Raw genomic sequence first — 54,438 nt, 5'->3', positions numbered from 1 at the left:
CCGCATCGATGCCGCGTCGCATGAGGCCTGGCCGGTGGCCCGGCTGGCCGACGTCAGCGGCGTCTCCGCCGCGCATTTCGCGCGTTCCTTCAAGCAGGCCTTCGGCGTGCCGCCGCACCGCTACCTGCTGACGCGGCGCATCGAGCGCGCGACCGCGCTGCTGCGCGACACCGAGCTGCCCATCACCGAGATCGCCTTCCAGACCGGCTGGGAGAGCCTGGGCACCTTCGGCCGCACCTTTCGGGATGTCACCGGCGAAAGCCCCAGCGCCAACCGCGAGCGCGGGCGATCCCAGGGCCAGCAGCTCGACCGCGTGCCCCACTGCATCGTCAGCGCCGCCCAGCGCCCCGGTCTGGTCATGGCAGTTTCGGAGAAGCGGCGCCGCGCGGCGGGCGCTACAAACAAGCCTTCGAAATGAACAGGAGGCTCCATGAGTCAAGGTATCGATGTGGTCGGCTTGTATGTGCGCAGCCAGGACGAAGCGCTTGCGTTCTACGTTGAGAAGCTGGGTTTTCGCGTTCACACCGACGTGCGCAACGGCGCTTTCCGCTGGCTGACGGTGCAGCACCCGGAACAGCCCTCGTTCCAGCTCGGCCTTTTCGAGCCCGGGCCGCCGATGCAGGATGAAGCCACCGCCCAGGCGCTGTGCGCGCTGGTCGCCAAGGGCGCGATGCCGCCGCTGGTGCTGGTGGTAAACGACTGCCGCGCCGCCTACGAGCGCCTGCGCGGCCTGGGGGTGGAATTCACGCAGGAGCCGGTCGAACGCTATGGCAGCGTCGACGCGGGCTTTCGTGACCCTTCGGGCAACGGCTGGAAGATGATCGGCGCGCGCGCTTGACGCCGGCAGGGAAACGCTTAAGATGCATGAGAAATGTATCTTTAAGGGCCCGCATGGCCAAGCGATTCCCGATCCATCCCGCGCAACCCTCGCGTATCTGCTGGGGTTGCGACAAATACTGTCCCGCGGACGCGATGATGTGCGGCAATGGCAGCGTGGCCACGCTCCATCCGTCCGAACTCTTCGGCGAGGACTGGATGTCCTGGGGGCTGGACGCCGCCGAGGCGTCGGCGCCGCCCCAGGGCCCGCCTACATCGGGCGAAACAGATGGCTGAAGGCGCGGCTGACTTTCAGCGGCCGCTGCAGGCCGCGCACGCTCAGGCTGTAGTGCCCGTTCTCATCGCGCGTTGCGCTGACGATGCAGCTTGAGTTCACCAGCACGCTGCGATGCACCTGGATGAAGTCCTCCGAGTCGATCGACGCCATCAGCTCGCGCAAGCTCATGCGCACCAGGGCCTCGCCCGCCGGGGTCACCACGTTGACGTATTTTTCCGTCGCCTCGAAGCACACCACCTCGGCGAGCGGGATCATGCGCACCGTGTTGCCGACACCGGCGCGTATCACCTTGATGCGCTCGCGCGGCGCGGCCTCCTGCGTCGCCACCGACTGCATGCGCTGCATCAGGGCGGCCATGTCCCCGGCATGCGGTGATGCGGCGCGCTCGGCCAGCCTGGCCTGGAGCCGCTCGACGCTTTGCCGCAGGCGCTCGTTGGTGACGGGCTTGAGCAGGTAGTCGACCGCGGCGCGCTCGAACGCCGACACGGCAAAGCCGTCATAGGCGGTGATGAACACGAACAGCGGTTCGGGCTTGCCCTCGGGCCATTCGTCGGCGACGGCCTCGGCCACCTCGATGCCGGTGCGGCCGGGCATCTTGATGTCCAGAAACATCACGTCGGGCAGCTGGCCCAGCGCCAGCTCGGTGGCCTGCAGCCCGTCCTCGGCCACGCCGGCGATGTGCAGCGCCGGCCATACCTCGGCCAACAGGCGGCACATGGTGCGCGCGAGCACGGGTTCGTCTTCGGCAATCACGGCGGTCGGCGGGGCGGGCAGGGTCATGTCGGTTTCCTCGAGGCGTCGATAAGGGTCGGCTCAGTGGGGGATGCACACCACGGCGCTAACGCCGGTGGGCTCGCGCCGCTCGAGGCTGAGCCGGGCCGCCGGGCCATAGACGGTGCGCAGTCGATCGCGCACATGTTGCAGGCCATAGCTGGCGTTGGCGGGGCGCGCGGACGGGCCGGGGTCTTCGTCGGCCGGCAGGCCCAGGCCGCTGTCGCTGACGCGGATCTCGATGCCCGCCGCGGTGGCGCGCGCCACCACCTCGATGCTGCCCGCGCCGACCTTGGGTTCCAGGCCATGCTTGATGGCGTTCTCCACCAGCGGTTGCAGCAGCATCGGCGGCACCAGGGTGGCTTCGAGCGCGCCCGGCAATTCGAGCCGGTAGCTCAGCCTGGGCCCCATGCGCAGCGACATGATGTCCAGATAGGCGCGCAGCTGCGCGAACTCGCGGCTCAGCGTCACCGCCTCGGTCTGCGAGGCCGCCAGCGCGCTGCGCAGATACACGATCAACTGGTCGATCATCGACTCGGCCCGCCCCACGTCTTCCCTGAGCAGCGAGCGGACATTGGCCAGGGTGTTGAAGAGCATGTGCGGCTCGAGCTGCGCGCGCAGCAGGCGCAGCTGCGCTTCGACCGCAAGGCGCTGCGCTTCCGAGCGCGTGGCGGCCTCGTTGGCGAGCTGCTCGCGCGTGGCGTAGTAATGCAGCGCCAGCCCGCCGACCAGCACCGTGAAGATGATGGGAACCACGCTGACCTGCTCATGCCCGACCATGCGCGCCGGCTCGCCCAGCAGCAGGAAGGCGATCTGGTGGCCCACGAAATAGCCGGTCGGGATCGCGATCGCGCCGGTGAGCAGCCAGCGCGTGCCGGTCTGCAGCTGCGCGAAATGGCGCGTGCGCCTGAGCAGCAGGGTGCAGACAAGCATCGTCAGGCCGACGCATTCCGAGAACATCAGCAGCCGGGGAAAGGTCTCCAGCCCCGGGGCGAGGAAGAACAGCAGGGTCGCCGCCAGGGCCCAGACCAGCGCGGCGACGAGGGCGATGCGCAGCGCGCCGCCGAGCGTGTCGGGCCAGAGGCTGGCGGTTCGAAACTTGGAAGACGACATGATGGGCTTGGGCCGGGTCTGGATCGCTGAGCGGGCAACAGTGCCACTCTAGGGCCACCCATGCCGCCCGCCAAGCGCGGGGCAGCAAGGGTGGGCTTGCCGCACCCGCGGGCTCAGGCCTTGGGGCAGGCGCAATTGGCGCCGCACTTGCATTGCGGGCCACAGGCGCAAGCCTGCGCCGTGGCGCCTGGCTGGCAGCCGCAGGGGCATTGCTGGCCGGGGCAGGCGGCGCAGCCGCAGTTGTTGGTGGTGATGCTGGGGGTTTGCTGGTTGGCGTTCATGGTGAAAAGTCCTTGAGTTTGGTCGACGACGGGATGTGGTCGACAGCCAGACTTTCGGCGCCGCGGCGCCGGGCCGAAAGCCGTATGAGACGAGCCGTGCGCGGCAATGCCGCAGTGGTGCCTGCTGTCGACCGAACGGTGGCGAACGGTACCGACGGGGCCGCCCGGCGGGCCGGGTTGCGCCTGAGCGGCCGGATCGACCGTTCGATCGCCGCACCCAACCCTTGCCGGATGGAATCCGACGGCCGATCGCAATCCGCTGTCGCGCGGCGGCGGCGCCAACGAAAGTTCGCACCGCCAATCCGTTCAGCTTCAGCAAGGAGTCCTCACCATGTCTCGATCTTCCCTCTCGTTCGCCCTGGTCGCCGCCGCCAGCACCGCGCTGGCGGGCCTGCTCACGGCCTGCGGCACCCCGCCGGCCGACCTCGACCTGAGCCTGCAGCACCCGAGCGTGCAGCGCCGCTTCGTGGTGGCGATGGAGCCGCCCGCGCAGGGCCCGGCCGTCGGCCAGATGCATGCCTGGCGGCTCAAGCTCGCCACCGCCGAGGGCCAGCCGGTGAGCCAGGCGCGCATCAGCATCGCCGGCGGCATGCCGCAGCATGGCCATGGCCTGCCCACCCAACCGCGCGTCACCAAGGAACCCATCCCCGGCACCTATGTGATCGAGGGCATGAAGTTCAGCATGACCGGCTGGTGGGATCTGCGCCTGGACATCGATGCGGCCGGTGCGCGCGACCAGACCGTGTTCAACCTCGTCATGACCGACGCCGGCCTGCAGCGCTGACGCCGGCACTTGTTGAAGGGAGACCCCATGATGCACCAAGCCCTGCTGATCGCCACCATGCTGCTCGCGCTGCCCGCCTGCGGCGCCGGACGCGAGGCCGCGGGCGGCGAGCGCTGGTCGCAGGCCGAGCGCGCGCAGCTCGCCTCGATGAGCCTGGCGCGCCTGCCCGCGCCGCCGCCGGACCCCTCCAATGCCGTGGCCGACCAGCCCGCGGCGGCGGCGCTGGGCCGGCAGCTGTTCGCCGATGCGCGCCTGTCGCGCGACGGCAAGGTCTCCTGTGCCAGCTGCCATGACCCGCAGCGCCAGTTCCAGGACGACCGGGCGCTGGGCCGCGGTGTCGGCACGGGCCAGCGCCGCACCATGAGCGTGCCCGCGGCGGCGCACAGCCCCTGGCTGTTCTGGGACGGCCGCAAGGACAGCCTGTGGTCGCAGGCGCTCGGGCCCCTGGAAGACGGCCTCGAGCATGGCAGCAACCGCACGCGCCTGGTGCAGCAACTGCGCAGCCACCATCGCCCCGGCTACGAGGCCGTGTTCGGGCCATTCCCTCCGCTCAGCGGGCTGCCCGCCGATGCCGCCCCGGCCGGCACGCCCGACGAGCGCCAGGCCTGGTCGCGCATGAGCGAGGCGCAGCGCGACAGCGTCAACCGCGTGTTTGCCAACCTGGGCAAGGCCCTGGCCGCCTATGAGCGCAGCCTGGCCTACGGCGCGTCGCGCTTCGACCGCTATGTGCAGGCCCTGCAGGCCGGCGCTGCGGCCGGGCAGCAGCAGTTGTCGCGCGACGAGGTGCAGGGCCTGCGCCTCTTCATCGGCAAGGCGCAGTGCTCCACCTGCCACAACGGCCCGCTGTTCAGCGACCAGCATTTCCACAACACCGGCGTGCCGCCGCGCGACCCCGCCCGCCCCGACCGCGGCCGCGCGCCGGCCATCGCCAAGGTGCAGGCCGACGAGTTCAACTGCCTGGGCCGCTACAGCGACGCGCCGGCCGAGGCCTGCGCCGAGCTGCGCTTCATGGCCGACCAGGACCCCGCCATGGAGGGCGCGTTCAAGACCCCGGGGCTGCGCAATATCGCGCTGCGTCCGCCCTATATGCACGCCGGCCAACTGGCGACGCTGGACGAGGTGCTGGCGCATTACCGGCGCGCACCGGCCGCCGCCGCCGGCCAGACCGAGCTGGCCCGCCCCGGTGCCGCCGTGGCGGGGCGGCAGCCGATCCGGCTGTCGGATGACGAGGCGCGGCAGCTGATCGCTTTCCTGCACAGCCTGTCGGGGCCGGTCGAGGAGCGCCCGAGCGGGGGCGGCGCGAGATGACGGTCTGAATCAAAATGCTGCCATTCGATGCCGGTGCTCGGCACGGAAGGAGACACAGCATGGACCGATTCAACGGAGGCTGCCTGTGCGGCCAGGTGCGCATGGTGGTATCGGGGCGGCCCTACCGGGTCGGCATTTGCCACTGCCTCGATTGCCGCAAGCATCACGGCGCGCTGTTCCATGCGTCGGCGGTGTTTCCGCAGCAGGCGCTGGTGGTGGAGGGCGAGACGGGCGCGTACGCCGGGCGGCATTTCTGCCCGCGCTGCGGCTCCTCCGTGTTCTCGCGCAGTGCCGACGAGGTCGAGGTGAACCTGGGCTCGCTGGATGCGCCCGATCAGCTGACGCCAAGCTACGAAATCTGGACCCTCCGCCGCGAGTCCTGGCTGCCGCCGTTTCCGCTGGCCCGACACTACGAGCGCGACCGCGACCCGAGCAGCCGCGTCGAGGCATAGCCCGGCACCCGAGTCGCCTACAGCCGCTAGCTCATAGTGACGACAGCAACAGCGATTTCATGGCACCAGAGATTCTGGTTCTGGGCGCTGGATGGGTGCGCGCTCGCCGCGGCCGAACCGGCGTTTCGCCTGCCGCTGGCGCTGGGCAGCCGGCCCTGCAGCGCCGACATGAAGCCCCTCATCGGCGCGGCGCCGCGGCACCCCGGGCTGTGGATCTACTGCGGCCATGGCCATCAGGGCTTCACCCTGGGGCCGGCCAGCGCCAGGCTGCTGGCCGACCTGATCGAGGGGGGCACGCCCTATACCGAGGCCGCGGCCTTTGCGCCGCTGCGCTTCGGGCGCTGAGCGTTCACGCGGGCCAGGCGCGCGTGCGGAAGGCCTTGGCCAGGAAATCGATCATCAGCCGGACCTTGGGCGAGACGAATTTGCGCGAGGGATAGACCGCGTAGACGCCCAGCTCGATCGAGCGCCAGGCCGGCATCACTTCCACCAGGGTGCCGGCCTGCAGGTCGGGCCCGACCAGGAAGCTGGGTTGCAGCACGATGCCCTGGTGGCGCAGCGCGGCCACACGACAGGTGTCGCCGCTGTTGGTGCGCAGGCGCGGCCTCACCCTGACCGTGACCGCCCCCTCGGAACCCGTGAACTCCCATTGCTCGCCCATCGAGAACAGGCTGTAGGTCAGCACGTCGTGGTCGGCCAGCTCGGCGGGGTGGCCGGGGTGGCCGCGTGCTCGCAGATAGGTCGGCGAGGCGCACAGCACCATGCGTGTTGAGGTGAGCTGCCGGCTCACCAGCGACGAGTTGGGCAGGCGCGCGATGCGCACCGCCATGTCGAAGCCCTCCTCGACGAGGTCGACCACGCGATCGGCCAGGGTCACGTCCAGCACCACCTGCGGGTGCTGCGCCATGAACTCGGCCCACAGCGGCGCGAGGTGCAGCAGGCCGAAGGAGAAGGGCACGTTGATGCGCAAGAGGCCGCTGGCCTCGCCGCTGCTCGAGGTGATTTCGGCTTCGGCCTCGCTGACCCCGCCCAGCAAGTCGCGGCAGCGCGCCTGGAAGACCTCGCCTTCCGGTGTCAGCGAGAGCTTGCGCGTGGTGCGATGCAGCAGCCTGACCCCCAGGCGCGCTTCAAGTTCCGCCAGGTAGCGCGAGACCGCCGCTTTCGAGACGCCGAGCGTCTTGGCGGCTTTGACAAAGCTGCCGGCATCGGCCACGGCGACGAAGGCCTGCATTTCGGTGAACTTGTCCATATGGGCCGAGATTGTCTCGTATGGCGAGATAGTCAAACCTTGTTTGGCCTGTTTATCTCTATCCGCGGCGCTTCTACAGTTTCAGTCATCGCAGCAAATCGCTGCAGCAACCCGAGGAAACAAGTCATGAAGATCACCGTCATAGGCGCCGGCCCCATGGGCTCGGCCTTTGTCAGCCAACTCGTCCGCGCTGGCCACCAGGTCAGCGTGACGGCACGCAACGGCGCCAAGGCGGCCCAGCTGGCCGCCGCCAACCCCGGTGCCAAGGCCGTGGCTTCCACCGGCGCAGCGGCCGACGCCGATGCCCTCATCCTCGCCACCGGCTATGCCGATGCGGTCGGCGCGCTGCAGGCCGTCGGCGAGCTCAAGGGCAAGGTGGTGATCGACATCACCAACCCGCTGACGGCAGACTACATGGGCCTGACGATAGGCCACAGCAGCTCGGCGGCCGAGGAGATCGCCAAGGCGCTTCCCGGTGTCGAGCTCGTCAAGGCCTTCAACACGGTCTTCGCGCAGGTGTTGGCCGAGGGCCCGGACTTCGGCCAGGGCCGCAAGGTCGAGGTGTTCGTGGCCAGCGACAGCGCGCGCGCGAAGCAGACCGCCAGCGCGATCGCGCAGAGCCTCGGCTTTGCGGTGGTCGACGCCGGTGGCCTGAAGAATGCGCGCTACCTCGAGCCGCTGGCCGGCTTGAACATCTACCTCGGCTACGGCGCCGGCCTGGGCACGGCGATCGCGCCGAGCTGGATCCGCAAGGCCTGAGGCGCGCGCGGGCCAAACTCGAAAGGTATGCCGTGAGCACCCATGATCTGACCCGCCTTGCCTCGAATGTCAGCCCTTCCACCGATGCAGGATCACAGGCTAACGAATTGGATGCCTTGCTTGAGACCGCAGCGACGCAGATCGCCGGCAGCTTGTTCCGGCACGATCCGCCGCGCTCCGGCGAGATCGAGCGCGCCATCGACTTCATCGAGGAAGAGGTGATGCGGCCGGGGGCTCCAGTGGCTCCGGCGGCGCACGGTGCCGCGCTCTGGAGCACGGCGCCGGCCTTGCAGGCCTGGGCCGCGGTGTCCGGCCCGACCCTGACGGTGGAGCTGGTCGAGCAGTGGTTCCAGCGCCTGGCCCTGGCCGCGCATGGCCAGACCGGTGCGTTGCAGGGGCTGCCGCGCGGCCGCGAGGCGGCCGCGAGCCTGCTGGTGCTGCGCGAGTTCATGCATCACCGCGGCCATGCGGCCATCACCGTCGCCGCCGCGCGGAAAACGCTTGTGGCCCCATCCCCATCGGCGTAGAAACAGGCTCCGGCCCAAACTTCCAAGGAGCAGCGTATGGCCAGCTACAAGGTCGGCTATTTCGTCGGCAGCCTCTCGTCGACGTCCATCAACCGCCTGCTCGCCAAGGCGCTGGTGCGGCTGGCGCCGCCCGAGCTGGTGCTCAGCGAGATCGCCATCAGGGACCTGCCGCTCTACAGCCAGGATTACGACGCCGACTATCCGCCGGTGGCGCGCGCCTTCAAGCAGGCCATCGCGGATGTCGACGCGGTGCTGTTCGTCACGCCCGAATTCAACCGCTCGATCCCCGGCGCGCTGAAGAACGCCATCGACTGGGCCAGCCGGCCCTGGGGCAAGAACTCGTTCACGCGCAAGCCCTCGGGCGTGATCGGCACCTCGCCGGGCGCCATCGGCACCGCGGTGGCACAGCAGAGCCTGCGCGGCGTGCTGTGCTTCTGCAACTCGCCCCTGATGAACCAGGTGGAGGCCTATATCCAGTTCAAGCCCGGCCTCATCACCGCCGACGGCGAGGTCACTGACGAGGGCACCCGGCAGTTCCTGCAGAACTACATGAGCGAACTGCACGCCTTCATCGTGCGCGTGCTGACGGTGCTGCCGCGCAATCCCTGAGGCCGTGCCACCGGCCCGGCTGCCGGCCTGGCCTCAGGCGGCGCGCTTTGGTGCCGCGGTGTAGCGCAGATAGGGGCGCACCGCGTCCCAGCCCTGCGGGAACTTCTGTTTCAGCAGCGCCGGGTCCTGCAAGGAGGGCACGATCACGACATCGTCGCCCTCCTTCCAGTTGGCCGGAGTCGCCACGCTGTGCTCGTCGGTGAGTTGCAGAGAGTCGATCACGCGCAGGATTTCGTCGAAGTTGCGCCCGGTGCTGGCCGGGTAGGTGATGATCAGGCGCACCTTCTTGGCCGGATCGATGATGAAAAGCGAGCGCACCGTCGCGGTGCTGCTGGCGTTGGGGTGGATCAGGTCGTAGAGCTCGCTGACCTTGCGGTCGGCATCGGCCAGGATCGGGAAGTTGAGCTCGGTGCCCTGCGTGTCGTTGATGTCGGCGATCCAGGCATGGTGCTTGTCCACCGGGTCTACCGAGAGCGCGATGGCCTTGACGTTGCGGCGCGCGAACTCGTCCCTGAGCTTGGCCGTGCGGCCGAGCTCGGTGGTGCAGACGGGCGTGAAGTCGGCGGGGTGCGAGAACAGCACGCCCCAGCTTTCGCCCAGCCAGGCGTGAAAGCGGATGCGGCCTTCGGTGGAGTCCTGTTCAAAGTCGGGGGCGAGGTCGCCCAGGCGTAGGCTGGTCATGTGCTTTCCTGTGTCGGTTGGTAGAACGGGGATCTCGAAGCTCGGGTGGCGATGGGGCCTTGCTCCCCAGCTTGTGTCAGGCCGCCAGCAGGCCCAGCCTGGCCTCGGCCACGGTCGCGCGCGTCAGCGGCGCGGCGAAGGTGGAGATGAAGGCGTAGACGTAGTCGCGCAGATAGGCGTCCTTGCGCACCGCCAGCCGCGTCATGTTGTCGGCGAACAGGTGCCGGCCGTCGATCGGATGCAGCTGCTTGTCGCGCTCCTCGTCGTAGGCGATGGCGGCCACGATGCCCACGCCCAGGCCCAGCTCCACATAGGTCTTGATGACGTCGGCATCCATGGCCACCAGCACCACGTTCAGTTCCAGCCCGGCGGCGCGGAAGGCGTCGTCGATGTGCGAGCGGCCGGTGTAGCCGCTCTCGTAGGTGATGATGGGGAACTGGGCCAGCCGCTCCAGCGTCAAGACCTGACCCTCGGCCGATTCGCGCGCCAGCGCATGCTCGGGCGGCACCAGCACGGTGTGGGTCCAGCGGTAGCAGGGCAGGGCCACCAGCTCGTCGTACTGGGCCAGCGCCTCGGTGGCGATGCCCACATCGGCATCGCCGTCCAGCAGCAGGCGCGCCACCTGCTGCGGCGAGCCCTGCTGCATGTGCAGCAGCACGTCGGGGTGGGCGGCGCGGAAGTCGCGCACCACCGGCGGCAGCGCATAGCGCGCCTGGCTGTGGGTGGCGGCGATGCGCAGCGTGCCGCTGCCGGCGCGGGCGAAGTCGTCGCCGGCGCGCCGCAGGTTGTCGGCCTCGTGCAGCAGGCGCTCGACGATGGGCAGCACCTGGCGGCCCGGCTCGGTGAGCCCGGTGAGACGCTTGCCGGCGCGCACGAAGATCTCGATGCCCAGTTCGTCCTCCAGTTCGCGGATCTGGCGGCTCACGCCGGGCTGCGAGGTATGCAGGGCGTTGGCCACCTCGGTGAGGTTGAAGTCGCGGCGCTGGGCTTCGCGGACGGATCGCAATTGCTGGAAATTCACGTTGCAGGGCTCTCGTTATGCGTTGTGCATTTTTCGCGCGCGGCCCGGGCCTTGTCCTCGAAGAAATTCAGCAAAGCATTTCGGCCCGCCGCGGGCAAGCTATCAAAGCCGCCAGCCGTAGGAGATGCCCAGCAGGGTCTCCTGCAGGCGCACATGGGCATTGCCGCCGCCGAAGCCGGCCGGCGGCAGGCCCGTCGGGATCGAGCCGCTGCCCTGCACCGTCTTGCCCGGGGCGTAGGCGAAGTAGCCGCTGAGCTCGCCGCCGCCGAGCTGCCAGCTCGCGCCCAGCGAGACATGGTCCTGCACCACGCCGGGGGCCAGGATGTTGAACAGGGTCTCGCCGGCCGGCACCGGCTGGCGCGCATGGCTGATGCCGGCGCGCAGCGTCAGCTCGCGGCTGAGCTGGTGGCTGACGGCCAGCTTGAGCACCGTCAGGTCGCGCCAGCCGAAGCCCGGGCCCTCGGCCGCACCCAGGGGCTGGCCCTGCAGCAGGCGAGCCAGCGAGTGGCCCACCGCCGCCACGCTGCTGTAGCGGATCGTCTGCACATCGGCGCCCAGGGTCCAGTCGCGGCCGGCCTGCCAGGCCAGGCCGATGCCGTAGTTCTCGGGCACGTCGAAGCGCCCGCCATCGGCGAACAGGCCGGCATAGTCCTTGAACCGGCCGCGCACCTTGGAGGCCCAGCTCAGGCCCAGCGTCAGCTCGGGGCTCAGGCGTGCCTGCCAACCCAGGCGCAACCCCAGACCCAGGCTGCTGTCCGTGCCCCGGTCGCTGAGCTGGCCGGGCGCCTGCGAGAAGCCCGCGAACAGGCCCAGGCCCTGGGCCGCAAAGCGCTGGTAGGCGATGTTGGCGGCCAGGCCCAGGCTGTGGTCGGCGCCGGGCTTCCAGGCGATCGAGGGCGCGACGAAGAGCTGCTCCAGATTCACCCCTGCGGTGCCGCTGGCGCCGAAGCGCGCATAGGGGTTGCTAACGTACTCGGTGTTCATGCCGCCGTTGCCGTACACGGCCAGGCCGGCGCTCAGGCGCGGCGACAAGGCGCGCACATAGCCGAACTCGGGGATGAAGAAGTTCTTCCTGCCGTTGCCGCTATAGCTGGCATCCGCGCCGAAGGCATTGCCCTGGATCTCGGCGCTGCGGCGCGGCGCAAACCAGCTCAGGCCCAGGTCCAGGCGCGCCTGCGGCCCGGCCTGCTCCGCCACCAGGGCGGTGCCGGCCGGGTTGGTGGCGGCCGCCAGCGCGTCCTGCGACCAGGCGATGCCCACGCCGGCCTGGCCCAGCGCCTTGACGCCGTAGCCATGCGAGAAGTAGCCGTTGGTGGCCTGGGCGGCGCAGGGGATCAGGCCGAGGGCGAGGAGGGGGGCAAGGCGGGTGAGGTGCTGGGGGCGCATGGCTTCGCAAAGGGTCGGTGAAGCCGCCCAATCTAGTCAGCCCGGGCCGCCGCCGCCACGAAGCAAAGCGGTTTTCGATATGCGCAAAAATGCTGCGTCACGGCGTTGCGCCGAACTCCTTCAGCAGCGCCCGGTGCTCGCCCTTGTGCAGCGCCACCAGCTCCTCCAGCACGCGCTCGCCCTTCTCGAGCAGATGGATCTCCACCACGCGCTGATCCTCGCGGCCCGGTCGGCGCTCCAGCAGGCCGAGCTCGGCGCAGCGGTCGACCAGCGCCACCACGCCATGGTGATGCGCTTGCAGCCGCTGCGCCAGTTCGCCCACCGTGGCCCAGCTGCGTTCCGGGAAGCCCATCACATGCAGCAGCAGCTGGTATTGCAGGGCGGTCAGGCCGAAGCGCTTGCACAGCAATTCGCTGTTGCGCAGGAACTGGCGCAGGCGATGTCGGAAGTCGGACAAGCGTTCGTAGTCGCGCTTGCCCACCGTGGCCCCTGCCTTGCCCGCGCGCGTCGATGCTGGTTTCATGATTGAATTTAGTATCACAACATGATATTATTTACGCACTCGAGACCACCTTGTCGGGAGTGCCGCATGAACCTTCGTAGTTTGTCCAGGATACCGATCTCGCTGGATAGCGCCTGGCCCGAGCTGATCGAGCGGCGCCTCGATGTGCAGCGTCTGTTCATTTTCCTCGTCCTGCCGGCGGTGCTGGTGACGCCGGTGTCCCTGCTGGTGGCGAGCGGTCGGCAGACGGGCTACTTGCCCGAGATGCTGAGCCGCAAGCCGGTCCAGGACCTGATGGGATTCCTGTTCATCGCCGAGGTGTTCAGCTTCGTCCTGCTGGGTTGGCTGCTCAAGCAGGTGGCCAGGACGGTGGGCTTGCCGCTCGGCCACGACGATGCCTATCGGCTCGCCGCGATCGGCCCGGTGCCGATGTGGCTCTCGGGGCTGGGGGTGCTGGCGCCCGATCCGCTGCTGGGGTCCTGCGCCATGGTGCTGGGGCTGGGCCTTTCCTGCGGCACGCTGTACCACGGGCTTTGCGCGCTGAGCCGCTCGCGGGGCGACGCACTGCTCGTCGCCAGCATCGTCCATGTGTCCATCGGTGCCTGTGTCGCCGCCTGGGCGGTGCTGCTCGTCGGTGTGCTGGTTTGAGCCGCTGAGTCGGGACGTGCCCGCACCGGGTTAGGCCAGGGCCGTGCCGTCGGCCAGGGCGCTGGCCAGTGCGTCGGCGCCCGGCATCGCGGCCATCTCGGCCGCCAGGCGCCGGGCCGCGGCGGCGTATGGGCCGCCGGCGAACAGCTGCCGCGCCGCGGCACGCAGGCCGTCGGCCGTCTGCGCCGCCGGCGCCACCACCAGGCCGGCGCCGGCCGCGGCCAGGGCGCGCGCGTTGCGGAAATGGTCCGCACCCTGGGGCAGCACGAGCTGGGGCAAGCCATGCGCGGCCGCCCCCAGCAGGGTGCCAGCGCCGCCGTGCGAGACCACCGCGTCGCAGCAGGGCAGCAGGGCGGCTTGATCGATGAAGCGGTGCACATGCAGCCGCGGCAGGTGGGGGGCGAAGCGCTGGGGATCGCCATTCGCGCCAACGGTGACGACGAGTTCGGCACCCAGACCCAGCAGCGCATGCGCGGCCGCCACCAGGGCGGGCTGCCGGTTGAAGACGGTGCCGAAGCTGAGATAGACGCGCGGCCGCCTGCCGGCCTGCAGCGCGCGCTGCAGCGCCTCGGGCAGCGCCGGGCCCGCAGCGGCGCGCGGCGCGTAGGGGTTCAGCGCCAGCCGGCGCGGGGCCGGCGGGCCGGCGTGGCCTGGCGGCTGCAGGCTGGGCGGGGCGATGTCGATGTAGCCATGTCGGTACAGGCCGCCCGCGGCCGGCGCGGCCAGGCCATGCGCCGCCCAGCTGGGCGCGAAGCACTTCGTTGCCGCCTCCAGGTAGGCGGGTGGCAGCGGCAGGCCATAGCCGTGGGTGAGGTAGCGCAGGCCATGCAGGGCGCAGGCCAGCGGTCCGGCCAGGGCCGCCGGTTCCAGCACCATCAGCTCGGGCCGCCATTGCGCGATCGCCGCGTTCACGCCCGCCAGCATCGTCGGTGCCAGGCTGCCGCCAAAGAGGCGCGGAAAGGTCTGCGCCGAGCGCTGCTCAGCCTCGAGCTCGAGCAGCTCGGGGTGCTGGGCGTGGAACTGGCGCCGGCTGGTCTCGAAGTCCAGGCCGGCCGGGAACAGCGCGATGCCCTGGCCGGCGAGCATTTGCAGGGCATCGGGTGCGCTGACCCAGCCGACGGCGTGGCCCTGGCGCTGCAGCGCCAGCGCGAGCGGGCGCAGCGGCTGGAGATGGCCGGCGCCGCCGGTGGAGCAGAACAGCAGCCGCATCGCCGACCCGGGTGCGTGAAGGCCGCGTCAATCCGCCGTCAGCTTGTAGGCCTCGATCAGCGCCGCCCAGCTGCCCAGGTCCTGCGCGATGGTGGCCGCGAGCTCCTGCGGCGAGCCGGTCTCGACGGCCAGCAGGCGCTTGTCCAGCTCGGCACGCATGTCCGGCCGCGCCGCCACCGTGGCGAGGGCACGGGCGAGCTGCTGCTGGCGTGTGCCGGCTACGCGCGCCGACACGTACAAGGCCTGCCAGGTGGGCACCGCCACGGCCGCGAAGCCGGCTTCGCGCATGGTCGGCACCTCGGGGAAGGCGGCGCTGCGCTCCGGGCCGAGCACCGCCAGCAGGCGCAGCGCCCCGGCCCTGACCTGCGCCTGCAGCGCGGCGAGCGGGCCGAACATCAGCTGCACGCGGCCGGCCAGCAGATCCGGCAATGCCTGTGTGGCGCCGCGGTAGGGCACGCGCGTCAGCTCCACGCCGGCGGCCTGCATGAACTGCGCCGCCGCCATGATCTCGCTGGGCGTGCTGGTCGCCACATTCAGCCGGCCCGGCTGGCTGCGCGCATGCGTGGCCAGCTCGGCGACCGTGGTCGCGGGCAGCGCCGGATGCACGGCCAGCCCGAAGGGCACACGGCCGATCTTGCCGAGCGGCGCGAGCTCCTGCACCCAGTCGAAGCCCGAGCCCTTGGCGAGCAGGGGCGTGGCGATCATCGAGCCGGGGGCATACAGCAGGGTCTGGCCCTCCGGCCCGGCGGCGGCCACCTCGCGGGCGGCCAGCAGGCCGTTGCCGCTGGGCTTGTTCTCCACGATCACGGTCTGGCCCAGCGCTTCCGACAGATGCTGGGCGGCCTGGCGCGCGATGAAGTCGCTCGGGCCTCCGGCCGGCAGGGGCACGAGCAGGCGCAAGGCCTTGCCGGCATTGGCGGCGCCGGCTTCGGTGGCATGCGCCTGCCCGGCCGGGCCCAGCAGGCAGCAGGCGGCGAGGAGGGTGATCTGCAGCAGTGAGGGCATGGCTTGCTCCGATCGGTGCGTGGGCAGCGAGATGGGAAGGAGGGGCGATGGCTCGGACTGTAGGCAGGCATGGGCAAAGCAGAAAGCGCCGCCGCGGCACAATGGGTTTGAACCAATGGTTAAAGCATGGACAAGCTGCGCGCCCTTCAGTACTTCATCGCGGCCGCCGAGGAGGGCAGTTTCTCGGCGGCCGCGCGGCGTTTCGAGCTCAGTGTGCCGGCGGTCACCAAGCTGGTGGGGGCGCTGGAGCGCGAGCTGGGCGTCCGGCTGCTGGAGCGCAGCACGCGCGGCCTGGCGCTCACGCCACAGGGCGCGGCCTACCGCGAAGCCTGCGCGCCACTGCTGGCCCAGCTGGCCGAGGCCGACCGCGCGGCCGCCGGCCCGGTGCGGGCGCGCACCCTGGTGGTCGGTGCGCCGGCCCTGCTGGCGCGCGCGCTGCTGATCCCGGCGCTGCCGGGCTACCGCGACAAGCACCCGCATGTGCAGATCGAGCTGCGCACGGTGGACCAGCTGACCGTCACCGATGCCGAGGCGCGCGGCCTCGACGTGCTGATCGCGCTGGGCTGGCCCGGCGCGCTGGACCTGGTGAAGCGCCCGCTGGCACAAAGCCGGCTGATCGTCTGCGCCAGCCCGGCCTATTGGCGCACCCATGCGGTGCCGGTGCGGCCCGCCGAACTGGCGCAGCACGACTGCGTGCTGGTGCGCTCGCCCGAGGGCACGGTGCTGGATCTGTGGCGCCACCGCCGCGGCGAAGAGGTCGAGGAGGTGGCGGTGCGCGGCTGGCTGACCTGCGAGAGCCGCGACGACGCGCTGCAGGCGGTGCTGCACGGCCAGGGCGTGGGCCGCTTTGCGGACCTGTCGGTCTGGCACCATGTGCGCGACGGCCTGCTGCAGCCGGTGCTGCTGGACTGGGACAGCCCCGACGCGCCACCCTTCAGCGCGCTGCTGCGGCCGGATGCGCGGCGCGACGAGGCCACGCAGGATTTCGTTGCCTTCCTGGCGCGGCTGCTGGGCGAGATCGAGGCCCAGTGCGTGCAGCTGATCGGCCCGCGGCCGCAGCCCGAGCGGCCCGCCTGGTATGCAAGGCGCCAAGGCCGGGCGTCGGCGGGCCAGCGCTGAGCGAGGCTCAGGCGCGCGCGCAGAAGCGCTCGATGTCCAGCGCGCGCGAGGCGCCGATCAGGGCCGGCGAGACCTCGGCGTTGATCAGCCAGCAGGGGATCTGCGCCAGATAGGCCTGGAAGCGTCCCTTGCCCTCGAAGCGCTCGCGGAAGCGCGAGGCGCGCAGCTCGGGCAGCAGGCGCGGTGCGATGCCGCCGCCGATGTAGACGCCCCCGCGCGCGCCCAGCGTCAGCGCCACATTGCCGGCAAAGCTGCCGAGGAAGCGGCAGAACAGCTCGATGGCGAGGCGGCACAGCGGGTCGCCGCTGTGGCGTGCACCGTCCACGATCTCGGCCGGCGTGAGCGTCAGCGCGGCCTGGCCCGCCAGGCCGGCCGCCGCCTCGTAGAGATTCACCAGGCCCGGGCCGGACAGCACGCGCTCGGCCGAGACATGGCCGAAGCGCCCGCGCAGCCACTCGATCACCGCGGCCTCCTGCGCGTCGTTGGCCGCCAGCGTGCTGTGCCCGCCTTCGCCCGCCACCGGCAGGTAGCCGCCGCCGGGCGCGGGCAGCAGCCCCGATACCCCCAGGCCGGTGCCCGGCCCCAGCACGGCCATGGCCTCGTCGGCAATCGCCGCGCCCGGGCCCAGGGGCAGCAGTTCGTCGGGGCCCAGGGCCGGCAGGGAGAGGGCCAGCGCCGTGAAGTCGTTCACCACCGCCAGCCGGTTCACCGCCAGTTCCTTCTTCAGGGAGGCGATCGAGAAGGACCAATGGTGGTTGGTCATCCTGACCTCGTCGCCGGTGACCGGATTGGCGATGCCGATGGCGCAGGCACGCGGGCCCTGCTGCTTGCCATGGTCCGACAGATAGCGCTGGATGGCCGCCGCCAGCGAACCATGCTCGGCGCAGCGGTAGCTGGCGATGTCGGACAGCGGCGCACCCGCCTCATGCGCCCAGGCCAGGCGGGCATTGGTGCCGCCGATATCGCCGAGCAGCCGCGGGTAGGTGAGGGTGGAGACCGTGTTTGCCATGTCCGCGATGTTAATGAAAGCGCTTTCAGGCATCAAGCAATGGTTTACCCGGCGCCCCGCCGGGCGCGCCACGCGGGCCGTGCTTTTCTCATTGACCGCGGGCCGACGAGGCCCTATCCTGAAAAAAAGAAAGCGCTTTCATAAAACCAAAAGCGTCCTCTTGCCACCCATGCCGCGGCAGCGCGGCCCACCTGCCCATGAGTTTCATGCCCCCCTCCCGCACCGGCGACTTGCGCTGCGTGCTCAGCGCCCTCGGCCAGGGCAGCAGCGCGGCGCTGCAGCTGGCGCCGCAACCGTCGCTGGCCTTGCGGCCGGCAGCGGATCTGGCCGAGGCCGCCCGCGGCCTGCCGCAGCTGATGGTGAACAGCCACAAGCGCTTCCAGCGCATCGAGGGCTTTGGCGGCGCCTTCACCGAGGCCGCCGCCGTGACTTGGCAACAGCTGCCATGGGCCGAGGCGGAACGCCTGCTGCACGCTTACTTCGATGCGGCGCAGGGCCATGGCTACACGCTCTGCCGCGTGCACATGAACAGCTGCGACTTCGCGCTGGGTAACTATGCGCATGCCGAGGTGCCCGGCGATGCGGCCTTGCAGCATTTCTCGATCGAGCGCGACCGGCGCGCCCTGTTGCCCATGATCAAGGCGGCGCAGGCGGTGGCGGCGCAGCCCATCAAGCTGCTGGTCTCGCCCTGGAGCCCGCCGGCCTGGATGAAGAGCAACGGCCAGATGAACCAGGGCGGCAAGCTGCTGCCGCAATACGCCGCCGCCTGGGCGCAATGCTATGTGCGCTTCATCCAGGCCTATGCGGCCGAGGGCGTGCCGGTCTGGGGCGTGACGGTGCAGAACGAGCCCGACGCCACGCAGCGCTGGGACTCCTGCATCTACAGCGCCGCCGAGGAGCGCGACTTCGTGCGCGACCATCTCGGCCCGGCGCTGCATGCCGCCGGCCTGGGCGAGGTGAAGATCGTCATCTGGGACCACAACCGCGACCAGATGGTGCAGCGTGCCGACACCGTCTACGAAGACGCGCAGGCGGCGCGCTATGTCTGGGGTTGCGGTTTCCACTGGTATGGCGAGGACGCATTCGACCATGTGCGGCTGGTGCACGACGCCTGGCCCGACAAGCAGCTGCTCTTCACCGAGGGCTGCCAGGAGGGCGGCCCGCACCTGGGTTCCTGGGCGCTGGGCGAGCGCTATGCGCGCAACATCATCAATGACCTGAACCGCTGGACGGTGGGTTGGATCGATTGGAACCTGCTGCTGGACGAGACCGGCGGCCCCAACCATGTGGGCAATCTCTGCAGCGCGCCGATGCTGGCGGATCGCAGCTGCGGGCTGCTGATGCCGCAGAGTTCCTACCATTACCTGGGCCATTTCGCGCGCTTCATCAGGCCCGGCGCGCAGCGCCTGCTGTGCGCGGCCAGCAAGCAGGATCTGGAGTGCACGGCGGCACTCAACGCGGATGGCGAGCTGGCCCTGGTGGTGCTGAACCGGAGCGAGGCGGCGCTGCGCTTTGTGCTGTGCATCGACGAGCTGGCCTGCGTGGCGGAGTTGCCGCCGCGCGCCATCGCCAGCTACGGCCTGGCACGATGACACGGCGCCGCACCTTGCTGGGGGCGGGCCTCGCCGCGGCCCTGCCGGTGCGCGCGGGCGCGCGCGCCGTGCTCACGGTGGCCGCCTTTCCGCTGGTGGACGAAATCGCCCGCGCCGCCACGCCGGCCTGGCAGCGCCTGCATCCCGAGGTGGAGCTGCGCGTGCTGAGCCGCCAGTACAGCGACCACCACACCGCCATGACCACGGCGCTCTCCACCGCGGTGGCCCTGCCGGACGTGATGGCGTTGGAGTCGAGCTTCGTCGGCCGCTTCGCCCAGGGCGGCGGGCTGGAGGATCTGCGCCAGCCGCCCTACGAGGTCGAGCGCTTTCGTGCGCGCCTGGTGCCCTATGCCTATGAACAGGCGGTCGCGCGCAACGGCGCGGTGGTGGCCATGCCGGCCGATATCGGGCCCGGCACCCTGCTGTACCGGCAGGACATCCTGAGCCGCGCGGCGCTCGCCGAAGACGATCTCACGCGCTCCTGGGAGCATTACGTGGCCGCCGGCGCGCGCATCAAGGCACGCACCGGCGCCTACCTGATCGCCCATGTGCAGGAGATCAAGGACATCCTGATCCGCAGCGGCCTGCGGCCGGGCGAGGGCCTGTACTTCGATACCGACTCGCGCGTGCTGGTGAACTCGCCGCGCTTCGAGCGGGCCTTCGAGGTGGCAAGGGAGGCGCGCCGGCAGGGGCTGGACGCGCGCGTGCCGGCCTGGTCCAACGACTGGGCCGAGGGCTTCAAGCGCGGCCGCCTCGCCACCGAGCTCTCGGGCGCCTGGCTGGCGGGGCAGCTGAACAGCTTCATTGCCCCCGGCACGCGGGGCCTGTGGCGTGCCGCGCCGCTGCCCGAGGGCGCCAGCGCCGCCTATGGCGGGGCCTTCTACGCGATGCCGCGCCACGCCGCGCCGGCGCGCAAGGCGCTGGCCTGGGACTTCATCCGCCTGATGACGCTGGACCCGCAGCTGCAGCTGCAGGCCTTCAAGGCCTACGACGCCTTCCCGGCCCTGCTGGCCACGCACGAGGATGCCTTCTTCAGCGAGCCCCTGCCATTTCTGGGCGGGCAGCCGGCGCGCCGGCTCTGGCGCGAGGCGGCGCGCCGCATCAGCGCCGCGCGCGTGCACAAGCAGAACCAGTTTGCCGAGGAAGTGGTGCAGACCGAACTCGACAAGGTGCTGAACCGCGCCAAGCCGATACGCCAGGCGCTGGCCGACGCCGAGCAGCTGCTGGAGCGGCGCGCGCGCCGTTGACGACACGACACTAGCCACAGGAGAGCTTACGCATGAACCGACGATTTGCCCGCGCCTGCACCCCGCTGCTGGCGGCACTGAGCCTGGGCGGCTGCGGCGGTGCCGGCGGCGCCACCGCGCCCCTGCCTGCCCCCGCACCGGCACCCGCACCGGAAACCCTGGCCGTGCCGGCCGGCTACCGCCTGGTCTGGTCCGATGAGTTCGAACCCGCCGGCCTGCCCGACCCCGCCAAATGGGCCTACGACACCGGCATGAACAAGCAGGGCTGGCACAACCACGAGCAGCAGTACTACAGCGCCGCGCGCGCCGAGAATGCCGAGCAGCGCGAGGGCAAGCTGGTCATCACAGCGCGCAAGGAGCAGCTCTCCGCTGCGGCCGACTGGGGCGGCCAGCCCTATACCTCGGCGCGCCTGATCACCGCCGGCAAGGCCGAGTGGACCTATGGTTTCTTCGAGATCCGTGCCAAGCTGCCCTGCGGCAAGGGCACCTGGCCGGCGATCTGGATGCTCGGCAGCCAGGGTGAATGGCCCGCCGCCGGCGAGCTGGACATCATGGAGCAGGTGGGCAAGGAGCCCAGCAAGGTCTTCAGCACCACCCACACCAGCGCCGGCAGCGGCGGCAATGGTGCGGGCGCGGCCACCCAGGTCGGCGACGCCTGCAGCGCCTTCCACACCTACCAGATGGACTGGACGCCCCAGCAGGTGCGCTTCGGCATCGATGGCAAGAGCCACTTCGTCTACAAGAACGCAGGCACCGGCAAGGCCCAATGGCCCTTCGACGCGCCGCAGTTCCTGATCCTCAACATCGCCATCGGCGGCGACCTGGGCGGGCCGGTGGACGACGCCATCTTCCCGGTGCGCATGGAGATCGATTACGTGCGCGTGTACCAGGCCGCCAAGTAGCGCGGCCCGCTACCAGCGCCCCGCATGGCGCAGCACCCGGCCCGCCATGGTCTCGGCCACGTAGAGTCGGCCCTGGCGGTCGAACACCGGGTCGCGCGGCTCCCTGAGACCCTCGGCCAGCAGCTGCTGCCTGCCGTCGGGGCCGATGCGGGTGATGCGCCGCGCCTGCGGCTGCGCCACGATCAGCTCGCCCGCCGGGCTGAACGACAGGCCCACCGGGCCGGCGAGATCGGCAAACGGGTGCAGCAAGCCCTTGGCGTCGAGCCGCACGACCTGGTTGCCACGCCAGTCGTTGATGAAGGTGTCGCCGTTGCGCGCAAATGCCAGGCCATGCGGCCCCTTCAAGGCGACGACGGTACGCGAGCGCGTGGCCGAGGCGAAGGCGCGCACCTTGCCAGTCAGCTCGCAGACCCAGAGCTCGCCGTTGGGCGCAAACGCCAGATCGACCGGCGACTCGAGCTCATCGACAAAGGTCGAGACCGTGCCAGCGCGATCGATCTTGGCGATGCGGCCGGCGCCGGTGTCGGCCACGTAGAGATGGCCCGCGGCGTCGAGTTCGAGGTCGTGCGGGCTTTCAAAGCCGCGCGCGATGCGCGTGAGGCGCCCGTCGACACCGATGCGCGCGATCTCGCCGCTGAGCTGCTCAGCCACATAGAGGCTGCCGTCGGGCGCGAACAGCAGGCCGCGCGGCTGCGCCAGCCCGCCGGCAAACTCGGCAAAATCGGTCGGCAAGGTAGCGGCATCGGCGGCCGTCGCCCCGCGCCAGGGAGCCAGAGCCATCAGCATGCAGCCGATGAAGTTGCGTCTGGTGTGCATCATCACGAGTCCCCCGTCAGCCGTCGTCAAGGCCCGGTGCGCGGCGGCGGTGTCGGCGATGTTGCTACGGCCACCGCCCGCATGCAAGCCGGGCGCGGCGCGAGGCGGCGGACGCGTTTCTCAATCGAGCCGCGCGGCGCAATGCTTGGCGATGAACTCGGCGTGCGTGGGCATGGCCTGGGCGCATTTGCCCACCACGCGCTGGACGTTGTCCAGGTAGGCCTGCACCTCGGCCTCGGGCAGCAGGTCGGCAAAGGGGTGGTAGCCGCGCGGCTGCAGGCGCTGGCCCAGCATCACCTGCAGCCAGCTGACCTCGGTGAACAGCTCCACGCCGTCGCGGTAGACGCGGCCATTGCTGGCGAACAGGTCCAGCTTGCGCTGCAGGCCCTCGGGGATGGGCATGTTGCGGCAGTAGTTCCAGAACTCGGAGTCGTCGCGCTGGGTGAGCTTGTAGTGCAGGATCAGGAAGTCGCGGATGCGCTCGTACTCCACGCGAGTAACGGCGTTGTATTCGGCGATGTCGGCGGCGTCGAAACCCGCGCGCGGGAAGTAGTCGAGGATGCGCGCCACCGCCATGTGGATGAGGTGGATGCTGGTGGATTCCAGCGGCTCCAGAAAGCCGCTGGCGAGGCCCACCGCCACGCAGTTGCGCACCCAGAAGGTCTTGGCGCGGCCGGTGCGAAAAGCCAGGTGGCGCGGCGCGGCGGTGGCCGCGCCATCGAGGTTGCGCAGCAGGATGGCCTCGGCCTCTTCCTTGTCCATGAAGCGGCTGCTGTAGACATGGCCATTGCCGATGCGGTGCTGCAGCGGGATGCGCCATTGCCAGCCGGCCGCGTGGGCGGTGGAGCGCGTCATCGGCAGCAGCGGGCTGACCGACTCGCAGGGCACGGCGATGGCGCGATCGCAGGGCAGCCAGTGCGACCAGTCCTCGTAGCCGGCGTGCAGGGTCTGCTCGATCAGCAGGGCACGCATGCCCGAGCAATCGATGAAGAAATCGCCGGCCACGCGTTCGCCACTCTCCATCACGATCGCGGCAATGCCGCCATCGCCGTCGCACTGCTCCACTCGCGTGACCTTGCCCTCCAGGCGCTGCACGCCGCGCTGTTCGGCAAAGCCGCGCAGAAAGCGTGCATAGAGGCCGGCATCGAAATGGTAGGCATGGGCGATCTCGGCCAGCGGCGAGCCCGCCATGTCGTGGCGCGCGCGCATGAACTTGGCCTGGCGCGGCGCCACCGTGTTGATCGAGTACTCGCCCAGCGGCGCTGCCTTGCCCTGCGCCGCCATGCGCAGCCAGAAGTGATGGAAGGGCACGGTGTCGGCCATCTGGCCGACCTTGCCGAAGCCGTGGATGTAGCGGTCGCCCAGCGCGCCCCAGTTGACGAACTCGATGCCCAGCTTGAAGCTGCCGCGCGTGGCGCGCAGGAACTCGTCTTCGTCGATGCCCAGCGCCCGGTTGAACTCGGTGAGGTTGGGAATGGAGGCCTCGCCGACGCCGATGATGCCGATCTCGTCGGACTCGATCAGCCGGATCGAATAGGCCCGCCCCAGCGCCTTGGCGAATGCCGCGGCCGTCATCCATCCGGCGGTGCCTCCACCGACGATGACGATGTTGCGCAGGGGCGGGTTGCTGTCCATGGCGGCGATTGTGGCCCGATCAGAACTTGTAGTTCACGCCCAGCAGGGTGGCGCGGCCGAAGTAGCGGATGTAGTTGGGCGTGAGCGCCGTGGCATCCGGGGCATTCGGGCCGACCGTCTTGCGGTTCATGGTGGGCTTGTCGAACAGATTGCTGACCTGCAGCAGCACCGACAGCCCCTTGTAGCTGCCATCCTCGAAGGCATAGCCCAGCTGCAGGTCGGCCACCTTGTCAGCCGCCTGCTGCAGGGTGGTCGAGTTCAGGAAGATGTCGCGCGTGGTGGCCGTGAAGGGCGAGCGGTAGCGCTGGCTGATGCGGGCCGAGATGCCGTGGTTCTCGTAGTAAAGCGTCAGGCTGTTGGACAGGCCCGAGAGGCCGTTCAGCGGCACGTTGCGCTCGGTGCTGACGGTCGGGTCGGGGTTCTGGTCGCGGATCGAGCTGCTCAGCTTGGAGGCGCTGAATACCACGCCAAAGCCTTCCAGCGCCGGGTGCAGCAGGGCACCTTCCAGCGAGGCGGCGAACTCATAACCCTCCACCTTGCCGCCCGAGCCATTGGCCGGGCGGATCAGCGGTGCGATCGGCTTGGGCGTCACGCCGGGAGGCGCCACCTGTGGGAAGCCGCTGGCATCCACCGCCGTCAGCTGGTTGTAGATATAGCTCAGCAGGTTCTTGCGGAAGGCCGCCACCGAGACATAGCTACGCTTGCCGAAGTAGCGTTCCACCGAGAGGTCGAAGCCGGTGGCGCGCCAGGGCTTGAGTTCGGGGTTGCCGGCATAGGCGGTGGTCCATTCGCCGGCATGCGGGGTGCCGGCCAGGTCGCCGATCACCGAGGGCGTGCTGGTGCCGGCGCGCATGTCGACGATATTGGGCCGCACGATGGTGGTGGCGGCGCCGAAGCGGGCGATCCAGTTGTTCCTGAAGTCGGCCACCAGGTTGAGGCTTGGCAGCACATCGGTGTAGCTGGTGCCGCCGCTGCGCTTGTACAGCAGGGTGGGATCCGGCGCCTCGTCATTGCCGCGGTATTCCCAGCCGTCGGAGTTCTGCTTCGCATGCGCCACCTGCACGCCGACATTGCCGCGCAGCGAGACGCCGAAGAACTCGCTGTCGATGTCGAGCTTGCCGAAGGCGGTGGTGACCTTCTCGCGCACGTTCGAGTTGTTGGCCACCCATTTGCTGAACTGCCCCTCCTCCAGCGAGACCGTGCCGCCCTGCACCAGCGCCGGCACGTCCACGCGCAGCAGTTCGGGGATGCCGGCCCAGCTCATGTCGAAGGGCGTGCCCACCACCGCGCTGGGGATGCTGCGGATGTAGTTGCCCGCGGCGTCCTTGGACATCAGGATGCGGTCCTCGTTCTTGGCCACGTCCTTGCTGCGCTCGGTGTAGTTGACGCCGCCGGTGAGGCCGCTGAAGAAGCCGTCCAGGTCGCGCTTCAGCGAGAGGCGCAGCGACTTGATCTCGTCCTTGATCTCGGGGTGGCGCACCGCGCCGATCCAGGCCTCGTTGGGCACCCAGTCCATGCCTTGCACGTCGCCGAAGGCCATCTTGGAGGGATTCGACAGATAGCCCGCCTGCACCGGCGTGAAGGTCTGCGGGCTACCGTCGATGGGCACGTTCCACTGGTAGGCGCCATAGGTCCATTGCTTGGCGGCATGGTCGTAGGGGCCGCCGTAGGCCTCGGTGTAGCGCTCGTTGCGCTTGTCGCGCGAATAGCTCAGGTCGGCCACGCCCTTCCAGTGATCGGAGAGCTTGAGTTCGGTGTTCCAGCCCAGCGCCGCGATATTGTCGGTGCGCTTGGTGTCGAAGTTGCCCACATTGGCCACCAGCTGCGAGGTGGTGGCGCTGGTGGCGTAGGTGTTCTGGCCGATCTGGGTGGTGCCCACATTGGAGAGCGCGGGCGCGATGCCGGCCGACCAGTTGCCGAACAGGCTCTGCGCGAACTTGCCGCCCACCTCATGGGTGTCGAACTTGGAGTAGTACAGGTCCAGCTGGCTGTGCAGGCTGTCGTTGGGCTTGTATTCCAGCACCACCATCAGGCCGTCGCGCACATTCTTCTTGGTGGACGAGGTGGCGGTCCAGAACATCGGCAGCAGGGCCTGGTTGCCGCCCACCTGGGCCGGCTTGTTGCCGCTCAGCGGCAGGCCGAAGGGCGTGTAGTCGCCATATTCCACCAGCTCGGTCTGCTTGGTCTGGCTGGAGGAATCCAGGCGCGCGAAGCCGGCCGCCACGCCGATGGTGTTGTTGGCGAACTGGTCCACATAGGAGAGGCTGAAGCGCGTGCCGGTGGGGCTGGCGACGCCGGGCACCAGGGTGCCGTTGGAGTTGCGCTCGCCGCGCAGGTTGACGGCGATCTGGCGGCCGCGCGAGTCCAGCGGCCGCACCGTGCGGATGTCCACCGTGCCCGAGAGGCCCTGGCCGATCAGCGTGCCGTCGGGCGTCTTGTAGACCGAGGCGCCGCTCACCAGCTCGGCCGGGAACTGGTCGAACTCCACCGCACGGCTGTCGTTGCTGGAGACCATCTCGCGGCCGTTCAGCAGCACGCCGGAGAACTCGGGCGAGAGGCCGCGGATCGAGATCACGTTGACGCGCCCATCGGGGCCGCGCTGGCCGGTCAGGCCGGGCAGGCGTGCCAGCGATTCAGCGATGCTGGCATCAGGCAGCTTGCCCAGGTCTTCGGCCGAGATCACCTCGATGATGGAGTCCGAGCCGCGCTTGAGCGCCACCGAGGACTCGATGCTGCGGCGGATACCCGTGACCACCACGGTCTCGAGCTGTTCGGGCTGCTGGGCCTGCTGCGCCTGCGCGGCGCCGGCGGCGATGAACAGCAGCGCGCAGGCTGCTGCCACCGGTTGAACGTCATGGCGGCCGCGGGCGGGCCGCTGGCGATGCTGCTGGGCGGTTTTCATAGGTCTCCTTATGTGTTGTCGGTCAGCTTCTTCAAATGCCTGAAAGCGCTTTCACGTTTTCTCAAATTTAACTGGTCCGGCTGCGCGCCTTCTCCAGACTTACCCTAGCGAGTGATTCGCGCCACATGGCCGTGGCGCCGGTTCTCTTCAGTCCAGGCCGCGGCCCTGGGCATCAAAGCCCAGCGCCTGGCCGGCGGCGGCCGCGAGGCCGACCGCAGCGCCGCTGTGCAAGCCCGGCGCGCCGGCCGCCAGCTTGGCGGTCAGCAGTTCGGCGATGCCGTCCACGCGCAGGTGCACGATGGAGACATCGCCCAGATGCTCGGCCAGCACCACGCTGGCGGGCACGCCGCCCTCGGCGAGCCGCAGATGCTCGGGGCGCAGGCCCAGGCGTTGTGCGTCCGGCTGGGCGGCGCCGCCCAGCAGCGCCCAGAGCTGCCGGTGCGCCGCGCTGGCCCCGGCCCCGGGGCGATCCACGAAGTTGATGCGCGGCGCGCCGATGAAGCCGGCCACGAACTCGTTGGCCGGGCGCTGGTAGAGGGTGAGCGGGGCGCCCAGCTGCTCGATGCGGCCCTGCCGGAACACGGCGATGCGGTCGCCCATGGTCATGGCCTCGACCTGGTCGTGGGTCACGTAAATCATCGTCGTTCCCAGCTCGCGGTGCAGGCGCGTCAGCTCGATGCGCATGTCCACGCGCAGCGCGGCGTCGAGGTTGGAAAGCGGCTCGTCGAACAGGAACACCTTGGGCTTGCGCACGATGGCGCGGCCGATCGCCACGCGCTGGCGCTGGCCGCCCGAGAGTTCCTTGGGATAGCGCTCCAGCAGCTCGGTGATGCGCAGGATCTCGGCGCTGCGGCCCACCTGTTGCTGGCGCTCGGCCTTGCCCACGCCGGCCATCTTGAGCGCGAAGCCCATGTTCTCGGCCACCGTCATGTGCGGGTAGAGCGCATAGCTCTGGAACACCATGGCGGCGCCGCGGTCGGCCGGGCGCAGCTCGTTGGCGCGCTGGCCGTCGATCAGCAGCTCGCCGCCGCTGATCTCCTCCAGGCCTGCGATCATGCGCAGCGTGGTGCTCTTGCCGCAGCCCGATGGGCCGACGAAGACCATGAACTCGCCATCGCGCACCTCCAGGTCCAGCCCCTGGATGACTTCGTTCTGTTCGTAGCGCTTGCGCAGGCCGCGCAGGGTCACTTGTCCCATCTGATCGCCCTCGCTGTCAGCGCACTGCGCGCTGCTGTTGCAGGAATTCGCGGTACCAGCGCGCGCTGTCCTTGAGCGTGCGCTGCTGGCTGGCGTAATCCACATGCACGATGCCGAAGCGCTTCTCGTAGCCCGAGGCCCATTCGAAGTTGTCCATCAGGCTCCACACCATATAGCCGCCCATGCGCACGCCCTGGCGCATGGCCTCGGCCACCGCGGCGATATGGGCCGCGATATAGCGGGTGCGACCCTCGTCGTGCACGCGGCCGTCGGCGCTCAGCACATCCTTGAAGGCGCCGCCGTTTTCGGTCACGAACAGCGGCGGCACCGGATAGTCGCGCTGCAGGCGCAGCAGCAGCTCGGTGAGGCCCTCGGGGTAGACCTCCCAGCCCATGTCGGTGACCTCGCGGCCGCTGCTGTGCACGTCCCAGGGCTGGCCCGCGCTGACCACCGAGCGCGAGTAGTAGTTGACGCCCAGGAAATCCATCGCCGCGGTGATGGCCTGCATATCGCCGGGCTGCACCGCGGGTGCGTCGCCGCCCAGCTCGTCCAGCACGTCCTGCGGATAGCGGCCCTTGAACAGCGGGTCCATGTACCAGCGCAGCAGGCGGCCGTCTTCCAGCCGGGCCTTGGCGCGGTCGGCCGCCGCGTCGCTGGCCGGGTGCATGGGCGAGAGGTTCAGCACGATGCCCAGCTCGGCCTTGCAGCCCTGGGCGCGCAGCGCCTGCAGCGCCAGCCCGTGGCTCAGCAGCAGGTGGTGAGAGACCTGCGCGGCCAGCTTGCGGTCCTTCAGGCCCGGTGCGAACACGCCGCTTTCATGGCCCAGCTGCGCCACCACCCAGGGTTCGTTGTGGGTGGCGATCGAGACCACCCGGTCGCCCAGGCGCGCGGCCATGCCGCAGGCGTATTCGACAAAGCGCTGCACCGTCTCGCGGCTGCCCCAGCCGCCGATGTCCTGCAGCGCCTGCGGCAGGTCCCAGTGGTTGAGCGTCAGATAGGGCTTGATGCCGCGCGCCAGCAGGCCGTCCACCAGGCGCTCGTAAAAGGCCAGGCCGGCCTCGTTCCAGGCACCGCTGCCGCTGGGGCGTACGCGCGGCCAGGAGACCGAGAAGCGGTAGGCGTCCACGCCCAGGCCGGCGATCAGGTCCAGGTCCTGCTCCCAGCGCTGGTAATGCTCGCAGGCGATGTCGCCGTTGCTGGCGTCGGCGATCGCGCCGGGCTGGCGGCAGAAGCTGTCCCAGATGGAAGGGCCCTTGCCATCGGCGCTGGCGGCGCCCTCGATCTGGAAGGCGCTGGTGGCCACGCCCCAGACGAAGCCGGGCGGGAAGGATGAGGAAGATGAGTCTGGCAGGTGTTGCATTACTTGACGGCGCCCACGGTGAGGCCCGAGATGAGTTGTTTGGAGCACAGCACGAAGAGCACGATGAGCGGCAGGGTGGCGATGGCCGAGCCGGCCATCAGCGCGCCCCATTCGGTGTCCACCGGGCTCTGCAGGCTGCGCAGGGCGAGCGGCAGGGTGTACATATCGGGCGAGCGCATCACCACCAGCGGCCCGATGAAGTTGTTCCAGGAAGCGATGAAGGTGATCAGCCCGAGCGTGCCCAGCGCCGGCTTGAGCAGGGGCAGCACGATGCGCGCGTAGATGCCCAGCTCGCTGCAGCCATCCATGCGCGCCGCCTCCACCAGCTCGCGCGGGATCGCGCTGCCGACGAACTGGCGCATCAGGAAGATGCCGAAGGCGCTGGCGGCGCCGGGGATGTAGAGGGCGCGCGGCTGATCGATCCAGCCCAGCAGGTCCATGATCATGAAGCTGGGGATCATGTTCATGAAGCTGGGCAGCAGCATGGTGCCCATCACCATGGCGAACAAGGCCTTCTTGAAACGGAACTCGAACATCGCGAAGGCATAGCCGCCCATCGAGCAGAACAGCAGGGTCAGCAGCGTGGAGGCGATGCCCACATAAAGGCTCCAGCCCAAATTGCGCCAGAACGGCAGGCGCTTGGTGAGGATGGCCAGGTTGTTCGCCAGGTCGTCGCCGAACCACATCGGTGGGGGCAGGCTGAAGATCTCGCTGCGCGAATGCGTGGCGAACACGAACATGAAGTAGAAGGGCGCCAGCATGATGAGCGTGCCGAGGCCGACCAGACAGTAGGCGGCCCAGGGGGCCATGTGTTGGGCTTGTCGTCTCATCTCGTGCTCAGCGTGCGCGCGGGCGGAAGGCGCGGTTGGTCAGCCAGGTGAGCAGGGCCACCACCAGGAACAGCAGCCAGGACATCGCGCTGGCGGCGCCGAAATCGTTGAAGTCGAAGGCATTGCGGTAGAGATAGACCGCGGCCGTCATGCCGGCCTGGTCGGAGCCGCCCTTGCCGCCGGTGAGGATGAAGGGCTCCTCGAACAGTTGCAGGCCGCCGATCACACTCAGCGTGACGCCGAAGAAGATCATCGGCCGGATGCTGGGCAGGGTGATGTGGAAGAACTGCTGCAGGCGGCCGGCGCCGTCCATGGTGGCGGCCTCGTAGAGATCGGGCGGGATGGTCTGCAGGGCGGCGAGATAGAGCACCACGTTGAAGCCCACATAGCGCCAGAACACGATCATCGAGATGGCGGGCTTGAGGGCGTCTGGGTCGTTGAGCCAGTCCACCGCCTGTGCCGGCAGCAGGGCGCCCAGCAGCGGCACTTCGCGCAGCAGCGCCAGCAGCAGGTTGATGAGGCCGTAGTCGGTGGAGAACAGCGAGCTGAACAGGATGGCGATGGCCACCGAGGAGGTGATGTAGGGCAGGAAGTAGGCTCCCACCACGGCATTGCGCCAGCGCTTGAAGCCCAGGTGCAGAAAGCTCGCCAGCGGGATCGCCACCAGGTGCTGGGGCAGGCCGGAGGCCAGCGCCAGCCAGCCGGTGTTGGCGAGCGATTTCCAGAACCACTCGTCCCGCAGCGCGAAGGCGAAGTTGTCCAGGCCGACGTAGTGCATCGCCGCCAGGCCGCTGGTGGGCTCCCAGCTCTGGAACGAGAGGTAGAGCGAGAAGGCCAGCGGGAACAGGCCGAACACCAGGAACAGCAGCAGAAAGGGCGCCAGCAGGGCATAGGGCGCCCAGCGCGGGGAGAGGCGGAGGTGCTTCATGGTCTTGTTGTCTCAGCGCAGCGCGCGTTGCAGCAGCAGGCGTTGGGCGTCGGCCAGGGCGCGATCGATGGCCTTGCCGCGCTCCAGCACCTTGTCGAGCTCGGTATCGATCACCTCGCGTGCAAAAGCGTCCTGCTTGTGCACCTGCACCGCGCGGATCTGGCCGGCCGCGGTGCGCCAGTCGCGCCGCGCGCGCTGGCCACCCAGGAAGGCCAGGGGCTCGTCGAAGAAGGCGTCGTCATAGGTCTCCAGCAGGGCCGGGAAGGCATCCTGCGACTTGAAGGCCGCCAGCTGGCGCGCGCGGTTCAGCGTCATCAGCTGGATGAACTGCCAGGCCAGCGGCTTGTTGGCCGCATCGGCCAGGCGCGGGATGGCGAAGAAGGTGCCGCCATAGGCCGCGAAGGCGCCCTCGGGCAGCTGCGCGGCGCGCCACAGGCCGCGCGTGCTGGGCGCCAACCAGTTGTTCAGATGCCCGGCCAGCCAGGCCCCCGACATCTGGGTGGCGATGCCGCCGCGTTTGAAGCCCTCGCTCCAGTCGGAGGACCAGGCGGTCACGCGCGCATCGAGCTTTTGCTGGCGCACCGCACGCGCGAGCTCGAAGGCGCGCACGAAGCGCGGCGTGGTCACCAGCGGGCGCGAGTCCTTGTCGAAGTACATGCCCTCGCCGGGCTGGATGCCGGTGCGTATCAGGATGTCCTTCATGTCGCGGGCATGGGCCAACAGGTAGGCGCCGGTGGCGGCCTTGATCTTCACGCCGGCGGCCACATAGCCCTCCCAGCTGCCGGTCAGATCGGCCTCGCCGAGGCCGGCCTTGGCGAGCAGGTCCTGGCGGTAGAGCAGGGTGCCGGGGCCGATGTCGGTGGGCACGGCCAGCACCGCGCCGGCGGGCGTGCTGGCCTGCTCGAAGGCATAGGGGACGAAGCGCGACTGGTAGCGCCGCAGCTCATAGGGCGGGCGCGCCAGGTCTTCCAGCCCGGCGCCCTGGGCAAAACGGCCCAGATAGCCCACCTCCAGCGCCATCACATCGGGCAGGTAGACGGCGGTGGAGAGCGCCGTGGTCATGGCGGTGTGGTGGTCGTTGAGCTCGCGGCTCACCACCTTCACCGCCACCGTCGGATGCAGCTGCTGCCAGGCCGGCAGGGCGGCGCGCACGATCTCGTCCACGGCGGGGAAGGCGGCCACGGTGATGCTCTGCTGGGCCGCGGCCGGCCCGGCCAGCAGCCCCACGCTCGTACAGATGCCAACCAAGGTCCGGGCCGCAAGCCGCATGCCGATGTCTCCGCCGCGCCTGTCGACGCCGTCGTTATGTGATGTTTATGAAAGCGCTTTCATAATAAGTGGCGAGCGGCCGCGATGTCAATCGAGGGTAATTGCCGGGGCCTACTTGAGAGGCCGGGTGGACGAGCGCACGATCAGGCGCGGTTCGGGCAACTTGCCGCTGGGCTTCTGGCCCGCCAGCAGTTGCAGCAGGGACTGCGCCGCCAGCCGGCCCAGCTCATGGGCGGCCTGGTGGATGGTGGTGAGCGGCGGCAGCGAATGGGCGGCGCCGGCCAGATCGTCGAAGCCCACCAGCGACACATCCTCCGGCACGCGCAGGCCGCGCCGGTGCAGGGCCAGCGAAGCGCCGAAGGCCATCTGGTCGTTGGCGGCAAAGATGGCCGTGAAGGGTTCGCGGCTGTCGATCAGCCGCTCCACCGCCATCAGGCCGCTTTCCTCGTGGAACTTGCCGGGCAGCACCAGGCTGGGCTTGTAGGGCACGCCGGCGGCCTCCAGCGCGGCGCGGTAGCCGCGCAGGCGCTCCTGGGCGTCGGGGTGCACCGGGTCGCCGGCGATGAAGGCGATCTGGCGGTGGCCCTGGCTGAGCAGGTGGTGGGTGGCCAGGCGCGCGCCCTCGAAATCGTTGAAGTCCAGCGCATAGAGGCCGCTGGCCTTGAGGCTGCGGCCGGTCACCACCACCGGCAGCTCCTTGGCGAGCTTGCGCAACGCCTCGTCGCTGAGGCGGCCGGTCAGCACGATGATGCCGTCCACGCGGCGCGAGCGCAGCACGTCGATGCAGCGCTGCTCCTCCTGCGCGTTCCAGTGGCCGCTCACGAACAAGGGGCTGTAGCCGGCCGGGCTGAGCTCTTCCTCGATGCCGCGCAGCGCTACGCCGTAGAAGGGGCTGTCGATCGCCTGCGTCACCACGCCTACGCTCAGGGTGCGCCCGCCGGCCAGGCCGCGCGCGATCGGGTTGGGGATGAAGCCGAGCTCGGCAATCGCGCGATCGACGGCCTCGCGCTTTTCCTGGCTCACCACCGCCGTGCCGTTGAGGATGCGCGACACCGTGCTGGGCGAGACGCCGCAGGCCTCGGCCACCATGCCCAGGGTCACCTTGCTGCCCGGCTTGCCCGTGGTGGTCGTTGCATTCTTGCGTGCGCTGCTTTTCATGGCCTGTGTGCGGTTGCGGCGGGCTAGTTTAAGCGGCCGGATTGCGACCCCCCGCCGCGAGCGCCTCAGTACAGCCGGATCGCCATGTCGAAGTGCCAGCTGCGGCGGATCTCGACGACGTCGTATTCGCGCGCCAGCGCGGGCTGGAAGGCCGGGTAGTTGGCCTGGCTCTGCACCACGCGGCGGATCGCCTCGTCGATGGCCGGCACGCCGCTGGAACGCACGAAGCTCACCGATTCCACCGAGCCATCGCTGCGTATCGCCACCGTCACCATGGGGTCGGTGTGGGGCTGCTTCACCGCCTCGCGCACCAGTTCAAACGTCATGTTGAACTGGATCTTGCGGGCCCAGGCTTCCGCGTACATGAGTAGTTCGGCATTGGCGTCGCTGCGCCCGAACAGGCGCCCGCGGCGCACGCTGCTGGCCGCGGCCGGCAGCGTGGGCGACTGACGCGCCGCGGCCGCTGCCGCGTCGCGCCGGTCGGCCTCCTCGTTCAGCTGGCGCCCGATGGCGCGGAGCCGCGCTTCGCGCTGCTCCACCTCGGCCTGCGCGGCCGCCAGCTTGGCGGCCTCGGCGCGTGCGGCTTCCTGCCGGGCAGCGTCCTGACGTGCCGCCTCCTGCCGGGCGGCCGACTGCCGCGCCGCTTCCTGGCGCTCGGCCTCCTGGCGTGCGGCTGCGGCGCGCACCCCCTCCTGCCGTACTTCCTCCTGTCGGGCCAGCTCCTGCCGTGCGGCCTCCTGCCTGCTCGCCTCCAGCCTGGCATCCTCGGCGCGCTGTGCCTCGCGCCGTTCGGCCTCCAGCCGTGTGGCCTCGACGCGCGCCACCTCGAGCCGCGCGGCCTCCTGCTTGGCCGCGGCCTGGCGCGCCAACTCCTGTCTGGCCGCCTCCTGCCTGGCCGCCGCGCGCGCGGCCTCCTGGCGTTCGCTCTCCAGTCGCAGGGTCTCCAGTCGCGCGGCCTCGATGCGCGCCACGTCCTGGCGCGCCTGCTCCTGCTGCTCGGCCTGCTGGCGCGCCTCCTGCCTGGCCCGCTCAAGCTCGGCGCGCTCCAGCGCGCGCTCCCAGGCGCGCAGGTCCGCGCGCAGCTGCATGGACGCTGCCGCCTCGCGCGACGGCAGCGTCGGCGCGGCAGGCGTGGCAGGCGCGGGCCGGGCCTGCGGGCTCGAAGCGCTGGCCATGGCAGCCATCGCCGGCATGGATGCGGCCACCGGCGGGACCGGCACATTCCACCTGGCGGCGTCGGCGCGCGGCAGCGCGATCACCGCCGGGCTCGGTGCGATGGCGGGGCTGAGCTCCGCGGACGGCTCGGCGCTCAGGGTCGGGGCGCTGAGCTCTGCCGTGGTCGTGGCCGTGGGCGGCAGCGCTGCTGGCGCGGGTGCCTGGGTCGCCGCCTGTTCCAGCTTTGCCGTGGCGGCCTGCTCAGGCGGCGGCAGCGTGGGCGGTGCCGGCTGGGTTGGCGGCTGGGCTGGCGCCTGCGCTTGGGGCGAGGGCGCGACGGCAGGTGCAGGGGCGAGGCGCACGCGCAGCTCGGGCACCTCGGCGCGCCGATCCTGCCAGGGCAGGCCCAGGCCCGGCAGGCCCAGCCCCTGGCCGCCCAGGGTCAGGCTCAGCAGCAGGCCATGCACCAGCAGCGAGACGAGCAGCGCGCGCTGCGCGTCCGGCCCGGGCAGCGCGTGGACATTCCTCGTGATTCGCATTGCCGCCATTTTCGTATGCAAACCGCCCTGGCCCTGCACAGGGTGAGCCCGGGGGCCCTACCCATCGGCGGGGCGGCGACTACCCGCCGCTTCGATGGCGCTTTGCCGGGGCGGCGGCCAACATGCTGACCAGCCCCGCGGCGGTTTGCGCAGCAGCTCCAAGCCACGGGAATTCCGCTCTCAGGTCCGCTACGCCAACGTCAGGAGAATCCGATGCCTCTGTCCCCAAGCCCATCGCGTCAACGCCGCCCCGTTGCCCTTGCCATCGCCGCCATGTTGGCGGCCGCGATGACGACCCTGCCCACCGCGGTGCGCGCCGCCGATGCCGCCGCGCCGGCGGCCGAGCCGGATCGCGCCACCGAGCCGGACGGGGAGAAGGTCCGCATCGAGCGGGTGGTCGTCACCTCGCAGCGTCGGCACGAGCTGCTGCAGGACGTGCCGATCGCCGTGAAGGCCTTCTCGGCCAAGCAGATCGAGAACGCCGGCATCAAGAGCACGCAGGACTTCATCAACCTGACGCCCAATATGTCCTTCGACAACTCCTTCACCTACGGCAATTCCTTTGTCGTGATCCGAGGCGTCACCGAGGTCAACAACGCCGACTCGCCGGTCGCGGTGATCGTCGACGGCGTGCCTCAGAACAACCAGAAGCAGCTCAAGATGAGCTTGTTCGACGTCGATCGCATCGAGGTGCTGAAGGGCCCGCAGGGCGCGCTGTATGGGCGCAATGCGATTGGCGGTGCGATCAATATCGAGACCAAGCAGCCCTCCAACCAGCTGGAGGGTTTCGCGAATCTGCTGCTGGGCAGTGGCGCCGAGAAGGAGCTCTCCGCCGGCCTCAGCGGTGCCCTGGTCGACAACGTGGCGCTGTTCCGCCTGGCCGCACAGACCAAGCGCTCGGATGGCCTGACGCGCAATACCTATCTCGGTGCGGCGATCGACGCGGTCGACCACGACAACACGCTGCGCGCCAAGCTGGCGCTGATGCCCAGCAACGAGCTGCGGCTCGATCTGCGCGCCAGCGTCACCGACTTCAGGGCCGGCGCGACCTGGGACAGCATCGTCCCCAGCGGCCAGGCGGGCGATATCCGGGCACCGCGCTCCAACCTGCTCGGCCAGACCTGGGGCAGCACGCGCGATCTCAGCTTCAAGCTGGATGCCGACACGCCGCTGGGCGCCCTCACCGCCATCACCGGCTACACCCGGCTGATCGAGAACTACCGTGGCGACAACGACTTCTCGAATGCGCTGGAGCGTCCCGAGGGCCTGTTTGGCGAAGGGCAGACCGGCCAGGGCATGGAGCTGCGCACGCGCATGCTGAGCCAGGAGCTGCGGCTGACCTCACCGGACGGCCGGCCCCTGCGCTGGATTGCCGGCGCCTACTACCTGCACACGCAGCGCAGCCTGCAAACCCGCGTGTTCACCGACGAGGGCGGCGGGCTGGCGCAGTACGACAACCCGGGCCTGCAGATCTTTCTGGCCAACGAGGACAACAGCAACCGGGCCTCGGCCGCGTTCGGCCAGGTCGACCTGGACCTGCGCAAGGACCTGACGCTTTCCACCGCGCTGCGCTACGACCGCGACGCGCGCCGCCAGGTCGATCTCGCCACCGGGCTGGGCACGCGCTCGGCCAGCTTCTCGTCCTGGCAGCCCAAGCTCACGCTCACCGAGCGCTTCGACCGCGACACCTTGGCCTATGCCACCTTCAGCACCGGTTTCCGCTCGGGCGGCTTCAACACGCCCGGCCTGGACGAGTTCAAGCCGGAACACCTCAGCAATTACGAGATCGGCAGCAAGACCATGCTGCTGGACCAGCGCCTGGTCCTGAACGCGGCGCTGTTCCATTCCCGCTCCAAGGACTTCCAGTACTTCTACGTCAAGGACAATCTGTATCAGATCATCGCCAACATCGACCGCGTCAACATCCGCGGCCTGGACGTCGATTTCCGCTACATCCCGTTCAAGGGCCTGGAGCTGGACGGTGGCGTCGGCATCACGCACAGCAAGATCGCGCGCAACGATGTCGACCCGAGCACGGTCGGCAACTACACGCCCAAGTCGCAGCCCTTCAAGGCCACGCTGGGCGTCCAGCTCGCCCGCCCGGTGGGCGACGGCCTGAGTGCCAGCCTGCGCTTCGACGTCGAGCACCGCAGCCAGCGCTACTGGCATGCCGACAACGTCGCGCTGACGCCGCGCATGACGCTGCTGGGCCTGCGCCTGGGCTTGCGGGGGGCGCGCGAGCGCTGGAGCGTGGAGCTGTACGGCCGCAATCTCGGCGACCGGCGCTACTACGCCGACTACAACGCCGCCAAGTACACCGGCCTGCCCTTCGACATCGGCTCGCTGGCGCAGGGGCGCACCCTGGGCCTCGAGGCACGGGCACGGTTCTGATCGGGAGCGGACTATGTACAGGGTAGGAATCGACGTTGGCGGGACCAACACCGATGCGGCGTTGATGCAGGGGCGACGCGTGGTGCATGCCGTCAAGACGCCGACCACGGCAGACGTCACCACCGGCGTGCTGGAGGCCTTGCGCCAGGTCACCGCGGGCGCGGGCATCGCGGCCGCGCAGCTGGGCGCCGTGATGATAGGCACGACGCATTTCATCAATGCGCTGGTGGAGCGGCGCCGCCTGGCCGCCGTCGGTGTGCTGCGCCTGGCGCTGCCCACCACCACGGCGATCCCGCCGCTCTCCGGTTGGCCGGAGGAGATGCGCGCCGCGCTGAACGTGCACAGCCGCATGGTGGACGGGGGGCTGGAGGTCGACGGCCGGGAGATCGCGCCGCTGGTGCCGCGGCAGATCCAGGATTTCGCCACCGACTGCAGCCGGCGCGGCATCCGGCACCTGGTGGTGTCCGGCGTGTTCTCGGCGCTGGACGACAGCCAGGAGCGCGCCGCCGCGCAGCTGATACGCGAGGTCTACCCCACGGCGCAGATCACGCTGTCCTCGCAGATCGGCCAGATGGGGCTGCTGGAGCGCGAAAACGCCGCCATCCTGAACGCCGCGCTGGGCGATCTCGCCCAGCTCACCGTGGACGCCTTCGCCGCGGCCCTGCGCGCGGCCGGCGTGAGCGCGCCCTTCTTTCTGACCCAGAACGACGGCACGCTGATGAGCGCGGCCACCGCGGCCCGCTTCCCCATCATGACCGTGTCTTCGGGGCCGACCAACTCGATGCGCGGCGCGGCCTTCCTGTCGGGTTGCGCGGACGCCATCGTGGTCGACATCGGCGGTACCACCTCGGACATCGGCGCGCTGGTGAAGGGCTTTCCGCGGCAGGCGGGCCTCGCCGTGGAGCTGGCCGGCGTGCGCACCAACTTCCGCATGCCCGATGTGTATTGCGTCGGCCTTGGCGGCGGCAGCCTGGTGTCGCCCGACCTGGCGTCGATCGGCCCGCAGAGCGTGGGCTACCGGCTTACCAGCGATGCCCTGGTGTTCGGCGGCAGCACCCTCACCGCCTCCGACCTGGCGGTGGCGGCCGGGCTGGCGCAGTTGGGCGAGGCGGCGGCCGTCGCCCATCTCGATCGCCAGCAGGCGCGCGCCTGCATGGACCGCATCCAGCAACGCCTGAGCGATGCCATCGAGCGCGTGCGGACCTCGGCGGCGATCGTGCCGGTGGTGATCGTGGGCGGCGGCAGCATCCTGGTCAGCGCCGATCGCTTGGGCGAGCTGCCCGTCGTCATCCCGCCGCACCATGGTGCGGCCAACGCGGTGGGCGCGGCGATGGCGCAGGTGAGCGCGCAGGAAGACCGCGTCGTGGACCTGGCGGCGATGCCGGCCGAGGCGGCGATCGAGGCCATCCGCGCCGACGTGCGCGAGTCGCTCATCGCCGCCGGCGCCGACCCCGGCAGCATGGCCGTGGTCGATGTCGAAACCCTGCCTCTTTCCTATCTGCCGGGCCAGCTCACGCGCATCAGGGTGCGCATGGTGGGCGAGCTCCTGTTGACTGACTGAATCGGATCAAAGCATGAAAATCATTGACGCAGCCGATCTGGAGGCGATTGCACTGGGCGGGGCCGTCTATGGCACCGGTGGCGGTGGCGATCCCTATATCGGCAAGTTGCTGGCACAGAACGCCATCCGCAAGAGTGGCTCGGTGCACCTCATCGATGTGGAGAGCCTGGCCGACGACGCGCTTGTCTTCGAGGTCGGCGGCATCGGCGCGCCCACCATCGTGATCGAGCGCCTGGCCAGCCTGGCGCCCTTGCTCAACGCGGTCGAGGCGCTGGAGACCCATCTGGGGCGGTGCGTCACGGCGCTGATGTCGGGCGAGGCGGGCGGGCTGAACTCCACCATCCCGTTTGCCGCGGCCAGCGCGCTGGGGCTGCCCTTGCTGGACGGTGACCCGATCGGGCGCGCCTTTCCCGAGCTGCAGATGTCGCTGTGCACCCTGCAGGGCATCGCCGCGTCGCCGCTGGCGCTGGCTGACGAGAAGGGCAACAGCGTCATCATCGACGCCCACAACAACGCCACCGCGGAGCGCTTCGCGCGTTCCATCACCATCGATATGGGCGGTTCCGTGTTCGGGGCGCTGTATCCGATGAGCGGCGCGCAGGTCAAGAAGGCCCTCATCCGCGGCTCCATCAGCCGCCTGCTCGACGCCGGCTACGCGCTCTTCAATGCCAGGGCCAAGCATGCCGATCCGGTGCAGGCCCTGTTGCAGGCCAGCGGCGGCCGCCTGCTGCACGCGGGCAAGGTGACAAGCGTCGAGCGCGCCACCGGCGGCGGCTTTGTGCGCGGCCATGCGGACATCGAGGGGCTGGACGGCTACGCCGGCGGCTGCCTGCGGCTGAGCTTCCAGAACGAGTTCCTGCTGGCGCGTCGCGGCGATCGGGTGCTGGCCAGCACGCCCGACCTGATCTGCGCGGTCGACAGCGAAACCGGCGAGCCCATCACCAACGAGAAGATGCGCTTCGGCCTGCGCGTGGCCGTGCTGGGCATTCCCTGCGATGCGGCCTGGCGCAGCGATGCCGGGCTGGCGCTGGCGGGGCCGCGCTACTTCGGCCACGACGTCGACTTCGTGCCCGTCGAGCTGCCGCGCTGAGCCGCCCGTGCGACCATCGCTGCCTGCCCAGGCGGCGCCGAACCCTGCAACCAGAGCCCGTCCATGTCCGCACCCATCGATACCGCCGCACCTGCAGCGAGCGCCGCGGCGCAGTCCCACAGCACGACGCCCGTGCCCCTGCATCTGTCGGTGCCGGGCTACCGCGTGGCGCTGGTCTCGATCGGCATCGCCTTCACGCTGACCGGCCTTTACACGGGCGCCGAGCTGGCGGCCTCGTTGGGGCTGGCGCAGGGCCTGCGCGCCGTGCTGGTGGGCTGCCTGGTGCTGGTGGCGATGTCGATGCCGGCGGCGCTGATGGGGGCGCGCACGCGCCTGTCCACCTACATGATCGTGCTGCATGTGTTCGGCAGGCGCGGCGCGACGCTGGTCAATCTGGCGCTGGCCCTGGTGCTGCTGGGCTGGTATGCGCTCACCGCGGAGCTGTTCGGGCGCACCTGCTACCTGACCGTGGCGGCCTGGCTGTCGGCCAGTCCGCTGCCGCAGTGGGTCTACACGGTGGTCTGCAGCGCCATGGTGGTGGCCACGGCGGCGTTTGGCTTTCGCGCCATCGAGCGCCTGTCGGTGGCGGTCGCGCCGCTGCTGGTGCTGCTGTCCGCCTATGTGGCCTGGCGCACCCTGGACCATGCCAGCTGGACCGGCCTGATGGCGCTGCCCGGCCAGGGCCGGGATCTCAGCACCGGCATTTCGGCCGTCATCGGTGGCATGGTGGTGGGCGTGGTGCTGATGCCTGACATCACCCGCTACACGCGCTCGGCGGCCGATTGCGCGCTGGTGAGCCTGGCGGGCAACGGCCTGGGCAACGCGGCGGCGCTGATCCTGGCGATGCTGCCGGCGCTCGCCTTCGGCGAGGTCGATCCGATGAAGTACATGGCCAGCCTGGGCCTGGTCGGCGCGGCCTTCGTCACCCTGCTGCTGTCCACCTGGGCCATCAATGCGGTGAACCTCTACTCCACCGGCCTGGTCAGCGCCACGGTGCTGCGCCATCTGAGCTATGGCTGGCTGGTGGCCGGCTGCGGCCTGCTCGGCACCCTGCTTGCGCTCACCGGCCTGGCCGAGCACCTGATCGGCTTCCTGGTCTTGCTGGGCCTGGTGGTGCCGCCGATTGCCGCGGTCTACCTGACCGACTTCTTCGTGCTGGGGCGCCAGGACTACAGCCGCAGCGACAGCGCCACCAATGTCAACGCCCTGCTCGCCGGCCTGTTCGGCGGCGCCGTCGGCATCGCCAGCGACCTCAGCCATGCCTCGATCACCGGCCTGCCCACGGTCGAGTCCTTTGCCTGTGCCGCCCTTGGCTATGTGGCGAGCGAGTGGCTGCGCCAGCGCCTGGGCCGGGCGCGCGACTGGCGGCGCGCACCGGCGCGCTAGGATCCAGGCGGTGAAGTTCCAGCCCATTGCCCACATCGAAGGCAGCCTCTGGCGCCAACGCGTGATGGCACGCGTGGCCGAGGCGGCGCCGGCCTCGGCGCGGCTGACCCTGGTGGTGGCGCCCGCCGGCTTCGGCAAGACCACGCTGCTGGCCCAGCTGGCCCAGCGCGAGCGCGAGCAAGGCGTCAAGGTGGCCTGGCTCAACTGCGACAGCCGCGACGCCGATGCCCAGGTCTTCAGCGACAACCTGCTGGCCGCGCTCAAGCAGAGCGAGGTGAGGGCGGGGCCGGGGCGCTCGCTGCTGGATCACTTTGCGACCGTGGTTGCCGGCATTGCCGATCCGGTCGCGCTGTTCATCGACGACTACGACCAGGCCGCCGGCGCGGCGGTCGACGAGCTGCTGTGCAGCATTGCGTTGGCGGCGCCGCCGCATGTGCGCGTGATGCTGGCCTGCCGCTCGATGCCGGCCATCCCGCTCGCGCGCCTGCAGCTGGCCGGCCGCGTGCGCCAGCTGGATGCCGACTTGCTGCGCTTCGATCATGAGGAGACGCAGCGCTTGCTGGCAGGCTGCTTCCCGAGCCAGGCGCTGGAGAGCGTTGCGGCCTACACGCAGGGCTGGCCCTTCGCGCTGCAGCTGGCGCGCCTGCGCGCGGCCAGCGGGCGCGGGGAGGGCTGGTCGCCCGAGGCGGACAGCCCGCTGCCGCGCCGCCAGCTGTTCGACTATCTGGCCCGGGAGGTGCTGGGCACGCTCAGCCAGGCCAGCCAGGCCTTTCTGTCCGACGTGGCGATCCTGGAGGAGATCGATGTGGCGGCCGCCAATGCCATCCGCCAGCACGACAACAGCCTGCACCACATCCAGGAACTGGCCATGCTCGAGCCGGTGGTCGTCATTGCCGCCTCGTGCCAGAGCGCGCGCCTGCATCCCTTGCTGCGCGACTTTCTGCTGCACCGGATGAGCGTGCAGGTGCCCGGCCGCGCCGCCGAGCTGCACCTGCGCGCCGCGGCGTATTTCTCGGCGGCCGGCCGGGTGGATGACGCGGTCTTTCACGCCGTGGCGGCCGCGCGCTTCGACCTGGCGGCGCAGATGATCGAAGCCGCCGGCGCGATCCGGCTGCTGGTGACGCTGGGCGAGCCGCGCGTGCGGCTGCTGCTGCGCCAGCTGCCCGCCGCCCTGCAGCAGCAGCGCCCGCGGCTGCGTCTGCTGCTGCTGGGCCTGCAGATCGAGGACCATGATGCCCAGGGTGCCGAGGCGGAGATCGCGCGCATCGAGCTGCAGGCCGATCTGCAGGAGCCGGCCGAGGCCGCCGAGCTGGCGGTCGATCTGCGGCTGACGCGCTGCCTGCTGCTGCTGGACGACGCGGAGCGCCTGCTGCATTTCAACCCCTGGGCGCAGCTGCAGGCCGCCCGCGCCGAGGGGCGGCACCGCCGCCTGATCGATCCGCTCTTTCTCGGCCTGGTGTTGCCGGTGGAGCTGTTCCTGCTGCAGCGCTATGGGCCCACCGATCGCGCCGAGCGCCGCGTCGGCGAGGTCGATGCGCTCTATGACGACATCCGCCCGCTCAACACCAGCCCCTGGGTCTGGATGTACCAGCTCTGCAATGCCTTGGCGCGCGGCGAGCTGGAGCGTTGCGAGCAGATCGCCAACGAATCGCTGAAGCGCGATCTCAACTACATCAAGCACAGCCAGAAGTCGCTGGGTCAGCTGCTGGCGGCGGTGCTCGGGCGCGCGCTCTACGAGCAGGGCCGGCTGACGGAGGCGCTCGGACTGCTGACGACGCTGGTGCCCACCGAGTCGGTGCGCTTTCTCGAGGTGCTGGCCGGCGCGATGGTCGACACCGCCCGCTGCCAGTTCGTGCTGGGCCATCCCGGGCCGGCGATCGAGCTGCTGAAGCAGGCCCGCGACCTGGCTTTCGAGGAAGGTCTGCCGCATCTGCGCCTGCTGGCCGCCGCCGTGCAGGCCGAACTGGAACTGCGCCAGGACCATGGCGAGGCCGCCGCCAGCCTGGCCGACGCCGAGCAGCTGGCGCAGCGCTGGGAGGAAGCCGCCGCGGGCGGTGTCTTCCCCTGGCTGGTGGTGGAAGCGCTGGCGCGCAGCCGCTTCGCCCAACAGCTGCAGGCGGCCGATGGCGCGGCCGCCCTGCAGACCGCCGAGCGCTTGCAGGCGCTGGCCGCCCAGGCCGGCCGGCAGCTCGCGGAAATCCTCGCCCATGGCATGCGGGCGCGCGCGCTGGCGAGGCTGCAGCGCTTGCCGGAAAGCGAGGCCGCGCTGCTGGACGCGTTGCAAAGGGCGGCCAGCTGCGGTGCGCGGCAGCTGTTCATCGACCTGGGCGCCGACACCATGCTGCAGCTGCGGGCCATGGCGCCCAAGCTGGCGGAGCCCTTGCAGCGCTGGACCGGCCAGACGCTGCAGCTATGGGAGACGCTGTTCCAGCGCGGCTTGAGCGCAGCCGAGACCTTCAGCGAGCGCGAGCTCGAGATCCTGCGCGAGCTGGCCAAGGACCAGACCACCAAGATGATCGCGCGCACCCTGATGCGCTCGCCGGAGACGGTCAAGTACCACTTGAAATCGATCTTCGCGAAGCTGGGCGTCAACAACCGCGAGGATGCGGTGGCCGAGGCGCGGCGCCGCGCGCAGCTGCCCTGAGGCGCCGGTGCCCGCCCCGCCGCCGCGGCTGGTCCCATACCATCGAGCCCGTCACTGACCCTTTCCACTCAAGCCATGCCCATCGCAAAGATCGAGGTCTGCCGCCCCCGTAAGCGGGAGGAAGTCGCGGCGCTTATCGAGGCCGTCTACCAAGCGCAGCTGCTGGCGCTGAAGGTGCCCGAGGACGACAAGCAGATCCGCTACATCGAGCACAAGCCCGAGCATTTTCCGGTGCCGCCCAGCAAGACCGCGAACTACACCCTGGTGGAAATCCAGATCTTCCCCGGGCGCTCGCTGGACGCCAAGCGCCGGCTGTATGCCGAGATTGCGCAGCGCTTCGGCGCCTTGGGCATTCAGCCCACCGACATCACCATCGTCCTGCATGAACCGCCGCTCGACAACTGGGGCGTGGGCGGCAAGCCCGCGTCCGAGATCGAGCTCGGCTTCAGGCTCGACGTGTGACGGGGCGCTGGCGCCGCCGCAGCAGGCCCGGTGCGCCGGCCGCCAGCAGCGCCAGGCCCAGCAGCCCGTAGCTGGCCGGCTCCGGCACATTGCAGGCACCGGTGCCCACGGCGATGCAGGCGCCTTGTACCGTCACGTCCAGGCTCTGGGCGTTCAGGCCCACGAAGTTGCGCTGGAAGTCGAGATCGGGGCCCAGCGTGAACAGGCTCGTGCCGTCGGCATCGGCCGAGAACGCGAAGTGCGCCAGCAGGAAGCTGTCGGCCTGCGCGGCCGCGACGGTGGCATCGTCGGCCAGGGCCGAAGCCTGCAGGCCCCAGTCGCCCAGGGCGACGCTGTCGATGACCAAAAGCGGGTCGATGCCGTAGGCGCTGCCCAGCTGCTGCTGGGCGTTGGTGGCGTCGATGAGCCGGTAGGCGTAACCGATGACGCTGCCGTCAAAGATGAAGTTCAGGTCGAAGGCCGAGAGGATCTCGGCGCCCAGGCCGGCGATCGTGACGTCCACGCTCAGCGTCTCGCCGATATTGGCGTGCTGGGTGGAGGGCGTGAAGCTCACGACGATGCCGGCGCCGGCCGGCGTCGCCAGCAGGGTGCCAAGGCTCAGCGCGAGCGCGGGCAGAAGGTTCTTGCTCATGGTGTGGCTTTCTTCGGTTCGGCGCGCCCTCACAGTGCGCAATTCGGCTTGCTGCACTTCAGGGCGCAAGTGCGCGCGTCGTTGACGGTGATCTTGCCGTCGCCATTGGCATCGCGCGGATCGCTGGCGCTGGGCGTCTGGCCGATGCCGGCGCGGATCAGGTTGATGTCGGTGATGTTGATGGCGCCGTCGCGGTCGACGTCGCAGACCAGGCTGGCGCTGTTGAGCGTGACGTCGTAGACCACCGGCGATTCGTTCTGCGGGTTGGCGTTGAGCGTCAGCCGCAGCTCCATGTAGCGGCCGCTCTGGCCGCTCAGCGCGGCACCGCTGAGGGCGGGTGCGAAGGGCTTGCCGGGCAGCAGGGCCGGGTCGTCGGCGCTGCGCACCTCGGCGAGCAGGCTGGCACCCGAGGGCAGGGTGGCATTCCAGGCCACCGAGGCCCAGGGCGTGGCGGCCGCGCCGCTGTCCTGCGTCACCGCCCAGCTGCCGGTCTTGGTGGTGATGCTCAGCGCCGCGGTGCCGGACGCGTCACTGTAGGTATAGGGCTCGTAGCCCACCGGCAGCACGCCGAGGAAGTCGCCATTGCTGCCGCGGTACTTGGCCATATTGTGCGAGCCGCGATGCACCTGCCAGATGTCGTTGTTGGCGTCGGCGATGACGCCGCGGCTGTCCGAGCTGCCCACCTGGCTGCCCTTGTCCCACAGCACATTGCCGCTGGGGCCGAACTTGACCACGCCGCCATTGGTCTTGCTGACGGTGATATTGCCCTCGTTGTCGGTGCCCACCGCGTAGCTGCAGTAGTTGATGGCCGCCGGCAGGGTGTAGCTGGGCGCGCCGTCCACATACTCCACATAGCTGTTGCAGGAGCCGCCCATGATGACGTGGGTGGTGTTGGCCGCGTCGCGCCGCAGCGCGAGGCCGTAGACCTGCGGCACGCTGATGCGCTGCAGGGGATAGGGCCCGACGTTGCTGGCCGTGTTGGCAATGCGTATCAGCGCGCTGCTGCCCCAGCTGGCGCCCCAGAGCGTGCCGTTCTGATCGATCAGGCAACCATAGTTCGGCGAGCCGCTCGGCACCGGGCCGGCGATGGTGTGGCCGTCGACGGCGCTGATCTTGTAGTACTCGTAGGCGTTGTAGAGGCCCACCCAGAGGTTGCCGTCGGTGCCGATGCAGAGCGCGCGGCCGATGCCGTTCACGCGCGTCAGGCCGCCGCTGTAGCTGCCGTCCGGCACGCGCCTGACCCAGGCGATGCGTTCGTCCCTGATCTCGTTGTCGTCGATCACGCCGTTGCCGTTGCTGTCCACCAGGGGCAGCATGGTCGCGGCGCCGCCGGTCGAGGTGTCGAGCACGCCATTGCCGTTGCGATCGATGAAGCTGCTGCCGAGGATCTTGAACACCGTCGGGTGGCCACCGAACCAGCGGTCCAGCACATAGGCGTTGCCGGCGGCGTCCACCGCCGTGCGCGAGGGCGCCGGGCCATTCCAGGCATCGTGGGCATAGGCGCCGGAATTGAACCAGGTGCGGTAGCGGCCCACCTCGCGGCCGGGCGAGCCGCCGATCTGGGTCGAGTCGACCTTGGACAAGGTGTCTTCGCCGGCGTTGGCGATCCACAGCACCGGGAAGCTGGTGCCGGTGACATTGAGCTGCAGCTGGTTGCTATTGGGCGCGCTGTGGTTGACGCCGGTGGCCAGGCCCTTGTCGAAGTCGGCATCGCTGGTGTAGATCCAGCTGCCGGCGGCGGCCGGGCCGACCATCAGGCTCAGCGCCAGCGCCACGGCGGACGGTCCGAAACGGCGAGGGGTTCTCATGGCTTGCTCCTGGTTGTCATGGCGGTGGCCTGGGCGGGCGGCGGCGCTTGCGGGCGGATCATCAGATCGAAGCCCTCGCTGCGCGTCAGGCGCGTGGCCGCGCCACCCTGGGCCGCCACGCTGTAGATCTGTGCCTTGCCGTCGCGCAGGCTGACGAAGAAGATGCTGCGGCCGTCGGCCGACCACGCCGGGTAGTTGTCCTCATCCGGGTGGCGGGTGAGGTTGGCGGCGGCGCTGCCGTCGGCATTCATCACATAGATCTCGCCGCGCGCCATCTCGGTGCGCGTGCCCTCGCGGCTGGAGACGAAGGCGATGCGCTGGCCGTCGGGCGACCACGCCGGGTAGGCGTTGGTATAGACGTTGTCGGTGATGCTGCCGGCATGGCTGCCGTCGGCGTCGATGACCTTGACGTTGAGCGCCAGGCCCTGGCTCTCCAGATAGAGCAGGCGCCGGCTGTCGGGCGACCAGGCGGGGAAGCTCTTCGCTTGCTTGGAGAGGCTGCCGGTGAGATTGCGCGCCTCCGCTCCCCCGCGGCTGGGCAGGATGAAGATGTCCGCGCCGCCCCGGTCGTCATGACCCACATAGGCGATCCAGGCGCCGTCGGGCGAGAGCGTGGGCGGGCCCTTGTCCTGCGGCGTGGCGCTCAGCACCTGCAGGCCGCCGCCGTCGGCGTTCATCGCGTAGAAGTTGGCCCAGCGCTGGCGCATCGAGCGGAACACGATGCGGCCGTCGGGCGTCCAGCCCGGTGCGCTGTCGGCCTGGGCCTCGTGGGTGAGGCGTTGCTGATGGCTGCCGTCGGCCTCCATCACATAGATCTCGGCATTGCCGTCGCGGTAGGAGGTGAAGGCGATGCGCCGGCCGTCGGGCGACCAGGCCGGTTCGGTGTTCTCCTGCGGCGTGGCGGTCAGCGCATGCTCGTCGCTGCCATCGGCGTTCATCACATGGATCTGCGCATTGCCGCCGCGGTTGGAGACGAACAGCAGCCGCCCCTGCGGCTCGGCCGCCGCGGCGGCGCCGCTCAGCAGGGCGGCGGCCAGGCCGGCGAGCAGGGCATGCCTGGGGGAGGACGGCTTCACGGCGACTCCGGCCTGCGGGCTCAACGGATCAGGCTGAAGCGGCCCTGGCCGAGCGGCTGGCCCTTGGCGTCGAACACGGTGACGGCATAGGCGCCGGCCAGTGGCGGCTGGAACTTGAGCGCGAAGCTGCCGCCGGCGCTGGTCTGCACCACCATGTCGATGGGCGCGGCCTGCGCATGGGCGAAGCGCACCGTGACATGGCTCAACGCCGCCAACGCCTGGCCCCTGATGGTGATCTGGCCGCTGGCGTCCGGCGTCGAGGGCACCGAGATCGCCGCCATTGGCAGCGCTGGCTGGGCCTGCGCCGCAGCGCCCAGCGCCATGCCCAGGGTCAGCAGCGATGCTGCGAGAGAACGGGTCCAGCGTGCCATGGTGTTGCTCCTCTTCCAGGCGACCGGGCGCGCGATGGCGCCCTGTTGCCGGCAGTCTTTGCCCGCATGCGGGGCGCAGCGTTGCGTTGCATCAAGTTGGACAAACTGTTTCAATGTGCCCCCCTACTGTTGGGGGTCTCGCACGTCCACAACGCCAGCCCTCTGCGCCCTCCCCATGAGCACCAGCCCCTCGATCCAATGCCGCGACTATGGCCAGCTTCCGGATGGCCGCACGGTGCATGAGTACCTGCTCGACAACGGCGCCGGCCTGCGCCTCAGCGCCATCAGCTATGGCGGCATCGTCAACGGCCTGTGGGTGCCCGATCGCAGCGGCCGCGTCGCCAATGTGGTGCTGGGCTTCGACGCGCTGGACGACTACGTGCAGCGCAACCCGCATTTCGGCGTGATCGCGGGCCGCTATGCGAATCGCATCGCCGGCGGGCGCTTTTGCCTGGACGGCCAGACCCACCAGCTGGACCGCAACGACGGCCCCAACACCCTGCATGGCGGCACGCATGGCTTCGGCACCCAGCTCTGGCAGGCCGAGCCCGCGCCGCCCGCGCCGGGCGAGGCGGTGGCGCTGCGGCTGCGCTACACCAGCGCGGCCGGCGAGCATGGCTTTCCGGGCTGCCTGCGCGTGCAGGTGCGCTACAGCCTGGGCACCGACCTGAGCTGGTGCATAACCTACGAGGCCGAGACCGACGCGCCCACCCTGGTCAACCTGACCCACCACGACTACTTCAACCTCGCCGGCCAGGGCTCCGCGCTGGGCCATGAGCTCTGCATCCCGGCCAGCCGCTACAGCGAGGTCGGGCCGGGCCTGATCCCGCTGCGCCATGCCGAGGTGGCGGGCACGCCCTTCGACTTCCGCACTGCCCAGCCCATCGAGGCGCGCATCCGCCAGCCGCATGCGCAGCTGCGCATCGCCAAGGGCTACGACCACAACTGGCTGCTGGACCATGCGCTGGACGGTCGCCTGCACCTGGCCGCGCGCCTGCGCGATCCCGCCTCCGGCCGCTGCATGGAGATCCTGAGCAGCGAACCGGCGCTGCAGTTCTACTCGGGCAACTGGCTGGACGGCAGCCTGAGCGGCTTTGGCGGCCAGGCCTATCGCCAGGGCGATGGCCTGTGCCTGGAAACCCAGCACAGCCCCGACTCGCCCAACCGCGCGGTGAGCGCAGATTGGCCCTCCACCGTGCTGCGCCCCGGCGAGATCTACCGCAGCAGCACCCTGCATCGCTTCACTGTTTGAAAGAGGCCGCCATGGACCTGCCCGCCCACCAGCTCACGATGACGGTGCTGATGACGCCCGACACCGCCAACTTCGCCGGCAATGTGCATGGCGGCAACATCCTCAAGCTGCTCGACCAGGTGGCCTATGCCTGCGCCAGCCGCTATGCCGGCCGCTATGTGGTGACGGTGTCGGTGGACCGCGTGATCTTCCGCCAGCCCATCCATGTGGGCGAGCTGGTGAGCTTTCTGGCCAGCATCAACCACACCGGCAGCTCCTCGATGGAGGTGGGCATCAAGGTGGTGGCCGAGAACATCCGCACCCAGGAGTCGCGCCATGTGAACAGCTGCTACTTCACCATGGTGGCGGTGGGCGACGACAACAAGCCCGTGCCGGTGGCGCCGCTGCGCCCCTTCACACCCGATGAACGCCGCCGCCACCAGGCGGCGATCGCGCGCCGCCAGGCGCAGGCCACGCTGGAGCCGCGCGGTGCAGCCTGAACGTCTCGAGCTGGCCCTGGCGCAGGGCGCCACCCTGGGCGAGGGCCTGCAATGGCATGGCCCCAGCGGCCGCTGGTGGTGGACCGACATCGAGGCGCGCCGCATCCACGCCTGGACGCCCGGCGCGAGCGCCACGCTCAGCTGCCGGCTGCCCGACCGCGTCGGCAGCTTTGCCCATACCCGCTCGGGCGGCCTCTTGCTGGCGCTTGCCAAGCGCCTGGTGCTGGCGCGCCTGCCGGACGCGCAGGCCTGCGGCGAGATCACGCTGGACACGCAAGACCTGACCCCGGTGGAGCCGGAGCTGGCCGGCACGCGCAGCAACGACGGCCGCTGCGACCGCGCCGGCAACTTCGTGTTCGGCACGCTCAGCGAGGCCAGGCCGCGCGAGGCGGTGGGCGGCTTCTACCAATACTCCGCGCGTCACGGCCTGCGCCGCCTGGCCCTGCCGGCGGTGGCGATCGCCAACAGCATCTGCTTCAGCCCGGACGGCACGCGCATGTACTACTGCGACACCACCAGCCGCAGCATCATGCAATGCGATTACGACGCCGAGCGGGCCGCGGTGGCGCAGCCGCGCCTGTTCACGCGCGTGGCGCGCGCCCATGGCTGGCCCGACGGTGCGGTGGTGGATGCCGATGGCTGCCTATGGAACGCGCAATGGGGCGGAGCCTGCGTGGCGCGCTATGCGCCGGACGGCCGGCTGCTGGGTTACGCGGAGGTGCCGGTGCCCAACCCCAGCTGTCCGGCGCTGGGCGGCCCGCAGGGCGACTGGCTGCTGGTCACCACGGCGCGCCAGGACCTGGCGCCGGCCGAGCTGCTGGCACATCCGCTCTCGGGCAGCCTGTTCGGCGGCCGCTGCGCTGCCGGGCTCTGCCTGCCCGAGCCGCTGTTCAGGGACGCGTGAGCCGGCCGCGCCGGCCGTAGCGCTGCAGCGCCACCGTGCGCAGGGTCTGCAGCGTGGCCTCGGCGCCCGGCGAGAGCTGGTGCCGCTTGCGCGTGACGATGCCGTAGACATCCATGCGCAGGCCGAGCTCGAAGGGCAGCACCGCCAGCAGGCCGGCATCCAGATAGGCCTGCACCAGCTCCTCGGGCAGGGCCACCAGCAGGTCGCTGCCCAGCAGCAGCTGGATGACGACGGGCAGGGCGGTGGTCTCGATGGTCTCGGCTGGCTGGCCCAGGCCATGGGCGAGGAACAGCGCGGTAAGGCGGTCGCGCAGGATGCTGCCGGGCGCCGGCATGATCCAGCCCTGCTGGGCCAGATCGTCCAGGCGCAGGTCGGGGCGCTGCAGCAGCGGATGCTGGGCGCGCACGATCAGGCTGTGGGGCTCGTCGGTGATGGGCTCGAAGTTGAGCTCGTCGGCCGAGTCGCCGTCGAGGATGCGGCCGATCACCAGGTCCAGCTGGCCCTCGCGCAGGCGCTGTATCAGCGGCTTGCTGGTGTCCACCGTGATCGCCACCTGCACGCGCGCATGGGTCTGCTTGAGCAGCTGGATGGCCTCGGGCAGCAGGCCGGTGGAGGGCGTCATCACCGTGCCCACCGCGACCCGCCCGCTCAGGCCCGAGGCCAGCTGCATGACCTCCTGGTGCGCTGCGTCCATCTCGGCCAGGGCGGCGCCGGCGCGCCGTATCATCACCTCGCCATAACGCGTGGCCTGCACGCCGCGCGGCAGGCGCTCGAACAGCGGCACGCCCAGCGCATGCTCCAGCTCGCCCAGCAGCTTGGAGGCGGCCGGCTGCGTCAGGTGCGCGGCCTGGGCCGCGTGCAGGATCGAGCCATGCCGGCCCAGCTCCACCAGCAGCACCAGATGCCGGGTCTTCAGATGCGATCGGACAAAGCGATTGGTGCGCGGGTCGGACATGGGGCGTCTCGTCGGCTTACTCGTGATAGAGCTGCGAGCGGCCGCCATCGACCAGCAGGTCGCTGGCGTTGATGAAGCGCGCCTCGTCGCTGGCCAGGAACAGCGCCGCGTAGGCCAGCTCCTCGGGCTCGCCGATGCGCTTGCAGGGCAGCAGCTCGATCTGGCGCTGGCGCTCGGCCGCGGGCAGCGCGGCCAGCCAGGCCTCCACGCGTTCGCTGCGTATCAGGCCCGGTGAGATCGAGTTCACGCGCACGCCGCGCGCCGCGTACTCGATGCCCAGCGAGCGCGTCAGGCCGATCAGCGCATGCTTGGCCACCGGGTAGGGGAAGCAGCCGGGGATGATCTTGTGGCCATGCACCGAGGCGATGTTGACGATGCTGCCGGCGCCATTGGCCAGCATGGCCGGCAGCACGGCGCGGCAGCAGTTCCAGGCGCCCTCCAGGTCCACCGCGAAACAGCGCTGCCATTGCTCGGGCGTGAGCTGCAGCGGGTCGGCAAACACGTCCATGCCGGCGTTGTTGACCAGCACGTCCAGCCGGCCGAAGCGCGCCAGGCCTTGCGCCACCATGGCCTGCACCGCGGCGGCGTCGGCGATGTCGGCGGCGACGAAGAGGCTCAGCGCCTCGCCCAGCTCGGCGCGGATGGCGGCGGCATCGGCGTCGTCGCGGTGGCTGTTGAGGATCACGCGCGCGCCCTCGGCGACGAAGCGCCGCGCGATCGCCTTGCCGATGCCCAGCGTCGAGCCGGTCACCAGCGCGACCTTGCCGTGCAGCCGGCCCGGGTTCACTGCCTCAGCCATGCTGGCCTCCGCGCGTCTTCAGTTGGTCCAGCAGCACCGCGGCCAGCAGGATGAGGCCGCGCATCAGGTATTGATAAAAGGCGTCGACGTCCAGCAGGTTCATCACGTTCTCCAGCGTGCCCATGATGAGCACGCCGATCAGCACGCCGAAGATGCGCGCGCGGCCGCCCTGCAGCGAGACGCCGCCCAGCACGCAGGCCGAGATCACGTCCAGCTCGAAGCCCTGGGCCGAGTTGGGCTGGCCGCTGGTGATGCGCGCGGCCAGGATCAGCCCGGCCAGTGCGGTGACCAGGCCCTGCAGCGCAAAGATCCAGACGCGCAGGCGCTCCACCCGCACGCCGGCCAGGCGCGCGGCCTCGGGGTTGCCGCCGATGGCCAGGGTGTTGCGCCCGAACACGGTGTGGTTCAGCAGCACGCCGAACACGAGGAAGCAGGCGGCGCTGGTCCAGACCGGCAGGGGCAGGCCCAGCAGCTGGCTGTCGCCCAGCGCGATGAAGCCCTCGCTGGCAATGCCCACCGCCTGGCCCCGGCTGACGATGAAGGCCAGGCCGCGCACCATCAGCATGGTGGCCAGGGTGGCGATCAGGGCGTTGACGCGCAGGTAGGCGATCAGCATGCCGTTGGCCGCGCCGATCAGCGCCCCCGCCAGCAGGCCGCCGCCGAGCGCCAGGCCCAGGCTGCCGCTGCGCTCCAGGATGATGGCGCCCAGCACGCCGGCGAAGGCGATGGTGGAGCCGACGGAGAGGTCGAAATCGCGCGAGGCCAGGCACAGCATCATGGTGCAGGCCACCATGCCGATCTGCGCCACCGAGAGCATCAGGCCGACGATGTTGGCGGCCGTGAAGAAGTTCTCCACCAGGGCCGCGAGCAGCAGGAACAGCAGCAGATAGCCCAGCGTCATGCTGTGCTCCTTCAGCCAGGGGCGCGCCGGCAGGGTCGGCAGGGGCGTGAGGGTGGAAGCGTTCATGGGCGCAATCAATCGCAGAAATCGGAGCAGGCAGGGTCGGGCAGGGCCAGTGCCAGCGCGGCAGTCTCGCTGGCCTGGGCGCGCGGCAGTTCGCCGCTGATGCGGCCGTCGCGCATCACGATCAGGCGGTCGGCGATGCCCAGCACCTCGGGCAGCTCGCTGGAAACGACGATCACGCAGCAGCCGCGCGCGGCCACCTCGTGGATCAGGCGGTAGATCTCGTTCTTGGCGCCGACGTCGATGCCGCGCGTGGGCTCGTCGAGTATCAGCACCTTGAGCCCCGGCTCGGCCAGCCAGCGCGCCAGGATCACCTTCTGCTGGTTGCCGCCCGAGAGCAGGCTGACCGCCTGCCGGCGGTGCGGCGTCTTGATGCGCAGGCGCTGGATGAAGTCGTCGGCCAGCGCCGCCTCGCGCCGGTGGCGCAGGAACAGCCCCGCCAGCAGGCCGTGGCGGCGGCAGCTGATGTTGATGTTCTCGGCCACCGAGGCCTGCGTGAGCAGGCCCTGTTCCTTGCGGTCCTCCGGGCACAGCACGATGCCGGCGGCGATCGCCGCCGCGGGCCCGGCGGGGGGGGGGGGGGGGGGG

53 protein-coding genes (1 of these 53 running past the window's edge) are annotated in these 54,438 nt (G+C 70.1%); 24 read left to right on the top strand and 29 right to left on the bottom strand.

What is annotated here, in order from left to right; genetic code table 11:
• The 3 genes in view from AC3WQY_RS11900 to AC3WQY_RS11890 are tightly spaced (at most 53 nt apart) and all read left to right on the top strand, a layout consistent with a single transcriptional unit that may run on beyond the window.
• Positions 1–418: the 3' portion of a helix-turn-helix transcriptional regulator gene (locus AC3WQY_RS11900; RefSeq protein WP_492708583.1), read on the top strand. It extends 68 nt beyond the left edge of the window; only the last 418 of its 486 coding nucleotides appear in the window; the start codon falls outside the window, past its left edge; the stop codon is at positions 416–418.
• Positions 419–430: 12 nt separating this feature from the next.
• Positions 431–838, top strand: a complete 408-nt coding sequence (locus AC3WQY_RS11895; protein WP_492708581.1) for a VOC family protein — start codon at positions 431–433, stop codon at positions 836–838.
• A 53-nt stretch (positions 839–891) separates the two neighbouring features.
• Positions 892–1,113 (top strand): DUF3079 domain-containing protein, encoded by a 222-nt coding sequence (locus AC3WQY_RS11890; protein WP_492708579.1) that lies wholly within the window; start codon positions 892–894, stop codon positions 1,111–1,113.
• Here AC3WQY_RS11890 and AC3WQY_RS11885 read toward each other — a convergent pair.
• The 3 genes from AC3WQY_RS11885 to AC3WQY_RS11875 all read right to left on the bottom strand — a co-directional run bounded on the left by AC3WQY_RS11885 (position 1,088) and on the right by AC3WQY_RS11875 (position 3,279).
• On the bottom strand, positions 1,088–1,894 hold the full coding sequence (locus tag AC3WQY_RS11885) for a LytR/AlgR family response regulator transcription factor (RefSeq protein ID WP_285235331.1): 807 nt from the start codon (positions 1,892–1,894) through the stop codon (positions 1,088–1,090). The two genes, AC3WQY_RS11890 and AC3WQY_RS11885, sit on opposite strands and share 26 nt — an antisense overlap.
• 33 nt (positions 1,895–1,927) lie before the next feature.
• Positions 1,928–2,998, bottom strand: coding sequence for a sensor histidine kinase (locus AC3WQY_RS11880; protein ID WP_492708577.1), 1,071 nt, complete (start codon positions 2,996–2,998; stop codon positions 1,928–1,930).
• Positions 2,999–3,111: 113 nt separating this feature from the next.
• Positions 3,112–3,279, bottom strand: coding sequence for a hypothetical protein (locus AC3WQY_RS11875; RefSeq protein WP_492708575.1), 168 nt, complete (start codon positions 3,277–3,279; stop codon positions 3,112–3,114).
• A 331-nt stretch (positions 3,280–3,610) separates the two neighbouring features.
• Here AC3WQY_RS11875 and AC3WQY_RS11870 point away from each other — a divergent pair, with 331 nt between their 5' ends.
• The 4 genes from AC3WQY_RS11870 to AC3WQY_RS11855 are packed head-to-tail and all read left to right on the top strand — an operon-like array spanning position 3,611 to position 6,168.
• Positions 3,611–4,063 carry a FixH family protein gene (locus AC3WQY_RS11870; protein WP_492708573.1) on the top strand — a complete coding sequence of 151 codons (453 nt, stop codon included), beginning with the start codon at positions 3,611–3,613 and terminating at the stop codon, positions 4,061–4,063.
• Between the two features lie 27 nt (positions 4,064–4,090).
• On the top strand, positions 4,091–5,371 hold the full coding sequence (locus AC3WQY_RS11865) for a cytochrome-c peroxidase (RefSeq protein WP_492708571.1): 1,281 nt from the start codon (positions 4,091–4,093) through the stop codon (positions 5,369–5,371).
• Positions 5,372–5,430: 59 nt separating this feature from the next.
• Positions 5,431–5,823, top strand: a complete 393-nt coding sequence (locus AC3WQY_RS11860) for a GFA family protein (protein WP_492708569.1) — start codon at positions 5,431–5,433, stop codon at positions 5,821–5,823.
• A gap of 36 nt (positions 5,824–5,859) precedes the next feature.
• Positions 5,860–6,168, top strand: coding sequence for an NAD(P)/FAD-dependent oxidoreductase (locus tag AC3WQY_RS11855; RefSeq protein WP_492708567.1), 309 nt, complete (start codon positions 5,860–5,862; stop codon positions 6,166–6,168).
• 4 nt (positions 6,169–6,172) lie between these two features.
• Here the strand turns inward: AC3WQY_RS11855 and AC3WQY_RS11850 are convergent, their stop codons facing one another.
• Positions 6,173–7,072, bottom strand: coding sequence for a LysR family transcriptional regulator (locus AC3WQY_RS11850; protein ID WP_492708565.1), 900 nt, complete (start codon positions 7,070–7,072; stop codon positions 6,173–6,175).
• Positions 7,073–7,198: 126 nt separating this feature from the next.
• Here AC3WQY_RS11850 and AC3WQY_RS11845 point away from each other — a divergent pair, with 126 nt between their 5' ends.
• The 3 genes from AC3WQY_RS11845 (at position 7,199) to AC3WQY_RS11835 (ending at position 8,967) form a co-directional block, all read left to right on the top strand.
• The gene (locus AC3WQY_RS11845) at positions 7,199–7,831 is read left to right on the top strand and encodes an NADPH-dependent F420 reductase (protein WP_492708563.1); all 633 of its coding nucleotides are present in this window, start codon (positions 7,199–7,201) and stop codon (positions 7,829–7,831) included.
• Positions 7,832–7,947: 116 nt separating this feature from the next.
• The gene (locus AC3WQY_RS11840) at positions 7,948–8,358 is read left to right on the top strand and encodes a hypothetical protein (protein ID WP_492708561.1); all 411 of its coding nucleotides are present in this window, start codon (positions 7,948–7,950) and stop codon (positions 8,356–8,358) included.
• Positions 8,359–8,394: 36 nt separating this feature from the next.
• Positions 8,395–8,967 (top strand): NADPH-dependent FMN reductase, encoded by a 573-nt coding sequence (locus tag AC3WQY_RS11835; RefSeq protein ID WP_285235341.1) that lies wholly within the window; start codon positions 8,395–8,397, stop codon positions 8,965–8,967.
• Between the two features lie 33 nt (positions 8,968–9,000).
• Here AC3WQY_RS11835 and AC3WQY_RS11830 read toward each other — a convergent pair whose 3' ends face one another.
• The 4 genes from AC3WQY_RS11830 to AC3WQY_RS11815 form a co-directional block, all read right to left on the bottom strand.
• Positions 9,001–9,648, bottom strand: coding sequence for a peroxiredoxin (locus AC3WQY_RS11830; protein WP_285235342.1), 648 nt, complete (start codon positions 9,646–9,648; stop codon positions 9,001–9,003).
• Between the two features lie 76 nt (positions 9,649–9,724).
• Entirely contained in the window at positions 9,725–10,669 is a 945-nt protein-coding gene (locus AC3WQY_RS11825; RefSeq protein ID WP_492708558.1) for a CysB family HTH-type transcriptional regulator, read from the bottom strand.
• Positions 10,670–10,771: 102 nt separating this feature from the next.
• Positions 10,772–12,055 carry an OmpP1/FadL family transporter gene (locus AC3WQY_RS11820; RefSeq protein ID WP_492708556.1) on the bottom strand — a complete coding sequence of 428 codons (1,284 nt, stop codon included), beginning with the start codon at positions 12,053–12,055 and terminating at the stop codon, positions 10,772–10,774.
• 97 nt (positions 12,056–12,152) lie between these two features.
• Positions 12,153–12,578, bottom strand: coding sequence for a MarR family winged helix-turn-helix transcriptional regulator (locus tag AC3WQY_RS11815; protein WP_492708554.1), 426 nt, complete (start codon positions 12,576–12,578; stop codon positions 12,153–12,155).
• 66 nt (positions 12,579–12,644) lie between these two features.
• Between AC3WQY_RS11815 and AC3WQY_RS11810 the strand changes: the two genes are divergently transcribed.
• Positions 12,645–13,205 carry a YIP1 family protein gene (locus AC3WQY_RS11810; protein WP_492708552.1) on the top strand — a complete coding sequence of 187 codons (561 nt, stop codon included), beginning with the start codon at positions 12,645–12,647 and terminating at the stop codon, positions 13,203–13,205.
• Between the two features lie 30 nt (positions 13,206–13,235).
• Here AC3WQY_RS11810 and AC3WQY_RS11805 read toward each other — a convergent pair whose 3' ends face one another.
• Entirely contained in the window at positions 13,236–14,414 is a 1,179-nt protein-coding gene (locus AC3WQY_RS11805; protein ID WP_492708550.1) for a glycosyltransferase, read from the bottom strand.
• 27 nt (positions 14,415–14,441) lie between these two features.
• On the bottom strand, positions 14,442–15,419 hold the full coding sequence (locus AC3WQY_RS11800) for a Bug family tripartite tricarboxylate transporter substrate binding protein (RefSeq protein ID WP_492708548.1): 978 nt from the start codon (positions 15,417–15,419) through the stop codon (positions 14,442–14,444).
• A 126-nt stretch (positions 15,420–15,545) separates the two neighbouring features.
• Between AC3WQY_RS11800 and AC3WQY_RS11795 the strand changes: the two genes are divergently transcribed.
• Entirely contained in the window at positions 15,546–16,538 is a 993-nt protein-coding gene (locus AC3WQY_RS11795) for a LysR family transcriptional regulator (protein ID WP_492708546.1), read from the top strand.
• A 7-nt stretch (positions 16,539–16,545) separates the two neighbouring features.
• On the opposite strand, the gene AC3WQY_RS11790 is transcribed toward AC3WQY_RS11795, so the two are convergent.
• The gene (locus AC3WQY_RS11790; RefSeq protein WP_285235350.1) at positions 16,546–17,547 is read right to left on the bottom strand and encodes a glucokinase; all 1,002 of its coding nucleotides are present in this window, start codon (positions 17,545–17,547) and stop codon (positions 16,546–16,548) included.
• A gap of 206 nt (positions 17,548–17,753) precedes the next feature.
• Between AC3WQY_RS11790 and AC3WQY_RS11785 the strand changes: the two genes are divergently transcribed.
• Genes AC3WQY_RS11785 through AC3WQY_RS11775 form a run of 3 tightly spaced genes read left to right on the top strand, consistent with a single transcriptional unit; the run spans position 17,754 to position 21,288 of the window.
• Positions 17,754–19,139 (top strand): glycoside hydrolase family 30 protein, encoded by a 1,386-nt coding sequence (locus tag AC3WQY_RS11785; RefSeq protein WP_492708544.1) that lies wholly within the window; start codon positions 17,754–17,756, stop codon positions 19,137–19,139.
• Positions 19,136–20,386, top strand: a complete 1,251-nt coding sequence (locus tag AC3WQY_RS11780) for an extracellular solute-binding protein (RefSeq protein WP_492708542.1) — start codon at positions 19,136–19,138, stop codon at positions 20,384–20,386. Before AC3WQY_RS11785 ends, AC3WQY_RS11780 begins: the two co-directional genes overlap by 4 nt.
• 32 nt (positions 20,387–20,418) lie before the next feature.
• A complete protein-coding gene (locus AC3WQY_RS11775; protein ID WP_492708540.1) occupies positions 20,419–21,288 on the top strand; it encodes a glycoside hydrolase family 16 protein in 870 nt (289 codons plus the stop codon).
• Between the two features lie 9 nt (positions 21,289–21,297).
• On the opposite strand, the gene AC3WQY_RS11770 is transcribed toward AC3WQY_RS11775, so the two are convergent.
• The 10 genes from AC3WQY_RS11770 to AC3WQY_RS11725 form a co-directional block, all read right to left on the bottom strand.
• On the bottom strand, positions 21,298–22,107 hold the full coding sequence (locus tag AC3WQY_RS11770; protein WP_492708538.1) for a Vgb family protein: 810 nt from the start codon (positions 22,105–22,107) through the stop codon (positions 21,298–21,300).
• Between the two features lie 117 nt (positions 22,108–22,224).
• Entirely contained in the window at positions 22,225–23,739 is a 1,515-nt protein-coding gene (locus AC3WQY_RS11765) for a tryptophan halogenase family protein (RefSeq protein WP_492708536.1), read from the bottom strand.
• A gap of 19 nt (positions 23,740–23,758) precedes the next feature.
• Positions 23,759–26,641, bottom strand: coding sequence for a TonB-dependent receptor (locus AC3WQY_RS11760; protein WP_492708534.1), 2,883 nt, complete (start codon positions 26,639–26,641; stop codon positions 23,759–23,761).
• A gap of 147 nt (positions 26,642–26,788) precedes the next feature.
• The gene (locus AC3WQY_RS11755) at positions 26,789–27,838 is read right to left on the bottom strand and encodes an ABC transporter ATP-binding protein (RefSeq protein ID WP_492708532.1); all 1,050 of its coding nucleotides are present in this window, start codon (positions 27,836–27,838) and stop codon (positions 26,789–26,791) included.
• Positions 27,839–27,854: 16 nt separating this feature from the next.
• Positions 27,855–29,198: a GH1 family beta-glucosidase gene (locus AC3WQY_RS11750; protein WP_492708530.1), complete on the bottom strand. Its 1,344-nt coding sequence runs from the start codon at positions 29,196–29,198 to the stop codon at positions 27,855–27,857.
• Positions 29,198–30,028: a carbohydrate ABC transporter permease gene (locus tag AC3WQY_RS11745; protein ID WP_492708528.1), complete on the bottom strand. Its 831-nt coding sequence runs from the start codon at positions 30,026–30,028 to the stop codon at positions 29,198–29,200. Before AC3WQY_RS11745 ends, AC3WQY_RS11750 begins: the two co-directional genes overlap by 1 nt.
• A gap of 7 nt (positions 30,029–30,035) precedes the next feature.
• Positions 30,036–30,956, bottom strand: a complete 921-nt coding sequence (locus AC3WQY_RS11740) for a carbohydrate ABC transporter permease (protein ID WP_492708526.1) — start codon at positions 30,954–30,956, stop codon at positions 30,036–30,038.
• A gap of 12 nt (positions 30,957–30,968) precedes the next feature.
• Positions 30,969–32,225, bottom strand: a complete 1,257-nt coding sequence (locus tag AC3WQY_RS11735) for an ABC transporter substrate-binding protein (RefSeq protein WP_492708524.1) — start codon at positions 32,223–32,225, stop codon at positions 30,969–30,971.
• Between the two features lie 111 nt (positions 32,226–32,336).
• Positions 32,337–33,383, bottom strand: a complete 1,047-nt coding sequence (locus AC3WQY_RS11730) for a LacI family DNA-binding transcriptional regulator (protein WP_492708522.1) — start codon at positions 33,381–33,383, stop codon at positions 32,337–32,339.
• 65 nt (positions 33,384–33,448) lie between these two features.
• Entirely contained in the window at positions 33,449–35,077 is a 1,629-nt protein-coding gene (locus AC3WQY_RS11725; RefSeq protein WP_492708520.1) for a TonB C-terminal domain-containing protein, read from the bottom strand.
• Between the two features lie 288 nt (positions 35,078–35,365).
• Here AC3WQY_RS11725 and AC3WQY_RS11720 point away from each other — a divergent pair, with 288 nt between their 5' ends.
• From AC3WQY_RS11720 to AC3WQY_RS11695, 6 genes are all read left to right on the top strand, one after another.
• Positions 35,366–37,468 (top strand): TonB-dependent receptor, encoded by a 2,103-nt coding sequence (locus tag AC3WQY_RS11720; protein ID WP_492708518.1) that lies wholly within the window; start codon positions 35,366–35,368, stop codon positions 37,466–37,468.
• A gap of 13 nt (positions 37,469–37,481) precedes the next feature.
• A complete protein-coding gene (locus AC3WQY_RS11715; protein WP_285235365.1) occupies positions 37,482–39,029 on the top strand; it encodes a hydantoinase/oxoprolinase family protein in 1,548 nt (515 codons plus the stop codon).
• Between the two features lie 13 nt (positions 39,030–39,042).
• The gene (locus AC3WQY_RS11710) at positions 39,043–40,119 is read left to right on the top strand and encodes an S-methyl thiohydantoin desulfurase family protein (RefSeq protein ID WP_492708516.1); all 1,077 of its coding nucleotides are present in this window, start codon (positions 39,043–39,045) and stop codon (positions 40,117–40,119) included.
• A 63-nt stretch (positions 40,120–40,182) separates the two neighbouring features.
• Positions 40,183–41,505 carry a cytosine permease gene (locus AC3WQY_RS11705; protein ID WP_492708514.1) on the top strand — a complete coding sequence of 441 codons (1,323 nt, stop codon included), beginning with the start codon at positions 40,183–40,185 and terminating at the stop codon, positions 41,503–41,505.
• A 10-nt stretch (positions 41,506–41,515) separates the two neighbouring features.
• A complete protein-coding gene (locus tag AC3WQY_RS11700; protein ID WP_492708512.1) occupies positions 41,516–44,149 on the top strand; it encodes a LuxR C-terminal-related transcriptional regulator in 2,634 nt (877 codons plus the stop codon).
• Between the two features lie 75 nt (positions 44,150–44,224).
• The gene (locus tag AC3WQY_RS11695; RefSeq protein WP_492708510.1) at positions 44,225–44,611 is read left to right on the top strand and encodes a tautomerase family protein; all 387 of its coding nucleotides are present in this window, start codon (positions 44,225–44,227) and stop codon (positions 44,609–44,611) included.
• On the opposite strand, the gene AC3WQY_RS11690 is transcribed toward AC3WQY_RS11695, so the two are convergent.
• Genes AC3WQY_RS11690 through AC3WQY_RS11675 form a run of 4 tightly spaced genes read right to left on the bottom strand, consistent with a single transcriptional unit; the run spans position 44,595 to position 48,497 of the window.
• Entirely contained in the window at positions 44,595–45,242 is a 648-nt protein-coding gene (locus AC3WQY_RS11690) for a PEP-CTERM sorting domain-containing protein (protein ID WP_492708508.1), read from the bottom strand. The two genes, AC3WQY_RS11695 and AC3WQY_RS11690, sit on opposite strands and share 17 nt — an antisense overlap.
• Positions 45,243–45,271: 29 nt before the next feature.
• Positions 45,272–47,050 carry a dockerin type I domain-containing protein gene (locus AC3WQY_RS11685; protein ID WP_492708506.1) on the bottom strand — a complete coding sequence of 593 codons (1,779 nt, stop codon included), beginning with the start codon at positions 47,048–47,050 and terminating at the stop codon, positions 45,272–45,274.
• Complete coding sequence (locus AC3WQY_RS11680; protein ID WP_492708504.1) at positions 47,047–48,126, bottom strand: TolB family protein; 1,080 nt, start codon at positions 48,124–48,126, stop codon at positions 47,047–47,049. Before AC3WQY_RS11680 ends, AC3WQY_RS11685 begins: the two co-directional genes overlap by 4 nt.
• 20 nt (positions 48,127–48,146) lie before the next feature.
• Positions 48,147–48,497 carry a hypothetical protein gene (locus AC3WQY_RS11675; RefSeq protein ID WP_492708502.1) on the bottom strand — a complete coding sequence of 117 codons (351 nt, stop codon included), beginning with the start codon at positions 48,495–48,497 and terminating at the stop codon, positions 48,147–48,149.
• A 175-nt stretch (positions 48,498–48,672) separates the two neighbouring features.
• Between AC3WQY_RS11675 and AC3WQY_RS11670 the strand changes: the two genes are divergently transcribed.
• Genes AC3WQY_RS11670 through AC3WQY_RS11660 form a run of 3 tightly spaced genes read left to right on the top strand, consistent with a single transcriptional unit; the run spans position 48,673 to position 51,132 of the window.
• Positions 48,673–49,749, top strand: coding sequence for an aldose epimerase family protein (locus tag AC3WQY_RS11670; protein ID WP_492708500.1), 1,077 nt, complete (start codon positions 48,673–48,675; stop codon positions 49,747–49,749).
• An 11-nt stretch (positions 49,750–49,760) separates the two neighbouring features.
• Positions 49,761–50,228 carry an acyl-CoA thioesterase gene (locus AC3WQY_RS11665; RefSeq protein ID WP_285235375.1) on the top strand — a complete coding sequence of 156 codons (468 nt, stop codon included), beginning with the start codon at positions 49,761–49,763 and terminating at the stop codon, positions 50,226–50,228.
• The gene (locus tag AC3WQY_RS11660) at positions 50,218–51,132 is read left to right on the top strand and encodes an SMP-30/gluconolactonase/LRE family protein (RefSeq protein WP_492708498.1); all 915 of its coding nucleotides are present in this window, start codon (positions 50,218–50,220) and stop codon (positions 51,130–51,132) included. The genes AC3WQY_RS11665 and AC3WQY_RS11660 overlap by 11 nt, the downstream gene beginning before the upstream one ends.
• On the opposite strand, the gene AC3WQY_RS11655 is transcribed toward AC3WQY_RS11660, so the two are convergent.
• The 4 genes from AC3WQY_RS11655 to AC3WQY_RS11640 all read right to left on the bottom strand — a co-directional run.
• Positions 51,119–52,087 carry a LysR substrate-binding domain-containing protein gene (locus tag AC3WQY_RS11655; RefSeq protein ID WP_492708496.1) on the bottom strand — a complete coding sequence of 323 codons (969 nt, stop codon included), beginning with the start codon at positions 52,085–52,087 and terminating at the stop codon, positions 51,119–51,121. The two genes, AC3WQY_RS11660 and AC3WQY_RS11655, sit on opposite strands and share 14 nt — an antisense overlap.
• A 16-nt stretch (positions 52,088–52,103) precedes the next feature.
• Complete coding sequence (locus tag AC3WQY_RS11650; protein WP_492708494.1) at positions 52,104–52,886, bottom strand: SDR family oxidoreductase; 783 nt, start codon at positions 52,884–52,886, stop codon at positions 52,104–52,106.
• Positions 52,879–53,853 carry an L-arabinose ABC transporter permease AraH gene (gene araH / locus AC3WQY_RS11645; protein ID WP_492708492.1) on the bottom strand — a complete coding sequence of 325 codons (975 nt, stop codon included), beginning with the start codon at positions 53,851–53,853 and terminating at the stop codon, positions 52,879–52,881. Before araH ends, AC3WQY_RS11650 begins: the two co-directional genes overlap by 8 nt.
• An 8-nt stretch (positions 53,854–53,861) precedes the next feature.
• The coding region (locus tag AC3WQY_RS11640) for an ATP-binding cassette domain-containing protein (protein WP_492708490.1) at positions 53,862–54,438 on the bottom strand (577 nt) is incomplete at its 5' end.

The sequence above is a fragment of the Roseateles sp. FW301-B2 genome (assembly GCF_058788955.1).
This window is presented reverse-complemented; position numbering and strand designations above follow the sequence as displayed.

Coding starts and splice junctions, on each gene's coding strand:
- AC3WQY_RS11655 (WP_492708496.1), bottom strand. CDS start 52,087: ATGTCCGACCCGCGCACCAATCGCTTTGTCCGATCGCATCTGAAGACC.
- araH (WP_492708492.1), bottom strand. CDS start 53,853: ATGAACGCTTCCACCCTCACGCCCCTGCCGACCCTGCCGGCGCGCCCC.
- AC3WQY_RS11765 (WP_492708536.1), bottom strand. CDS start 23,739: ATGGACAGCAACCCGCCCCTGCGCAACATCGTCATCGTCGGTGGAGGC.
- AC3WQY_RS11770 (WP_492708538.1), bottom strand. CDS start 22,107: ATGATGCACACCAGACGCAACTTCATCGGCTGCATGCTGATGGCTCTG.
- AC3WQY_RS11880 (WP_492708577.1), bottom strand. CDS start 2,998: ATGTCGTCTTCCAAGTTTCGAACCGCCAGCCTCTGGCCCGACACGCTC.
- AC3WQY_RS11715 (WP_285235365.1), top strand. CDS start 37,482: ATGTACAGGGTAGGAATCGACGTTGGCGGGACCAACACCGATGCGGCG.
- AC3WQY_RS11810 (WP_492708552.1), top strand. CDS start 12,645: ATGAACCTTCGTAGTTTGTCCAGGATACCGATCTCGCTGGATAGCGCC.
- AC3WQY_RS11895 (WP_492708581.1), top strand. CDS start 431: ATGAGTCAAGGTATCGATGTGGTCGGCTTGTATGTGCGCAGCCAGGAC.
- AC3WQY_RS11790 (WP_285235350.1), bottom strand. CDS start 17,547: ATGGCAAACACGGTCTCCACCCTCACCTACCCGCGGCTGCTCGGCGAT.
- AC3WQY_RS11845 (WP_492708563.1), top strand. CDS start 7,199: ATGAAGATCACCGTCATAGGCGCCGGCCCCATGGGCTCGGCCTTTGTC.
- AC3WQY_RS11795 (WP_492708546.1), top strand. CDS start 15,546: ATGGACAAGCTGCGCGCCCTTCAGTACTTCATCGCGGCCGCCGAGGAG.
- AC3WQY_RS11890 (WP_492708579.1), top strand. CDS start 892: ATGGCCAAGCGATTCCCGATCCATCCCGCGCAACCCTCGCGTATCTGC.
- AC3WQY_RS11710 (WP_492708516.1), top strand. CDS start 39,043: ATGAAAATCATTGACGCAGCCGATCTGGAGGCGATTGCACTGGGCGGG.
- AC3WQY_RS11695 (WP_492708510.1), top strand. CDS start 44,225: ATGCCCATCGCAAAGATCGAGGTCTGCCGCCCCCGTAAGCGGGAGGAA.
- AC3WQY_RS11780 (WP_492708542.1), top strand. CDS start 19,136: ATGACACGGCGCCGCACCTTGCTGGGGGCGGGCCTCGCCGCGGCCCTG.
- AC3WQY_RS11830 (WP_285235342.1), bottom strand. CDS start 9,648: ATGACCAGCCTACGCCTGGGCGACCTCGCCCCCGACTTTGAACAGGAC.
- AC3WQY_RS11705 (WP_492708514.1), top strand. CDS start 40,183: ATGTCCGCACCCATCGATACCGCCGCACCTGCAGCGAGCGCCGCGGCG.
- AC3WQY_RS11865 (WP_492708571.1), top strand. CDS start 4,091: ATGATGCACCAAGCCCTGCTGATCGCCACCATGCTGCTCGCGCTGCCC.
- AC3WQY_RS11820 (WP_492708556.1), bottom strand. CDS start 12,055: ATGCGCCCCCAGCACCTCACCCGCCTTGCCCCCCTCCTCGCCCTCGGC.
- AC3WQY_RS11675 (WP_492708502.1), bottom strand. CDS start 48,497: ATGGCACGCTGGACCCGTTCTCTCGCAGCATCGCTGCTGACCCTGGGC.
- AC3WQY_RS11815 (WP_492708554.1), bottom strand. CDS start 12,578: ATGAAACCAGCATCGACGCGCGCGGGCAAGGCAGGGGCCACGGTGGGC.
- AC3WQY_RS11735 (WP_492708524.1), bottom strand. CDS start 32,225: ATGCGGCTTGCGGCCCGGACCTTGGTTGGCATCTGTACGAGCGTGGGG.
- AC3WQY_RS11835 (WP_285235341.1), top strand. CDS start 8,395: ATGGCCAGCTACAAGGTCGGCTATTTCGTCGGCAGCCTCTCGTCGACG.
- AC3WQY_RS11740 (WP_492708526.1), bottom strand. CDS start 30,956: ATGAAGCACCTCCGCCTCTCCCCGCGCTGGGCGCCCTATGCCCTGCTG.
- AC3WQY_RS11885 (WP_285235331.1), bottom strand. CDS start 1,894: ATGACCCTGCCCGCCCCGCCGACCGCCGTGATTGCCGAAGACGAACCC.
- AC3WQY_RS11745 (WP_492708528.1), bottom strand. CDS start 30,028: ATGAGACGACAAGCCCAACACATGGCCCCCTGGGCCGCCTACTGTCTG.
- AC3WQY_RS11665 (WP_285235375.1), top strand. CDS start 49,761: ATGGACCTGCCCGCCCACCAGCTCACGATGACGGTGCTGATGACGCCC.
- AC3WQY_RS11755 (WP_492708532.1), bottom strand. CDS start 27,838: ATGGGACAAGTGACCCTGCGCGGCCTGCGCAAGCGCTACGAACAGAAC.
- AC3WQY_RS11685 (WP_492708506.1), bottom strand. CDS start 47,050: ATGAGAACCCCTCGCCGTTTCGGACCGTCCGCCGTGGCGCTGGCGCTG.
- AC3WQY_RS11860 (WP_492708569.1), top strand. CDS start 5,431: ATGGACCGATTCAACGGAGGCTGCCTGTGCGGCCAGGTGCGCATGGTG.
- AC3WQY_RS11850 (WP_492708565.1), bottom strand. CDS start 7,072: ATGGACAAGTTCACCGAAATGCAGGCCTTCGTCGCCGTGGCCGATGCC.
- AC3WQY_RS11725 (WP_492708520.1), bottom strand. CDS start 35,077: ATGCGAATCACGAGGAATGTCCACGCGCTGCCCGGGCCGGACGCGCAG.
- AC3WQY_RS11775 (WP_492708540.1), top strand. CDS start 20,419: ATGAACCGACGATTTGCCCGCGCCTGCACCCCGCTGCTGGCGGCACTG.
- AC3WQY_RS11750 (WP_492708530.1), bottom strand. CDS start 29,198: ATGCAACACCTGCCAGACTCATCTTCCTCATCCTTCCCGCCCGGCTTC.
- AC3WQY_RS11785 (WP_492708544.1), top strand. CDS start 17,754: ATGCCCCCCTCCCGCACCGGCGACTTGCGCTGCGTGCTCAGCGCCCTC.
- AC3WQY_RS11805 (WP_492708550.1), bottom strand. CDS start 14,414: ATGCGGCTGCTGTTCTGCTCCACCGGCGGCGCCGGCCATCTCCAGCCG.
- AC3WQY_RS11870 (WP_492708573.1), top strand. CDS start 3,611: ATGTCTCGATCTTCCCTCTCGTTCGCCCTGGTCGCCGCCGCCAGCACC.
- AC3WQY_RS11875 (WP_492708575.1), bottom strand. CDS start 3,279: ATGAACGCCAACCAGCAAACCCCCAGCATCACCACCAACAACTGCGGC.
- AC3WQY_RS11690 (WP_492708508.1), bottom strand. CDS start 45,242: ATGAGCAAGAACCTTCTGCCCGCGCTCGCGCTGAGCCTTGGCACCCTG.
- AC3WQY_RS11800 (WP_492708548.1), bottom strand. CDS start 15,419: ATGCCCTCACTGCTGCAGATCACCCTCCTCGCCGCCTGCTGCCTGCTG.
- AC3WQY_RS11730 (WP_492708522.1), bottom strand. CDS start 33,383: ATGAAAAGCAGCGCACGCAAGAATGCAACGACCACCACGGGCAAGCCG.
- AC3WQY_RS11670 (WP_492708500.1), top strand. CDS start 48,673: ATGAGCACCAGCCCCTCGATCCAATGCCGCGACTATGGCCAGCTTCCG.
- AC3WQY_RS11650 (WP_492708494.1), bottom strand. CDS start 52,886: ATGGCTGAGGCAGTGAACCCGGGCCGGCTGCACGGCAAGGTCGCGCTG.
- AC3WQY_RS11720 (WP_492708518.1), top strand. CDS start 35,366: ATGACGACCCTGCCCACCGCGGTGCGCGCCGCCGATGCCGCCGCGCCG.
- AC3WQY_RS11760 (WP_492708534.1), bottom strand. CDS start 26,641: ATGAAAACCGCCCAGCAGCATCGCCAGCGGCCCGCCCGCGGCCGCCAT.